This window comes from Allomuricauda sp. CAU 1633 (genome assembly GCF_017313225.1).
Classification (GTDB): Bacteria; Bacteroidota; Bacteroidia; order Flavobacteriales; family Flavobacteriaceae; genus Flagellimonas.
Genome location: NZ_JAFLNE010000008.1, coordinates 57,672 through 115,342, shown reverse-complemented (window position 1 = coordinate 115,342; position 57,671 = coordinate 57,672). Strand labels below are relative to the sequence as shown.

The 57,671-nt window shown below is 42.0% G+C and carries 56 protein-coding genes (2 of these 56 cut by a window edge); 28 read left to right on the top strand and 28 right to left on the bottom strand.

The genetic code is table 11. The annotated features are described in order from the left end of the window. A protein-coding gene (rocD, locus tag J0X14_RS17120) for an ornithine--oxo-acid transaminase (protein ID WP_207099039.1) crosses the window boundary here: on the top strand, positions 1 to 570 show its 3' end. The gene continues 675 nt to the left of window position 1, outside the view; the window shows 570 of its 1,245 coding nt (coding positions 676–1,245); its start codon lies off the left edge, out of view; the stop codon is at positions 568 to 570. A gap of 4 nt (positions 571 to 574) precedes the next feature. Here the strand turns inward: rocD and J0X14_RS17115 are convergent, their stop codons facing one another. The 3 genes from J0X14_RS17115 to J0X14_RS17105 all read right to left on the bottom strand — a co-directional run bounded on the left by J0X14_RS17115 (position 575) and on the right by J0X14_RS17105 (position 5,584). Continuing rightward, positions 575 to 1,627: an LD-carboxypeptidase gene (locus J0X14_RS17115; RefSeq protein WP_207099038.1), complete on the bottom strand. Its 1,053-nt coding sequence runs from the start codon at positions 1,625 to 1,627 to the stop codon at positions 575 to 577. 81 nt (positions 1,628 to 1,708) lie between these two features. Next, positions 1,709 to 3,013, bottom strand: a complete 1,305-nt coding sequence (locus J0X14_RS17110) for a carboxypeptidase-like regulatory domain-containing protein (protein ID WP_207099037.1) — start codon at positions 3,011 to 3,013, stop codon at positions 1,709 to 1,711. 117 nt (positions 3,014 to 3,130) lie between these two features. Then, positions 3,131 to 5,584 carry a M14 family metallopeptidase gene (locus tag J0X14_RS17105; RefSeq protein WP_207099036.1) on the bottom strand — a complete coding sequence of 818 codons (2,454 nt, stop codon included), beginning with the start codon at positions 5,582 to 5,584 and terminating at the stop codon, positions 3,131 to 3,133. A 147-nt stretch (positions 5,585 to 5,731) separates the two neighbouring features. On the opposite strand from J0X14_RS17105, the gene bshC reads away from it, so the two are divergent. Further along, a complete protein-coding gene (gene bshC / locus J0X14_RS17100) occupies positions 5,732 to 7,333 on the top strand; it encodes a bacillithiol biosynthesis cysteine-adding enzyme BshC (protein WP_207099035.1) in 1,602 nt (533 codons plus the stop codon). Positions 7,334 to 7,573: 240 nt separating this feature from the next. On the opposite strand, the gene J0X14_RS17095 is transcribed toward bshC, so the two are convergent. The 3 genes from J0X14_RS17095 to pgmB form a co-directional block, all read right to left on the bottom strand. Further along, positions 7,574 to 9,844 carry a hypothetical protein gene (locus tag J0X14_RS17095; protein ID WP_207099034.1) on the bottom strand — a complete coding sequence of 757 codons (2,271 nt, stop codon included), beginning with the start codon at positions 9,842 to 9,844 and terminating at the stop codon, positions 7,574 to 7,576. Between the two features lie 223 nt (positions 9,845 to 10,067). Next, positions 10,068 to 11,912, bottom strand: coding sequence for a tetratricopeptide repeat protein (locus J0X14_RS17090; protein WP_207099033.1), 1,845 nt, complete (start codon positions 11,910 to 11,912; stop codon positions 10,068 to 10,070). Between the two features lie 84 nt (positions 11,913 to 11,996). Next, positions 11,997 to 12,656 (bottom strand): beta-phosphoglucomutase, encoded by a 660-nt coding sequence (gene pgmB, locus J0X14_RS17085; protein ID WP_207099031.1) that lies wholly within the window; start codon positions 12,654 to 12,656, stop codon positions 11,997 to 11,999. A gap of 235 nt (positions 12,657 to 12,891) precedes the next feature. On the opposite strand from pgmB, the gene guaA reads away from it, so the two are divergent. The 4 genes from guaA to J0X14_RS17065 are packed head-to-tail and all read left to right on the top strand — an operon-like array spanning position 12,892 to position 17,495. Continuing rightward, complete coding sequence (gene guaA / locus J0X14_RS17080; RefSeq protein WP_207099030.1) at positions 12,892 to 14,424, top strand: glutamine-hydrolyzing GMP synthase; 1,533 nt, start codon at positions 12,892 to 12,894, stop codon at positions 14,422 to 14,424. Then, on the top strand, positions 14,421 to 16,592 hold the full coding sequence (locus J0X14_RS17075; protein WP_207099028.1) for a LysM peptidoglycan-binding domain-containing protein: 2,172 nt from the start codon (positions 14,421 to 14,423) through the stop codon (positions 16,590 to 16,592). Before guaA ends, J0X14_RS17075 begins: the two co-directional genes overlap by 4 nt. Continuing rightward, positions 16,570 to 16,974 carry an OsmC family protein gene (locus tag J0X14_RS17070; RefSeq protein WP_207099027.1) on the top strand — a complete coding sequence of 135 codons (405 nt, stop codon included), beginning with the start codon at positions 16,570 to 16,572 and terminating at the stop codon, positions 16,972 to 16,974. The genes J0X14_RS17075 and J0X14_RS17070 overlap by 23 nt, the downstream gene beginning before the upstream one ends. Beyond that, positions 16,962 to 17,495, top strand: coding sequence for a DUF922 domain-containing protein (locus J0X14_RS17065; protein ID WP_207099026.1), 534 nt, complete (start codon positions 16,962 to 16,964; stop codon positions 17,493 to 17,495). The genes J0X14_RS17070 and J0X14_RS17065 overlap by 13 nt, the downstream gene beginning before the upstream one ends. Before the next feature lie 46 nt (positions 17,496 to 17,541). Here J0X14_RS17065 and J0X14_RS17060 read toward each other — a convergent pair whose 3' ends face one another. The 4 genes from J0X14_RS17060 to J0X14_RS17045 form a co-directional block, all read right to left on the bottom strand. Beyond that, positions 17,542 to 17,991 carry a DUF1572 family protein gene (locus tag J0X14_RS17060; RefSeq protein ID WP_207099025.1) on the bottom strand — a complete coding sequence of 150 codons (450 nt, stop codon included), beginning with the start codon at positions 17,989 to 17,991 and terminating at the stop codon, positions 17,542 to 17,544. A 240-nt stretch (positions 17,992 to 18,231) separates the two neighbouring features. Beyond that, positions 18,232 to 18,795: a hypothetical protein gene (locus J0X14_RS17055; RefSeq protein ID WP_207099024.1), complete on the bottom strand. Its 564-nt coding sequence runs from the start codon at positions 18,793 to 18,795 to the stop codon at positions 18,232 to 18,234. A gap of 51 nt (positions 18,796 to 18,846) precedes the next feature. After that, complete coding sequence (locus tag J0X14_RS17050; protein ID WP_207099023.1) at positions 18,847 to 19,131, bottom strand: hypothetical protein; 285 nt, start codon at positions 19,129 to 19,131, stop codon at positions 18,847 to 18,849. Between the two features lie 11 nt (positions 19,132 to 19,142). Beyond that, on the bottom strand, positions 19,143 to 20,006 hold the full coding sequence (locus J0X14_RS17045; RefSeq protein WP_207099022.1) for a hydroxypyruvate isomerase family protein: 864 nt from the start codon (positions 20,004 to 20,006) through the stop codon (positions 19,143 to 19,145). Between the two features lie 47 nt (positions 20,007 to 20,053). Between J0X14_RS17045 and J0X14_RS17040 the strand changes: the two genes are divergently transcribed. The 7 genes from J0X14_RS17040 (at position 20,054) to J0X14_RS17010 (ending at position 27,607) form a co-directional block, all read left to right on the top strand. Then, the gene (locus J0X14_RS17040; RefSeq protein WP_207099021.1) at positions 20,054 to 20,296 is read left to right on the top strand and encodes a DUF3820 family protein; all 243 of its coding nucleotides are present in this window, start codon (positions 20,054 to 20,056) and stop codon (positions 20,294 to 20,296) included. Positions 20,297 to 20,345: 49 nt separating this feature from the next. Continuing rightward, positions 20,346 to 21,980, top strand: a complete 1,635-nt coding sequence (locus J0X14_RS17035; protein ID WP_207099020.1) for a CTP synthase — start codon at positions 20,346 to 20,348, stop codon at positions 21,978 to 21,980. 66 nt (positions 21,981 to 22,046) lie between these two features. Continuing rightward, a complete protein-coding gene (yidC, locus tag J0X14_RS17030; RefSeq protein ID WP_207099019.1) occupies positions 22,047 to 23,915 on the top strand; it encodes a membrane protein insertase YidC in 1,869 nt (622 codons plus the stop codon). A gap of 85 nt (positions 23,916 to 24,000) precedes the next feature. Further along, positions 24,001 to 24,543 carry a DUF6515 family protein gene (locus J0X14_RS17025; RefSeq protein ID WP_207099018.1) on the top strand — a complete coding sequence of 181 codons (543 nt, stop codon included), beginning with the start codon at positions 24,001 to 24,003 and terminating at the stop codon, positions 24,541 to 24,543. A gap of 342 nt (positions 24,544 to 24,885) precedes the next feature. After that, a complete protein-coding gene (gene mnmA / locus J0X14_RS17020; RefSeq protein WP_207099017.1) occupies positions 24,886 to 26,076 on the top strand; it encodes a tRNA 2-thiouridine(34) synthase MnmA in 1,191 nt (396 codons plus the stop codon). A gap of 72 nt (positions 26,077 to 26,148) precedes the next feature. After that, on the top strand, positions 26,149 to 27,090 hold the full coding sequence (locus J0X14_RS17015) for an NAD(P)H-dependent flavin oxidoreductase (RefSeq protein ID WP_207099016.1): 942 nt from the start codon (positions 26,149 to 26,151) through the stop codon (positions 27,088 to 27,090). Positions 27,091 to 27,136: 46 nt separating this feature from the next. Continuing rightward, positions 27,137 to 27,607, top strand: a complete 471-nt coding sequence (locus J0X14_RS17010) for a hypothetical protein (RefSeq protein ID WP_207099015.1) — start codon at positions 27,137 to 27,139, stop codon at positions 27,605 to 27,607. On the opposite strand, the gene J0X14_RS17005 is transcribed toward J0X14_RS17010, so the two are convergent. The 6 genes from J0X14_RS17005 to J0X14_RS16980 are packed head-to-tail and all read right to left on the bottom strand — an operon-like array spanning position 27,604 to position 33,757. Continuing rightward, positions 27,604 to 28,887 carry a DUF58 domain-containing protein gene (locus J0X14_RS17005; protein WP_242528075.1) on the bottom strand — a complete coding sequence of 428 codons (1,284 nt, stop codon included), beginning with the start codon at positions 28,885 to 28,887 and terminating at the stop codon, positions 27,604 to 27,606. The genes J0X14_RS17010 and J0X14_RS17005 overlap by 4 nt on opposite strands. Before the next feature lie 53 nt (positions 28,888 to 28,940). Beyond that, entirely contained in the window at positions 28,941 to 29,936 is a 996-nt protein-coding gene (locus tag J0X14_RS17000; protein WP_207099014.1) for an AAA family ATPase, read from the bottom strand. A 3-nt stretch (positions 29,937 to 29,939) separates the two neighbouring features. Next, positions 29,940 to 31,151, bottom strand: coding sequence for a DUF4350 domain-containing protein (locus J0X14_RS16995; RefSeq protein ID WP_207099013.1), 1,212 nt, complete (start codon positions 31,149 to 31,151; stop codon positions 29,940 to 29,942). A gap of 2 nt (positions 31,152 to 31,153) precedes the next feature. Further along, entirely contained in the window at positions 31,154 to 31,873 is a 720-nt protein-coding gene (locus J0X14_RS16990) for a DUF4129 domain-containing protein (protein WP_207099012.1), read from the bottom strand. Beyond that, positions 31,873 to 32,808 (bottom strand): hypothetical protein, encoded by a 936-nt coding sequence (locus J0X14_RS16985; protein ID WP_207099011.1) that lies wholly within the window; start codon positions 32,806 to 32,808, stop codon positions 31,873 to 31,875. Before J0X14_RS16985 ends, J0X14_RS16990 begins: the two co-directional genes overlap by 1 nt. After that, positions 32,783 to 33,757 (bottom strand): stage II sporulation protein M, encoded by a 975-nt coding sequence (locus J0X14_RS16980; RefSeq protein ID WP_207099010.1) that lies wholly within the window; start codon positions 33,755 to 33,757, stop codon positions 32,783 to 32,785. The genes J0X14_RS16985 and J0X14_RS16980 overlap by 26 nt, the downstream gene beginning before the upstream one ends. A 34-nt stretch (positions 33,758 to 33,791) precedes the next feature. On the opposite strand from J0X14_RS16980, the gene J0X14_RS16975 reads away from it, so the two are divergent. From J0X14_RS16975 to J0X14_RS16955, 5 genes are all read left to right on the top strand, one after another. Beyond that, positions 33,792 to 34,517: an RDD family protein gene (locus J0X14_RS16975; RefSeq protein WP_207099009.1), complete on the top strand. Its 726-nt coding sequence runs from the start codon at positions 33,792 to 33,794 to the stop codon at positions 34,515 to 34,517. Positions 34,518 to 34,519: 2 nt separating this feature from the next. After that, a complete protein-coding gene (locus J0X14_RS16970; protein ID WP_207099008.1) occupies positions 34,520 to 35,134 on the top strand; it encodes a trimeric intracellular cation channel family protein in 615 nt (204 codons plus the stop codon). 228 nt (positions 35,135 to 35,362) lie between these two features. Beyond that, on the top strand, positions 35,363 to 36,508 hold the full coding sequence (locus J0X14_RS16965; protein WP_207099007.1) for a hypothetical protein: 1,146 nt from the start codon (positions 35,363 to 35,365) through the stop codon (positions 36,506 to 36,508). Between the two features lie 39 nt (positions 36,509 to 36,547). Next, positions 36,548 to 37,030, top strand: a complete 483-nt coding sequence (locus tag J0X14_RS16960; RefSeq protein WP_242528074.1) for a hypothetical protein — start codon at positions 36,548 to 36,550, stop codon at positions 37,028 to 37,030. Continuing rightward, on the top strand, positions 37,030 to 39,681 hold the full coding sequence (locus J0X14_RS16955; RefSeq protein WP_207099005.1) for a TonB-dependent receptor: 2,652 nt from the start codon (positions 37,030 to 37,032) through the stop codon (positions 39,679 to 39,681). Before J0X14_RS16960 ends, J0X14_RS16955 begins: the two co-directional genes overlap by 1 nt. Before the next feature lie 22 nt (positions 39,682 to 39,703). Here the strand turns inward: J0X14_RS16955 and J0X14_RS16950 are convergent, their stop codons facing one another. Together J0X14_RS16950 and J0X14_RS16945 are read right to left on the bottom strand one after the other, a co-directional pair. Then, entirely contained in the window at positions 39,704 to 40,420 is a 717-nt protein-coding gene (locus J0X14_RS16950; RefSeq protein WP_207099004.1) for a dienelactone hydrolase family protein, read from the bottom strand. Between the two features lie 51 nt (positions 40,421 to 40,471). Further along, positions 40,472 to 41,191 carry a peptidylprolyl isomerase gene (locus tag J0X14_RS16945; protein ID WP_207099003.1) on the bottom strand — a complete coding sequence of 240 codons (720 nt, stop codon included), beginning with the start codon at positions 41,189 to 41,191 and terminating at the stop codon, positions 40,472 to 40,474. On the opposite strand from J0X14_RS16945, the gene J0X14_RS16940 reads away from it, so the two are divergent. After that, positions 41,190 to 41,831, top strand: coding sequence for an NUDIX hydrolase (locus tag J0X14_RS16940; protein WP_207099002.1), 642 nt, complete (start codon positions 41,190 to 41,192; stop codon positions 41,829 to 41,831). The genes J0X14_RS16945 and J0X14_RS16940 overlap by 2 nt on opposite strands. A 36-nt stretch (positions 41,832 to 41,867) precedes the next feature. Then, positions 41,868 to 42,680, top strand: coding sequence for a lysophospholipid acyltransferase family protein (locus J0X14_RS16935; protein ID WP_207099001.1), 813 nt, complete (start codon positions 41,868 to 41,870; stop codon positions 42,678 to 42,680). On the opposite strand, the gene J0X14_RS16930 is transcribed toward J0X14_RS16935, so the two are convergent. The 3 genes from J0X14_RS16930 to J0X14_RS16920 all read right to left on the bottom strand — a co-directional run bounded on the left by J0X14_RS16930 (position 42,677) and on the right by J0X14_RS16920 (position 45,316). Beyond that, positions 42,677 to 43,321: a hypothetical protein gene (locus tag J0X14_RS16930; RefSeq protein WP_207099000.1), complete on the bottom strand. Its 645-nt coding sequence runs from the start codon at positions 43,319 to 43,321 to the stop codon at positions 42,677 to 42,679. The genes J0X14_RS16935 and J0X14_RS16930 overlap by 4 nt on opposite strands. A 3-nt stretch (positions 43,322 to 43,324) precedes the next feature. Beyond that, positions 43,325 to 43,819: an RNA polymerase sigma factor gene (locus J0X14_RS16925; RefSeq protein ID WP_207098999.1), complete on the bottom strand. Its 495-nt coding sequence runs from the start codon at positions 43,817 to 43,819 to the stop codon at positions 43,325 to 43,327. A 69-nt stretch (positions 43,820 to 43,888) separates the two neighbouring features. Next, positions 43,889 to 45,316, bottom strand: a complete 1,428-nt coding sequence (locus J0X14_RS16920) for an amidohydrolase (protein WP_207098998.1) — start codon at positions 45,314 to 45,316, stop codon at positions 43,889 to 43,891. Between the two features lie 99 nt (positions 45,317 to 45,415). Between J0X14_RS16920 and J0X14_RS16915 the strand changes: the two genes are divergently transcribed. Next, positions 45,416 to 46,726 (top strand): NAD(P)/FAD-dependent oxidoreductase, encoded by a 1,311-nt coding sequence (locus tag J0X14_RS16915; protein ID WP_207098997.1) that lies wholly within the window; start codon positions 45,416 to 45,418, stop codon positions 46,724 to 46,726. Positions 46,727 to 46,826: 100 nt separating this feature from the next. Next, positions 46,827 to 47,342, top strand: a complete 516-nt coding sequence (locus J0X14_RS16910; RefSeq protein ID WP_207098996.1) for a hypothetical protein — start codon at positions 46,827 to 46,829, stop codon at positions 47,340 to 47,342. A gap of 4 nt (positions 47,343 to 47,346) precedes the next feature. On the opposite strand, the gene xerD is transcribed toward J0X14_RS16910, so the two are convergent. Next, a complete protein-coding gene (gene xerD, locus J0X14_RS16905) occupies positions 47,347 to 48,243 on the bottom strand; it encodes a site-specific tyrosine recombinase XerD (RefSeq protein WP_207098995.1) in 897 nt (298 codons plus the stop codon). Positions 48,244 to 48,445: 202 nt separating this feature from the next. Between xerD and J0X14_RS16900 the strand changes: the two genes are divergently transcribed. The 4 genes from J0X14_RS16900 (at position 48,446) to aroQ (ending at position 50,586) form a co-directional block, all read left to right on the top strand. Further along, positions 48,446 to 48,967 carry a hypothetical protein gene (locus J0X14_RS16900; RefSeq protein ID WP_207098994.1) on the top strand — a complete coding sequence of 174 codons (522 nt, stop codon included), beginning with the start codon at positions 48,446 to 48,448 and terminating at the stop codon, positions 48,965 to 48,967. 136 nt (positions 48,968 to 49,103) lie between these two features. Continuing rightward, positions 49,104 to 49,565, top strand: a complete 462-nt coding sequence (locus tag J0X14_RS16895) for a hypothetical protein (protein ID WP_207098993.1) — start codon at positions 49,104 to 49,106, stop codon at positions 49,563 to 49,565. Between the two features lie 74 nt (positions 49,566 to 49,639). Next, positions 49,640 to 50,098 (top strand): hypothetical protein, encoded by a 459-nt coding sequence (locus J0X14_RS16890; RefSeq protein WP_207098992.1) that lies wholly within the window; start codon positions 49,640 to 49,642, stop codon positions 50,096 to 50,098. A 71-nt stretch (positions 50,099 to 50,169) separates the two neighbouring features. Next, positions 50,170 to 50,586, top strand: coding sequence for a type II 3-dehydroquinate dehydratase (gene aroQ / locus J0X14_RS16885; RefSeq protein WP_207098991.1), 417 nt, complete (start codon positions 50,170 to 50,172; stop codon positions 50,584 to 50,586). On the opposite strand, the gene J0X14_RS16880 is transcribed toward aroQ, so the two are convergent. The 6 genes from J0X14_RS16880 to J0X14_RS16855 all read right to left on the bottom strand — a co-directional run bounded on the left by J0X14_RS16880 (position 50,578) and on the right by J0X14_RS16855 (position 54,758). Then, complete coding sequence (locus J0X14_RS16880; protein WP_207098990.1) at positions 50,578 to 50,859, bottom strand: DUF3817 domain-containing protein; 282 nt, start codon at positions 50,857 to 50,859, stop codon at positions 50,578 to 50,580. The genes aroQ and J0X14_RS16880 overlap by 9 nt on opposite strands. Positions 50,860 to 50,866: 7 nt before the next feature. Further along, positions 50,867 to 52,258 (bottom strand): dihydrolipoyl dehydrogenase, encoded by a 1,392-nt coding sequence (gene lpdA, locus J0X14_RS16875; RefSeq protein WP_207098989.1) that lies wholly within the window; start codon positions 52,256 to 52,258, stop codon positions 50,867 to 50,869. Positions 52,259 to 52,585: 327 nt separating this feature from the next. Further along, positions 52,586 to 53,128 (bottom strand): DUF1572 family protein, encoded by a 543-nt coding sequence (locus tag J0X14_RS16870; RefSeq protein ID WP_207098988.1) that lies wholly within the window; start codon positions 53,126 to 53,128, stop codon positions 52,586 to 52,588. After that, positions 53,125 to 53,538, bottom strand: a complete 414-nt coding sequence (gene msrB / locus J0X14_RS16865) for a peptide-methionine (R)-S-oxide reductase MsrB (RefSeq protein WP_207098987.1) — start codon at positions 53,536 to 53,538, stop codon at positions 53,125 to 53,127. The genes J0X14_RS16870 and msrB (J0X14_RS16865) overlap by 4 nt, the downstream gene beginning before the upstream one ends. An 8-nt stretch (positions 53,539 to 53,546) precedes the next feature. Continuing rightward, the gene (gene msrB / locus J0X14_RS16860; RefSeq protein WP_207098986.1) at positions 53,547 to 54,038 is read right to left on the bottom strand and encodes a peptide-methionine (R)-S-oxide reductase MsrB; all 492 of its coding nucleotides are present in this window, start codon (positions 54,036 to 54,038) and stop codon (positions 53,547 to 53,549) included. 114 nt (positions 54,039 to 54,152) lie between these two features. Beyond that, positions 54,153 to 54,758 (bottom strand): collagen-like protein, encoded by a 606-nt coding sequence (locus J0X14_RS16855; RefSeq protein WP_242528073.1) that lies wholly within the window; start codon positions 54,756 to 54,758, stop codon positions 54,153 to 54,155. 132 nt (positions 54,759 to 54,890) lie between these two features. Here J0X14_RS16855 and glgB point away from each other — a divergent pair, with 132 nt between their 5' ends. Together glgB and J0X14_RS16845 are read left to right on the top strand one after the other, a co-directional pair. Further along, positions 54,891 to 56,786: a 1,4-alpha-glucan branching protein GlgB gene (gene glgB, locus J0X14_RS16850; protein WP_207098985.1), complete on the top strand. Its 1,896-nt coding sequence runs from the start codon at positions 54,891 to 54,893 to the stop codon at positions 56,784 to 56,786. Positions 56,787 to 56,882: 96 nt separating this feature from the next. Next, positions 56,883 to 57,671: the 5' portion of a glycoside hydrolase family 31 protein gene (locus tag J0X14_RS16845; protein ID WP_207098984.1), read on the top strand. It continues 1,611 nt past the right edge of the window; the window shows 789 of its 2,400 coding nt (coding positions 1–789); the start codon lies at positions 56,883 to 56,885; its stop codon lies off the right edge, out of view.

Genomic DNA, 57,671 nt, shown 5'->3' with positions numbered 1-57,671 from the left:
TATAATGTACTTTTTATTGCTGATGAGGTTCAGACGGGAATTGGTAGAACTGGAAAAATGCTGGCTGTAGACCATGAAGAAGTAACCCCCGATATATTGATTTTGGGCAAAGCTCTTTCAGGAGGTGCCTATCCAGTTTCGGCTGTTTTGGCCAATGATGAAATTATGGAAGTGATAACACCAGGCAGTCACGGAAGTACTTTTGGCGGCAACCCTATTGCTGCCGCTGTAGGTATGGCGGCTCTTGAGGTGATTAAAGAGGAGGAGTTGGCCGAGAATGCTGAAGAATTGGGGAAGGTTTTCAGGGATGAACTCAATAAATTTATTCCCACCTGCGATTTGGTGGTCAAGGTGCGTGGAAAAGGATTACTCAATGCTATCGTTATTAACGATTCGGAAGATAGTTCTACGGCATGGGACATTTGCATGGCATTAAAGGAAAATGGACTTTTGGCCAAACCGACCCATGGCAATATCATTCGGTTTGCACCACCTTTGGTAATGAACCATGAGCAGTTGCTGGATTGTGTATCGATTATCATCAAGACACTTCGGAATTTCAACCAATAAGTTTCTAAGAAACAGCGGCTTCTAACAAACGAAGCCGTTTTTTATGGGCATCAAAATGGGCGTTTATGCCAATGGGAATGGTAAGGTTATGGGGTACATGCCCAAAGCTCATTCCGTACATTGCTGGAATGCCCAAGGGGGCTAACCGGTCCATAATTACTTCTTTTAATGTAAAGTTATCGCTTGTTTTTAGTCTATCGCAACCCTTAAACACTCCGAGTATTATTCCTTTGGCTTTGGGTAATGTAGCACTTCCCGCAAATTGTGTGAGCATACGGTCTATTCGATAAGGGGCTTCTTCCACCTCTTCCAAAAAGACCAATTTATCCGTAAAGTCAATTTCGTAAGGAGTGCCCATCATAGCAGTCACTAGAGAAAGATTGCCCCCTACGAGTTCGCCCTCACCGGTGCCACCGTAAATGGTATACCTATGGTATTCACTATTCATATAGTCCTCAGGGTCCGATAAAATCACATTTTTCATGGGTAGGATTTCCGGGCCTTCCATTACAATACGCTTAAAATAGGTTTGGCTGTATTCATCATCCAGTGTGATGCCCACTGGCCCGTGAAAACCAACCAATCCGGTTTCCTTATAAATGGTATTGATCAATGCCGTAATATCACTAAAACCAATTAGTGGCTTAGGATTTTGTTTGATAAGTTCATAATCCAGCAAATCAAGGATTCTTGTGCACCCATAACCGCCACGGGCACAAAGAATGGCATCTACATTTGGATTGGTGAACATTTCCATCAAATCTTTGGCCCGCTCCTCATCGGTATTGCTAAAATATCCCTCATAGTCTAAAACACGAGGGGTATGGTGGGTCTTGAATCCCATTTTCCCCAAAGTTTCCACAACAATGTAGAATTTTTCTGAATCTATGGAATATCCTGGGGCAACCAACCCAATGGTACCGCCCTTTTTAAGTTTTTTTGGCTTGATTCTGGACTGTTGTGATTCAAGTGGAACATTGCTCCACCCGGTTTTGGGGAATAAAGTTGTAGCCCCCAATGCAGTCAGGGATTTTAAAAAGATTCTTCTTTTAGACATGGAATCGAGCTTGCATTCGTATAACCAAGGATAAATTTCCACGGTAAAAATGCAAAAAAATAATGAATTGCCTGCCTGTTATTATTTGCTATTGCGCTGAGAACGTCGCAATTGCCTTTGAATTTTACGAATTGCTGACTCAATGGACTTCTCGGGTTCAATAATATTGTACTCGCCCCAAAAATCAGGGTCGGAGAAACCAATGGCCTCATCACTCAAAATTATTGATTTTTTTACCCTTTCCCGATTTCTTGGAAGTTGACCGGTCTCATTCTTTTCCCAATCAGTCACGGCCATCTCGGCAGTCATGCTATACAGCGAATTGAACAGTTTATCCGCCCAATCCACTTTAAACTCCATCATTACGCTGCTGTAACCATAATACCATTTACCGCCTTTTTCGCGATAATCAACTCGATAAGCCACTTGGGTAGGCCAAACATCCACTCCAGATGGTTTTCTACGCACAAAAAGTCGAGCGGCCATATCCTTGTCGGTGATATTAAGGTTATAAATGGCACTGGTCAAGGTTTTGTTTTCCACATCAATAAACAGTTCACCTCCGTACAATGGCTCCAAAATGGTTTCCAATTGGTTGAATTTAATGACATAGATCAAACGATTATTGATTCGCGTGGAACGGTCAAATGAAAACTTGTAGTTGTCAACGGAGCCTTCGGCAAAAATGTATTCTGGGTATTTCATGATATCCACATAAAGGGTGTTGAAGGGACCGCCCTGCAGTTTTAGGGCAACTGTATCCAACTTGCTGTAGTCTGTACTTTTTCGAGCCTTGTAGAGCTCAACGGCATCATTTCTAGTGGAATTGTAAGGTGTCTTGTAGATACTTACCACGGCTTCGGATAGGGATACATTTCTTCTTCGCTTTTTGATGGTCTCTCTATAAAACGCAGTCATTAAGGTGTGATCGTCAAAATAATTATCACCTTTCCGGGCTAGGGTTTCCTTAACAAGAGCTGTGGCATCCTTGGGAGCGTTAATATTGATTTCGGAAAGCTGTGTAACCGATACCAGCAGACCGATGGTGTTGCCTTCCGGTTGAAATTGAAGCAAAGGAATGGTCTTGGTTCGGTATCCCAAGAAGGATACAATGACATTCCCATCTGTAATTTCTTTGGGAACCTTCAATAAAAAATTACCTTCTGTATTGGTTATGGTGCTAATATTAGTGCCCTCAACAGAGATTGTGGCAAAAACCAAAGGCTTATTGGTGGATTCATCGACCACTTCACCCCGATATTGATTAAAATCATTGTCGTCCTGACCTTCCTGAAAAGCCCAAGATTGAGTCGGACAAAGCAAAACACCGACCAACATCAAAAAAACGAATGCTATTTTTTGGAAAAAACGGGTTATTAAGCGCATATCCATATTTTTTGTACCTAAAGATGTTATTAAAGATACAAAATTTTGGACATTGGAATCTGTTTGATTTTCTTAAAGTTTTAGTCTTAAACAGTTTAAAATCAATAAAAAACATGTTTAATCCACCATGAATAGAGCATTGGCAAAAAACAGTTTCCCATTTTCCCAAAAACCACGGAACAAAGGATTGTCCACCATATAAACAACCTGTCCGGAGCCAACATTCTCTACACCAAAAACAAGGGATTCCATTACTTTTTTCTGGGCTTCACTTCCGGCAAATCCTGAAAATGGTTTTGCGTTTTTTTCCAGATATACCGCATTGCCGCCATCTAGATAGTTGTAGCTGGCATTGCCCAGTTTTAGAGTGAAATAGTCTTTACCATACCCATATGCCAACGGATGGGTGTTATCTACTTTGGTCTTAAAAATTGCGCCGGTGATTGCATCTTTGATTCGTTCTCTTTCTGAGTTTTTATGTGGACTTGGCATATTGGTCGAAGAATCATTTTCCATTTCCTTTTTCTGAATTCCGAATCCGTTTTCCCCATCAAGGGCATCAATGGCTCCGCCCATGGCAATAATCTTTCCACCTTTTTTGACCCATTGTTGTAATTTTTGGAGTTGCTTTTCATTGAAATGGTCACCATATCGCCCTCCGGGAAGAATCAAGATGTTGTAGTCGTCCAAATCCACTTGATCGGCGTATGCATCGTCAATCACGGTTAGGGGATAGTACAATTGTTGTTCAAAAAAGTGCCAGATTTCACCAAAGCGCAGGGTGGAGGTTGGCCCTCCAGATAGCATGGCAATTTTTGGCTTGTTGATCATTTTAATGGAGGAAGAACCAAAGTCCTTACCCGAATCCACAAAGCCTGTTTTGGAACTGGTTATGCTTTTTCCATACTTGCCAGACGTGGTTTGAAGTATTTTCAGAAAATCTTCTTTGTATTGGTTGTCCCCTTTGGTAATGATCAAGGAACCTCTTTCAAAGGATTGCCCTTCAATGGAAAAAGGATGGTCTGCTTTTCGAACCCGGATTCCGGCCTTGAGCAATTCCGCAAGAAATTTTGCATCCTTTAGGCTGTTCCAATCTGTGATATAGGCATAACTATCAGGAGCAATGCTGGGACTAACTGCCGATTCAGTGGTTCCTTCATTGGAAGCAACCAAAGACGTGGAAGCAATGGCATCCAATCCATAAGCATATGGGAGCGACCAGGCGGTAATATCATAAGTAAGCGAATCACTTAATTTGGCATTGGGTTCAAACAACACTTTTACCAAAGTCCCTTTGGTCTGATTTGTGGAAACCACTAAACTGTTATTGGTAATGGGCATACTCCCACTACTACCCGTGTTGTAATCAAATCCTTTAACAGACCCAGAAGAAGGACTTCCAAACTCTATTTTGTGCTTTTCCAAAAGGGATTTTAGGGCGTCAATTTTATCCTTGTCCCCATTCAGCACATAGCTTTTATATTTAAAATTCTGGTTTTTATAGAATTTCTTGAATTCCGAGTTCAAAAGCGATGCATTTTGGGAGGAAACTTCTACGGTCGACATTCCTGTGGTGAAGTGATGGGCTATTCGGTCCTTTAGGGTAAGCGTATCACCAATCGCCGTAATAACGCCCAATCCACCTTGGCCTCCACCACCTTGTTCATAAGTCATACCAATCGCTCCATTGTAGGTTGGGTAGGTGTCACCGTAGCTTGGATAAAAAAGGTCAAAAACCTCTTTGGTGAAGTAAAACCAACCATTGGCATCAAAATATTTGGCGTGGTTTTTACCCAAAGTCACCTGAAAATCACGTTGGAAATCCGTTATCACTTCGTGATAAGGTTCCGCAGCAGGCGCAAAATAATACGGGTTGTTCATGCCTTGTTCATGAAAGTCCACATGCACATGGGGCAGCCACTCGTTATAGACCTTTAAACGTTGTTGACTCTCCACTTGGGTCAACCAGGCCCAATCACGGTTTAGGTCGAACATATAGTGGTTACTACGCCCATTCCACCAACCTTCGTGGTGTTCCTTACTATTGTAATCCACTTGGTAAGGTGTATTTTTATATTGATTGTACCAATTGCTATATCTATCTCTTCCATCTGGGTTGATACAAGGGTCCATAATGACGACTGTATTCTCCAAATACTGACTTTTGGAGGTCAAAAGTTCGTAAATGGTCTTCATGGAGGCCTCGGTACTCACACTTTCATTGCCATGTACATTGTAGCTCAACCAAACAATGGCCTTGGAAGTATTTCCACCTTCTTCAGTATCTTTTAAGTGTTCCTGACGAATGCTTTCCAAATTGGAGATATTCTCAGCGGAAGAGACATAGGCCAAAAGCAGGGGTCTACGCTCGTTGGTTTTTCCGTAAACGGTCAATTTTACCCTATTTGGAGCCTCTTTGGCCAGATATTCGTAATAATCAACTACTTCATGATGGCGTGTAAACTGAGTGCCCAGTTCATATCCCAAAAACTCGGATGGAGACTTTAATTGTGCTGATACGGATACAAAAAAGGTAAAAGTTGCAATGAACGGGAGTAAAAATTTTGTCATGAACAAGGTAATTAGTAGAAGCCAAATCTAACAATAAATTGACCTATTGTCATAATTTTTGTTTCAGAAGGCTAAAATGTAATTAACGTATTTTTAGGATGAGAAAAAAAGAAGAGGGTTATCTTTGACCACCTCATTGCAGTGTTAATGGAAGTAGATTGTATACCCTTTAAAGAAACCGGTTATTTTTCCAAGCTTATTTGCGATTATTTGGATCAACAGGAAAACCTGAAACCGTTTTATAACCGATTTCCCTCAGCTGAAAATTTTAAGGACCAAATTAAGGAAAAGAAGGCCAATTACCCACCTTCACACCGAAAGGTACTGGTGGAGGCCTTGAAGGGCCAATACAAAGGATTTGAGGTTTCAATTGCAACCCAAGACAACATTGCATCCTTGGCAAAGGAGAATACATTTACCATTATCACTGGCCACCAGCTGAATTTGTTCACAGGCCCGTTATACTTTTTGTACAAAATAGTATCGACCCTAAAGTTGGCCAAGGAGCTAAAAAATTCCCATCCCAATACTGATTTTGTGCCTGTGTATTGGATGGCTACGGAGGACCATGATTTTGAGGAAATCAATTATTTTAACCTGCACGGGAAAAAAATCCAATGGAACCGTTCCGCTTCAGGGGCGGTGGGAGCCTTGAGCACGGATGGGTTGGACGCTGTGTTTGAAATGTTATCCGCAGAGTTGGGCAATACAGGTAATGCGGAAGAGCTCAAAAAATTGTTCAAATCGGCCTATTTGGAACATTCCACATTAACAGATGCCACCCGCTATTTGGCCAATGCTTTATTTGGGGAAGAGGGGTTGGTTATTGTTGATGGCGACGATACGGCCTTAAAAAGACTGTTGATTCCCTATGCGGAGAAGGATATTTTTGAGCATGTTCCTTTTCATGAAATCTCCGAATCCATTGACCAACTATCCAAAGTGTCTTCGGATTATTCCATTCAGGTCAACCCTCGGGAAATCAATTATTTTTATTTAAAAGATGGGATTCGGGAGCGAATCGTGGAGAACCATGGGAAGTTTCATGTGTTCAACACCGAAATCAATTTTTCAGCGGATGAACTGCGAGACGAATTACAGCATCATCCAGAGCGATTTTCCCCGAACGTGGTGGCCCGCCCATTATACCAAGAGGTAATTTTGCCCAATCTCTGTTATATTGGTGGAGGAGGGGAGTTGGCCTATTGGTTGGAACTGAATTCGTATTTTGGGAAAATGGGGATTACCTTTCCCATGCTTTTGTTGCGCAATTCGGTCTTGGTCGTTACAGAGAAGCAGTCCAAAAAGTTGGAAAAGCTGGACTTGAAGCTTTCTCATCTCTTTTTAAAGCAGCATAGCTTTATCAACAAAAAAATTCGGGATATTTCCAATATAGATATTGATTTTTCGTCTCAAAAGAAGGTGTTGGAAGAACAATTTGAGCACATGTACCAATTGGCCAAGGAAACCGATAAGAGTTTTTTGGGAGCGGTAAAAGCACAAGAAGTAAAACAAAAGAAAGGGTTGGATGCGTTGGAAAAGCGTTTGCTCAAGGCCCAGAAAAGAAAACTCAAAGATCATGTCATTCGTATGACGGACCTCCAAAATGAACTTTTCCCTAACAGATCACTGCAAGAAAGACAGCTCAATTTTTCGGAACTCTATCTGGAAATGGGCCATGCTTTGATTCCATCCTTGTTGAATTCACTCGATCCTTACTGTAAAGAATTTACAATCATAAAATACTGATTTTAAATTAATTATAACTAAAAACCCGTTTTTTTCAAAAAAAAATTGTAACGGGGGTAGGGTATTTTTCCCTGCAATTGTTTCATATACGAAAATTGCTATGAAAATTTAAATTTGAGTTGGTTAACTCATATGTTTAGGTTGGTTTTGATTTTATTTAAAAGCCCCGGAGTGGTTCCCGGGGCTTTTGCCTTTTATAGATTCCTGTAAATTTTCAGCTAACATATAATCGAAGAAAGATTATCTGCTTTTTGCATCTTCAACCAATTTATTGAGGGCATCATTGGGGTCGCAACCCTCCAATTCAGCTCTTGATGTTTCAATCAACTCATTTTTACTAAAAATATTAAAGCTGCCCACTTCTTTTTCCTCACCATTAATGATTACAAAATGAGTGAATACTTCGGTATCATGGTTGTACACGAATCCGGCGCCACCAATGCCGTTGGTCAATTCTTCTACGCAAGCTTCCACATTGTCCCTTAAACTCTCCAATTCTTCAACAGTCGGTAACTGATCAACAATGTCCTGTGCTTCAATGCGGATACCATCAGCCTCTTCAATATATTTTACATTATCGGCTGCCTCAAGAAGCTGCGCTTTTTGACCGCTGGTTAAAATGGTTTCATTAATGGTCACGCTTCGTGTTGCAGTCATCTTCCATAAGTCTCCACAACCAAATGTCTTGTGTCCGTGTATAATGGTCACTGAAAATGTTCTGTTGATGCGATCTAAACCTGCCAAATCCCGAAGGGCTCCTTCCAATTCTGTTCGTGTAGTGGCATTATCATTTGTTTCGTTTACCGCGTTTTTTAATCGGGTCAGGGCGTTTCTGTGGCCTCGCACAATGGCATCAATCTGTCCAGAAAGGTTATCACTGCAAAGAATACGGTTGTAGTCGCTTAAATAGGAATTAATGGTACTCCTTCCCGATGCCAAGCCTGCCGCTACGGCATCGTCAATGGCGTCTTGTGCTTGGTCGATGATTCCAGGCAATGCGGCCCTCAGCCCGCGCAGACTTAGTTCCAATTCATATTGGTCTTCAGCATCTTGAAGATCTTGAATTGCCTGTTCTGTAGTCGCAATGGCTGCATCAATTTGTTCGGTTACAGTTTCCGAAATACCATCGGTAAAATTATCTGGGGTAGTGGCGATGCATTTGGTTTCGCTTTCGGTGAAAACCGCGGAAGCACCCCACACATCATCACCCGAAACCACCTCACCTTCCATGGTAAATGCTTCTGGAGTAGCTCTAACTGAGCCTTCCATACTTTGGTCACCCGTGGGCATTTGAATTTCAAATGAGCCCGACATGCCAATGTCAAAATTACCAGTTTGCTCCACAAAACCGTAGGCGTTGAGGTGTCCATCGGGCATAAGGGGAATAAAATTGGGCCACCATGATAAATCCGGGTCAACCAAACCATTGATAAAAGCCTTGGCAACTACCCCATCATTGGTAGAAGCCTCGGCCACTACGGCTGCACTTCCCGATCCAATGGGAAAACCAAAGGAAATAAAGGAGGTAATATCAAGAGATAAGTCCAACTGACCATTAATGCCAGAGCGATAGTTCACCCCAAAATCGGATTCCATGGGCTCGTCAAAATTTATATCGGCACTAAAACCCCTGTTTTGGTAATACATTCCCGAAGCTTCCAAAACTTTAAAAAAGGAGACCGTTCCCCCGGTAACTTGACTGGCCTGAAATGTAACTACATTCCCATCTACCGGGTTGGTGGGTACATACATAAAATTGGAACCAAAAGATGCGCCAAAGCTAACACTGGACAGCTTGTTATGACTTGAATCCCCGTCGCTTCCACCGTTATTGTCACCTTCATCTCCACCACCTAGTGCATCACCACCCAATGAAAAGAAGAACATGGGGTCGGTATAATCGGCAATAAAGGTGATATGGCCGCCTACCGGCGCCTCGATGGAAAGGGGTTTATGGGCATCTGGGTCATCATTGACGCCGAGTTTTAACTCCAAGCTGGCAGAAATGGCGAAAACAAAATAAGAGCGTTCATCTACCAGTTGTATTTCAAAGTCCCGATTCTCATTCAAAAATTTACCCGTAAAGAATCCAATATCTGCCTGGACGGGAGTCTCAAACTCAAAATAATTGGTAGGAGCGGGGATTTCCGTGGTACCACTCATACTTTTTAAAGTGCCATCATCATTAAATTGCACATCCAAATCTGCTTCGGCAAAAACGATTGGTTCACCAGAATCCATGTTCATGGTCAATGAGCCTTCAACGAGATAGCCGTTTTCTGTTTCGGTGACATCGCCCTCCGGTTCGAGGTCATCTTCGGTTATTCCAGAAGGGTCAGTGGGTTCTTCCTCATCACATTGGTTAGGGCATTGTTGGGGATTTCCGCAGGGGTTTTCTTTACATGGGTCCGCTCCTATGGGCTCAATATTATCTCCTTTACTACAGGAAATAGCCAATACTAGTATGAGTAGTACGGCAATTCCATGGAATGGTCTACGCATTGCTTTCATGATTTATAGTTTTGTGGTTAAACTTGATTGTTGCTTTGTGTGACCCGCCCGGTAACGGTCTGCAGCCCTTAGCCGAGCAAGACCACAAAACATTTGTCAAATTCATGACACAACAAACCTAAATCACTGATTACGAGCAATAAAATATGGAGGGTGGACAACAGGTGGACATACACAAATTAATTGTGGGACAATAGGTGGACACCTTGCTGAATAGCCTATTTTAAAGGGATAATACCAAATCTTGAAGTGAGTCTTCAGTAGTAATATCCAACTTTTTGCGGAGTCGGTACCGTGCTTTTTTGATGCCTTCGGGAGAAATATTGAGGATGTTGGCAATCTCCTTGGAAGACAAATTCATCTTTAAAAGTGACAAAAGTCGGAGCTCGTTGGAGGTCACTTGGGGGTATTTGGATTTTACATTACTATTGAAATCTTTATGGACCTCTTCAAAATAGCGGGAGAAATTCTCCCAATTATTATCGTCCTGTAAATCAAAATTGATGGTACGAATCAATTGTTGGTATCCTTTTTTGGAGTCCTCATTATGTTTGAGCTCCTCGGCCTTTTGTTTGAGGCCTTCCAAAACTTCATTCTTTTTGGCCAGATGCAAAGCATGGGTGGTCAATTCCTTCTTTTTGAAGGCGAGTTCTGCATCTACCTTTTCCTTTTCCAGTTTATTACGCTTCAGTTTTTGCCGGACACCATAAAATCCAAATCCAAAGACCAATACGGATAATCCAAGCCCGCCCCCCAAAAGCATTTTTTCAAGCTGGTTCACTTTAGCTTCTTGTTCGAGCAATGCAATTTGTTGCTCTTTTTTTTCGGTTTCATAAATGGTACGCAGTTCTTCAATTTGTTGGGATTTTGTGGTATTGAAAATGGAATCATTCAGGCTTATGAACTTTTTTTGGTCCTCCAGCGCATTTTGGAACTGACCGCTTTTTTCATAGGCAAGCGACCTACCTTCGTAGCCATCCTTAAGTTCGGCAAGGCTTTCAATGGAATCGGCCAAATGAATGGCCTTTGTGTGATTTTCTATAGCATCAGCCATTTGATTTTTCTCCAGAAACAAACTTCCCAATTCGTTGTAGGAACTCACATTATTGTTGGCCGTTGTTTTGCCCAGTGCAATGCTTTTGTTTAGAAAGTCTTCCGCTAGTTCTAGATTTCCCTTTTTTCGGTTGGCCAACCCCAAATTGTGGTAGCAGATGGCTTCAAAACCTTTTCTGCCTGAAGAAATAGAGATTTCTAGACTTTTGTTGAAATGCTCAATCCCCTTGTCAATCTCGTCAAGGCCAAGGTAAGCATAGCCAATTTCTGTATGTGTGATGCATTGCCAGAGAGGATTACCTTGTTCCTCAAAAATTTTAAGCCCTTCCAAAAGGGGAGACAGGGCGGCTTCATCGTTTCCTCGAAGGCTTTCTATTCGGCCTACCCCCACCAACATGTCGGCACGTTTTTCTAAATAGGGTTTCTCAAGGGAATCCAATCCACGGAGGCCATTCAACATGTATTTCACGCCAATTTCATAACTCGCTTTGTCCATGTATATGGTGGCAATTTCTCTATTGGTTTCAGCAATACGGATTCCACTTTTCATGTTTTTGGCAGTTTCCATAACCTTTTCATACAATTCAAGTGACTTGGTAAAATTGCCTTGTAATTGTTCAATCTTGGCCAAGCCATTAAAGGTTTTAAATTTCCCCTCATTGTCATCCAATTCTTCCCAAATGGATACTGCTTGCTCAAAATAATAATGAGCCGAATCAAAAGCGTAGATGCGACGATAGTAATTCCCATAATTGAAAAGCGCATCACCTTCCCCTTTTTTATAATTGAAGGTCTTTGAAAGCTGTAGCTGTTCCTTCACATAAGGCAATACATCTTCGGGTCTTTTTAAATGAAAAGTTCCATAATAGAGTTGGTCCAGCGTTTCAATTTTTTCAATTCCGTCCGGTTGATTTTCATATATGTTTAGAAGGCTATCGAGCCGCTCCTCTTTTTGGGCTTGAAGGGCGTAGCAAAAGAAAATCAGGTAGATTGAGACAAGGAATCTGGTTTTCATGGAGGCTGAATTACCTTCTAAAAATAGACATTTTGCCCCAACTTTATGAAAAAGAGGGATTTGAGCCGATAAAGGAAATGGTTTTTAGAATAATTCCTTGAAATGGGATTTCACCTCAAACAGAGTGGCATCCTTCATGGTGTCGAATCTAATATCAGCATGGCCCACACGCTCATCAGGACCTATTCCCACGCTGTGGAAGCCACCAGCTTTTGCAGCATCAACTCCTTTTTCGGCATCTTCAAAAACAATACAATTGGCTGGTGGGAGTTGTAACTTTTCCGAAGCATACAGGAAAATATCCGGAGCTGGTTTGCTTTTGGCCACACTGTTCCCATCGCCAATAACATCAAAATAGCCTGTTGCGTTGAGTTGCTGTAGCACTTTTTCCGCATTTTTGCTGGCACTTCCCAAGGCTACACTAAACCCTTCAGTTCTGAGGTGGGTCAACAATTCGCGGGCTCCAGGTAGGTAATCCTCTGGGGTAACCTTATCCAAACTAGAAACATAGAGGTCATTTTTTTTGGTGGCCAATTCAACAATGGTACTTTCATCCAAAGTAACCTTATTGTGTTCCATAATTACCTTAATGGAATCCATACGGGAGATACCCCTGAGCTTTTCATTGACCTCTCGGTCAAAATCCCACCCCATTTCATCTGCCAATGCCTTCCAAGCTTCGTAGTGTAGTTCGGCAGTATCGGTAATTACGCCATCCAAATCGAAGATAAACCCCTTGATCATGGTTAAGTGTTTAAGAATGGCAAAGAAATAACGAAATGTGTTAAGAAAAAAACTACATAACGTTATATTCGCTGAAATGAAACCCACTCATTTTGTTAGCGGGTCATTAATGCCTGTATGATATCCAGAGTAAAAATTGTTGGAATAACCTATGCATAATAAGTTGTTTACAAACTTGTCATAAATATCCCTTAAAAGATACTTTTTCAGAAAAACCAAATTGCTATTTTTGCCCATGCAGAACAACGTACTCATCCTGGATTTTGGTTCCCAGTACACTCAGTTGATCGCAAGGCGCGTTAGGGAACTCAACATTTACTCTGAAATTAAACCGTACAACAAGCTACCCGAAGACCTCTCGGAATTTAAAGCTGTAATTCTTTCGGGCTCTCCGTCTTCGGTCAGGGGAGACAATGCTCCGCATCCTGATTTGTCCGAAATAAAAGGCAAAAAGCCGTTGTTGGGTATTTGTTATGGAGCCCAATATCTATCCCATTTTAATGGAGGCAACGTGGCGCCATCGGCTACCCGGGAATACGGAAGGGCCAATCTATCTTTTGTAAAAGAAGGAGAGGAATTTTTAAAAGGACTGGGGGAAGGCAGCCAAGTTTGGATGAGCCATAGTGATACCATTAAAGAACTCCCCGAAGGGGCAATTCGGTTGGCCAGTACCCACGATGTGGAAAATGCAGCCTATAAGATTGATGGTGAACCAACATTTGGAATCCAATTTCACCCTGAAGTGTACCATACCACCGATGGCAAAAAACTACTGGAAAACTTTTTGGTGAACATTGCAGGCTTAAAACAAGACTGGACTCCAGATGCCTTTGTGGAGACCACGGTGGAGGAACTCAAAAAGCAGATTGGGGATGACAAGGTGATTTTGGGTCTTTCTGGAGGAGTGGATTCCAGTGTGGCAGCCATGTTACTGCACAAAGCCATAGGAAAACACCTTCATTGCATTTTTGTGAACAATGGTCTGCTCCGTAAAAATGAGTTTAGTAGTGTTTTGGACCAATACGAACACATGGGGCTCAATGTGAAGGGTGTGGATGCTTCGGCACGTTTTTTGGATGCATTGAAGGGTGAATCGGACCCAGAGAAGAAACGAAAGATTATTGGTGGCGTCTTTATTGATGTTTTTGACGATGAGGCCCACAAAGTGGAAAATGCCAAATGGTTGGCGCAAGGTACCATTTATCCGGACCGTATTGAATCCGTTTCGGCGAGTGGTGGGCCATCCGCAGTGATCAAAAGTCACCATAATGTGGGTGGGTTGCCCGATTATATGAAATTGAAGATAGTGGAACCCTTAAAAATGTTGTTCAAGGATGAGGTGAGAAGAGTAGGGGCCAGCATGGGAATGGAAGATTTTATTTTGGGGAGACACCCTTTTCCGGGACCAGGCTTGGGAATCCGTATCTTAGGGGATATTACCGCAGAAAAAGTGGCCATTTTGCAAGAAGTGGATGCCATTTTTATTGACGGATTGAAAAAATGGGGACTTTATGACAAGGTTTGGCAGGCCGGAGCCATGCTTTTGCCCGTAGATAGTGTAGGGGTCATGGGAGATGAACGAACGTATGAAAAATGTGTGGCCCTGCGAGCGGTTGAAAGTACGGATGGAATGACGGCAGATTGGGTAAATTTGCCGTATGAATTCCTACAAAAGACCTCCAATGATATAATAAATAAGGTCAAAGGCGTTAATAGAGTAGTGTATGACATTAGCTCAAAGCCACCGGCAACTATAGAATGGGAATGAAAAAATATATTTTACAACTGGGTTTTGTGGTCTTTTTGTTGACCTCAATCTCAGTTTCTGCACAGAACAAGTATGAAACACATGCCGTAAAGGAAGGGGAGACCCTTCAAAGTATTTCACAGCAGTATCGGGTTACGCCCTATAGTATCCTTCAGGCCAATAAAGAAATCAAAAGTGCTGCGGATGTAAAGGAAAACACCATTTTGATCATTCCTTTAAACGGAGCTGTTACGGTTGAGAAAGAAAAACCCAAGGAAGAAGTTCAGCAAGAACCCAAACCTATAGGATTTACACGTCATCGTGTTCGCAGGAAGGAGACGCTCTTTGGACTTACCCAGAAATACGAGATTACCGAAGAGCAACTGAAACGATACAATACGCAGTTATATTCAGAATCCTTGCAAAAAGGAATGGTGCTGCAAATCCCAAAATTTCCAGAGATAGACCCGAATGAGGAGCGCGAGTTGGATTTTGAAACCTACATTGTTCAGCCTAAGGAAACCCGATGGAGCATTGCCCACAAATATGGCATTACTGTAGATAGTCTTTTGGTGCTCAATCCAGATTTGAGTGCGACGTCCAATTATCTGGCAGCAGGGCATGAACTAAAGTTGCCCCGTCCCAAAGGCGATAGTTTGAAGGAACAAAAAGTCGAGATTTTCACTTCCTACACTGTACCCTCCAAAATGACCTTGTACAGCTTGGGCAGGGAATATGGCATTCCTTCGGATTCCATCGTAAAACTGAACCCCGAGATTATGGAAGTGGGAGGCCTAAAAGAAGGTATGGTCATCCGTTTGCCTAAAAAACAGGACAATTCCGGAGTGGTAAACACAGACAATTATATTTTTTATGAGGTAAAACCGAAGCAAAATATCTTTAGGCTTACCCAAAACCTCAAAATGACCCGAGAGGAACTTTTTCGCTTGAACCCTGCTTTGGAAAATGGGCTCAAGGCGGGAATGGTGTTAAAGCTTCCAAAAGAAAAAGCTGATGTACTTCAGGTAAAAAATGCTTTGGTTTTGGATAAAATCAATCTATTGGATAGCGTAAATGTTGAGAATAGACCCAAAGTGGTCTTCATGTTGCCATTTCGCCTGGACCGGATTGATATCAATAACAAAGAGAAAACAGAAAATCAAATCAAGACTAGACGGGATTTGACCCTAAGCCTTGGTTTTTATTCAGGAGCCTTGGTAGCTCTGGATTCCATTAAAAAGTTGGGAGTTTCGGTAGATGTAAAAACCTATGATACCGAGTTGAATCAGGCCAAAGTGAAGGAAATTCTTTTTAGGGAAAACTTGCAGGGCGTAAAAGCCATTATTGGTCCTATTGCTTCGGGTTCTTTGAACGAAGTGGCCGTGCAAGCGGCATCAAAAAATATTCCTGTGATTGCTCCCATTTCTTCAGATAGCGAATTCAGTCATTCCAATGTATTCTTTTCAGTGCCTAGGGAAGAGGTACTTCGGGATAAGATGCTTTCCTATATGGAGAAGATATACACGGATGAAAATGTGATCATCATTGCAGATTCCACCCATCAGGTGGCGCATGATTCCATTTTGAGTAAGTTTCCTGCCGCACAGATTGCAAAGGTCATCGACAATAAATCCTTGCATTTGGATGAATTTTTGATAAAACTTTCAGAAGACAAGGAAAATTGGGTGTTCTTGGAAACCGATCAACCTAATATGGTGGCAAGTGTTACCTCTATATTGAATTCTGCCAACACTGCCAGTCTGATTTCTGAGAAAGAAACCCAAATCAAGGTTCGCATGTTTACTACAAGTTATAATAGCGCATTTGAGGATGATGCCATTTCCAGTACCCATCTATCCAACTTGCGGTTCACCTACCCTTCTTTGTATAGGGAAGCAGGGAATGATTCTTTTGTAAAGGCATATCAACAAAGATTCAGCGGATTAAAACCAGACCGATACGCGGTACGTGGCTTTGATGTGACTTTTGATGTATTGTTGAAACTGGCGCACAAGAACAATCTATTTGAAACCTCCAAGATTATCGGTCTTACAGAATATACAGGGAACAGTTTTGATTATTTCAACAACTGGACTTCGGGCTATTTTAATAGAGCTTGTTATATTATGCAGTATGATAGTTTGGAAATTAAAGAAGTGAAATTGGATGACCTCAAAAATAACCTATAACGGAGAGTTGCGGACCACATGTCTTCATGTGCGATCAGGCAATGAATTTATAACAGATGCTCCTGTAGACAACGCTGGAAAAGGAGAGGCTTTTTCTCCTACCGATACAGTGGCCACAGCATTGGCAAGCTGTATGCTGACTACCATGGCCATAAAAGCACCCAAATGGGAAGAACAACTTGTGGGAGCCACTGTTGAAATTACCAAGCACATGGTCTCGAATCCCAGAAGGATTTCAAAGATTGAGGTAAAGCTGGAACTTTCGGCGGCCATTGATGAGGACGGCAGAAAAGAACTTGAGCATATTGCCCATACGTGTCCCGTGCAATATTGTCTTCACCCTGACATAGAAAGAGTAATCGATTTTCATTGGATAAAATAATACCCATAGGATGTTTGCTATTTCTTGGTTTTTTGGGTTTTGGACAAGAAATCGAGGAGGGTGTCCTTTGGAATCCCAATATACGTCTTACCTGGGCCGATTTTAAGGGAAAAGTACCTCCGGCAGCTCAACCGGCAGCCACAACGGCCAGTGGTATCAGTTATACCTACTCTGCAAATTTATTACACCATGAGGTTCACCTGGATTATGAAGTCAATGCCTATTTCTACCCTAATGAATCTTGGTATAGACCTACTCTGTGCGACGAGAATACGTTGAGCCATGAGCAGCTTCATTTTGATATTTCAGAACTTTTTGCCCGAAAAATGCGGGATCGATTGGATCGCACCTCTTTTTCAGATGATGTAAAAGCTGAAATCCGAAAGATTTATCAAGAAATACTACAAGAGCTCCAGGACTATCAGGACCAATATGATTGGGAGACCAATTTTTCTAGAAATCGGGAGAAGCAGGTAGAATGGAACCAAAAAATTGCCAAGGCACTCCAACTTGATGAATGAATACTGTCATTTTTAGGCGTAGCCAATCTTTTGGACCTAGTACCACTTAGGTTTTATCCAATAATCTTCTATGGTAGTTGATTTGTCCAAGATGATAATTTAAATGGGAATGCAGATGAATCAGCATTTTTCCCATTTCTATGGGTTTTTCCCAGACTAGAATGGGAAAATCGTTGTTCAAATCTGACTCTTCAAGTGAATTCAATCCCTTGGAAACAACGGCAATAGTTTGATCAATACCCTCAATCAGTTCACTTTTACTGACATTTTTTAATGAGAATTCATCATCACGTTGTCTTATATAACCACTATTGGCTAGGCCTGCTCCAATAAAAGCATTTAGATTGCCGATAAGGTGCAGACAAAGGTTGCCTCCACAGTTGGCAATGTTATGTTCCACCACCCATAAATTTTCCTCACGGGTGTATAGGTTGATTTCTTCCTTTAATTTGTTGAGGTCCCGTTCAAATAATTCTACTAGTGCATCTAGGATCATAGTTTGGTTTTCAGATTAGGTGAAAGAATGAGGTAGAAGTTACCTGCCAAAAATACTACTGATTGGTCGTAGGGAAGTATTATAACTTATCCAGTTCCTGTTTAATTTTTTCTTCTAAGATGTATTCTTGTGCGGCAGTAATTTTTATGCCTGTCAGGTTTTAAGAAAATAGCCGCTGTTAATTTTTCGGGAGAATTGAACCATTACTAAGACGGTTATGCCGTATTAAGAGACATTATTTTACCAATTTAATGGAAATGTTAGTCCAACAGCAAATGCTCCGGCGAACTGTTCAACGGTGGGTTGAAAGAAGTAGGTAAGTCCAAGGTCCACATTATTATATCGTCCCAATTCCAATCCCAACGAGAAAGGGATATGGTAGATTACCCCACTCTTACTAATATCATCAAAAAAGGTAAAGGTTTCAAACTTTCCAACTGAAACCCCTATTCCTCCCTCCACATAGGGTGCTATCCATGGTATGGGTGCTTTCAATCTTGTTTTTCCACCAAGCAGAAAGGCTTTGGATTCAGCTTTCTCCGTGGTTGGATTGTTGTCTAGATCTTTTCCGTTGGAATTTGTAAAGATAAAACCTGCATACGGTCTAAATTCTACCCAGGAAGCCGCTGTTAAAACCAATTCGCCTTGAAGAAAAAAACCACCATTAGCTACATTGGAAAAACTATCGTAGGGTGCGCTGAGCCCATATCCAATTTGGGCATTCAATGATTTTTCTTTAATAAACTGCGCTTTAGTGATATGTGAAATCAGAAGCAGTAACAGGATGAGCAACTTGTTTTTCATGATATGGTGCAAAGGTGGGTTAGTGATTGGTCTTGAAGTTTTTAGAGAATCTTAATCCCTCAACTGAAACAGTAAATCCATAACCTCAATTTCGGGTGGTTCGGACATTTCATAGGCCGCTGGAATGCTTTTGGCCAAATCAGATTCCTTATAGGCCATCAACGCTTCCCTGGATTCCCAAATATAGATGCCACTGTACAACCCTTCACCTCGTTTTACGTAGTATTTTTGCACAAGTCCAGGAAACGCCTTGAACTGCGGTTCACGCTCTTTTGCCCTTCGCAACAGCTCTTCTTCGGATAAGGCACTCTTTACTTTAACAATTAATAGTATCATGGTAGTTGCGTTTACACATCACACCGCATAAACCCATCTTTTAGAGCAGCAATCTTATCATCCCAAGTAACAATAAACTCTTGGGCCACATACCCCTTAAATCCTGTTGCTTGAATTGCTTTGATGATAGCAGGGTAGTAGAGTTCTTGGGTCTCATCAATCTCATGGCGGCCGGGAACCCCAGCGGTATGGTAGTGTCCAAAATAGGGGTGGTAGTTCTGTATACTACGTATAATATCCCCTTCCTGAATCTGCATGTGGTAGATATCAAACAACAATTTAAAGTTGTCGCTGCCCAAATGCTTGCAGAGTTCCACGCCCCAAATAGAGCTGTCGCACATATAATCAGGGTGGTTTTGCTGATTAAAAAGTTCCATTTGAATGACCACTCCGTGCTTTTCGGCTAGTGGCATAATTTTGGAAAGCCCATCCACACAGTTTTGCAATCCCACATAATCGTTCATGCCCCTGCGGTTACCACTAAAGCAAATAAGGTTGGTATACCCTGCCTCCGCTACCTTCGGAATGATTTCTGTGTAATTCTTGATAAGCTGATCATGGAACTTGGGGTTGTTCCACCCATCTTCTAAATTGATTTCCGCCCCATTGCACATGGAACAATGAATGTCATATTTTTTTAAGATGTGCCATCTATCCGGACCTATCAAATCAATGGCTTTTACGCCCAGTTCATTCAAGGTCTGTAAAAACTCCTCAAAGGGAATATCATTAAAACACCATTCGCAAACACTGTGGTTGATATTGTGCTTTAGTTTAAAATCTTTGTGTGCTTCTTTGTTCTGGGCAAAGCCAGACACGGATGCCAATCCGGCGGAACCCGCAGCGGCAGTGGCAATAAAATTTCTTCGTTTCATTTTTTGGGATAGATTGTTCTGCGAAAGATAGTACATTAGACCTACAAATGGAAATGCAACCCAACTCAGAACAACTTTTGGAACTGGCCCATTACAAAATGCCCTTTGGGAAATACAAGGGGCGTTATTTGGTGGATTTACCATTACCGTATCTGGTCTGGTTCAGGCAAAAAGGTTTTCCCGAAGGGAAACTCGGAAACTACCTCAATACCATGCTCACCATTAAAGATGAAGGCTTGGAGCCGCTCATCAGAAAATTACAAAAAGATTTTCCGAAGGAATCCTCCTGATTTCTGCGCAGCAATTTGTAACTTTACGCCCCGTAATAGAAAGATCAATATGTCACAGACCAAGTACATTTTCGTTACGGGAGGCGTTACCTCGTCATTGGGGAAAGGAATTATCGCCGCATCCTTGGCTAAACTACTGCAAGCCAGGGGTTACCGCACTACCATACAAAAACTAGATCCTTACATTAATGTTGATCCGGGAACGTTGAACCCATACGAACATGGCGAGTGTTATGTGACCGATGATGGTGCCGAAACCGATTTGGATTTGGGCCATTACGAGCGTTTTTTGAACGTTCGCACCTCACAGGCCAATAATGTGACCACGGGTAGGATTTACCAAAGTGTCATTGAAAAAGAACGTCGAGGTGAATTTTTGGGGAAGACCGTTCAGGTGGTGCCCCATATTACCAACGAGATTAAGGAACGCATCCAAAACTTGGGTAAAAGTGGTGAGTATGATATCGTAATCACCGAAATTGGTGGTACCGTGGGTGACATTGAGTCACTACCATATATTGAAGCAGTGCGACAATTGCTCTGGGAACTGGGTGAGCACAACGGCATTGTGGTCCACTTGACCTTGGTTCCGTTTTTATCCGCCGCAGGCGAATTAAAGACCAAGCCGACCCAACACTCCGTAAAAACCTTGATGGAAAGTGGTATTAAGGCCGATATTTTGGTTTGCCGTACCGAACATGAAATTTCCGATGACATCAAGGAAAAACTGGCCCTCTTCTGTAATGTGAAGAAAGAGGCTGTTATTCAATCCATTGATGCTTCTACCATATATGATGTCCCGATTTTGATGCAAGAGGAAGGCCTCGATACCGTGGCCTTGGAAAAATTGGCCTTGCCTAATGATACCGAGCCGAATCTGGACCAATGGAAAGAATTCTTAAAACGGCACAAGAATCCTAAGAATAAAGTTACCATTGGCTTGATTGGGAAGTATGTGGAGCTACCTGATTCGTACAAATCCATTCAGGAAGCCTTTATCCATGCTGGAGCAGCCAATGAAGTTGAGGTTGAGGTACGTTCCATTCATTCGGAGCATCTTGAAGCAAAAAACATCGATAAAAAATTGATGGGCTTGGATGGCCTTTTAGTCGCCCCAGGTTTTGGTGAACGTGGCATTGAAGGGAAGGTAAAGGCCGTTCAATATGCGCGTGAGAACGATATTCCATTTTTGGGGATTTGCCTAGGTATGCAAATGGCCGTAATTGAGTTTGCCCGTAATGTGTTGGGCTTGGAAGGTGCCAATTCCACCGAAATGGATAAAGACACCCCTCATCCTGTCATTAGTTTGATGGAAGAACAAAAATCAATCACCGATATGGGCGGTACCATGCGTTTAGGAGCTTGGGATTGCCATTTAAGTGAAGGCAGTTTGGTGCAAAAAGTCTATGGAGCCAGTGATATTGCTGAGCGACACCGCCACCGTTTTGAATTCAACAATGAATACAAGCAGCAAATGGAAGAGGCGGGATTACAACCTACTGGTTTCAATCCCAAGACGGGATTGGTGGAAGTAATCGAGATTCCGTCCCATCCGTGGTTCATTGGTGTACAGTACCACCCCGAGTACCGAAGTACCGTTGCTAGTCCACATCCATTGTTTGTGGGCTTTGTAAAAGCGGTATTGGTGCAGAAACAACAACAAAAGAATGCCAGTTTGGCATAAACTGCGGTTTTGGACATATATTTGCCACCTGAAATACCGATAATAGATTTCTACTAAATAATTTTCATGGAAGAGAAGAAGCTGGATATCAATTCCATTATTGGATTTGTACTGATTTTTGGGATACTCATCTTTATGTTTTACCAAAATCAACCTACCCCAGAAGAGTTGGAGGCACAAAAAGCTGAACAAGAACAAGTTGAGGCTGCCACTAAAAAAGCCGAGGAAGAAACCGAAAATGCTCCCATAAACCAATCACAGCCTGTTAATTTACAGGATTCCACCGCAGTGGCCAATTACAAAAGTGCTGTTGGGGCCTTTGGCTTTACCCAAGCTTCCGATGGAACTACCACCTTGGAGAATGAGGTGCTGTATTTAGAAGTTTCCAATAAAGGTGGACAGATTGTGGAGGCCAAAATGAAGAATTTTGTCACCTACGATTCCGTTCCAGTGTATTTGGTGAAAGATGGAAACGCCAACTTTGCGCTTAATTTCTCTACCAACGATAATAGGGTGCTCAGTACGGCCGATTTGTATTTTGAGCCATCATTGACAAAGAATGGTGACAATCAAGTACTTTCCCTGAAGGCCAAAGTGGCCAATAACCAGTTTTTGGAGTATCGCTACGAAATGAAACCGAATGATTACTTGGTCGATTTTACGGTGCGTTCCCAAGGGTTGAACGGTGTCATAAACAGTACAAGGCCCATAGAATTGAATTGGGACTTAAAAGGTATTCGTCACAATAAAAGTGTACAGTACGGAAATCGGTATACCCGTTTAACCTACAATCATGATGACGGAAAAATCAGCAAACTTTCTGAGTCAAGTGATTTGGATGAAGAAACCGAAGAAGATATAAAATGGTTATCGTACCGTCAGCACTTTTTTAGTTCCATTTTGGCGACAGACAATCATTTTAAAACAGCCCAACTCAGTTCCAAGAATTTGGTGGAGGAGGAAAGTAAGGAAGTACATTTTACAAAAGCATATAGCACCAAGGCTCCTTTGGAGCTTCAAGGTGGGGAACTTTCCCAAAATATGCACTGGTATTACGGTCCAACTGATGTAAAAGTATTGGACGATTACAAAGAATTGGGCATTGTGGAATCCATTCCCTTTGGTTGGGGTATCTTCGGATGGATCAACCGCTACATTTTTACCCCGTTCTTTGGGTTCTTAAGTTCTTTCTTGCCATTCGGTATTGCTATTATTTTAATGACCATTGTGGTACGATTGGCCTTATCGCCCGTAACCTATAAGTCCTATCTCTCACAGGCCAAAATGAAGGTGTTGAAGCCTGAGATTACCGAAATCAATGAGAAGTACAAGGACAACGCCATGAAGAAGCAGCAAGAGACCATGAAGCTGTACAACAAGGCCGGGGTGAGTCCCATGAGCGGTTGTATTCCAGCATTGTTGCAGTTGCCCATTTTCTATGCGCTCTTCATGTTTTTCCCAACCTCGTTTTCACTACGACAAAAATCTTTCTTGTGGGCAGAAGATTTGTCTTCTTACGATACCATTTTTGAATTGCCATTTACCATTCCATTTTATGGAGACCACGTGAGTCTATTCCCGATTTTGGCATCGGTAGCCATCTTCTTTTATATGATGATGACCACAGGGCAGAGCATGCAGATGCAACAGCAGCCAGGCATGCCCAACATGAAGTTCATCATGTACCTATCACCCATTATGATGTTGTTCTTCTTTAATAACTATGCAAGTGGGTTGAGTTTGTACTACTTTATCTCCAACCTGATTACCATTTTCATCATGTTGGCCATAAAGAACTACATTTTGGATGAGGATAAAATCCATGCCCAAATTCAGGAGAACAAGAAAAAGCCGAAAAAAGAGAACAAGTTCCAACGCAAGATGCGTGAGATGATGGAACAGGCCGAAGAGCAGAAAAAATCTGGTAGAAGATAGTTTTGGATTAAAATTTAGGGTCAACCATTAAACCTTTTGGTTTTTTGGCGGTCTTAACCGGTATCTGACCATAAATTTTAAATCTATGAAACAATTACATCTAGTACTGTTCCTATTTGCCTTTTTATCTGTGGGCTCCATGGAATATGTGGAGGCCCAGGTTTACACCCGACATGAGAAACGAGTGATACGACGTAAGGTGCGTCGGCATAACCGTCGTGTGGTTCGAAGAACGTTACGCCGTTTACCAGCCAATACCCGTCCCATTGTTTACCGAAGAATTTCATATTACCCTGTGGGCGGCATGTACTACGTACAGCGCAAAGGTGTATACGTAAGAACTTTTCCACCAAGGGGCTTCCGATTGCGGGTTTTACCTGCAACTACAGTTGTTTTGACAGTTCGAGGTATTGCCTATCGTTATGCCGATGGCGTTTTTTATCGAGAGATGAATGGCGAATATGAAGTCGCTGCAACGCCCATTGGAGCAGTGGTAAAAGAGTTACCTCAAGATGCAGAGGAAATCGATTTTGACGGCGTTCCCGCTTATGAACTCAACGAAGCGGTATATCGGGCGGTTGAAGATGGTTACGAAATTATTGAAGTGCTTGAAGAAGAAGATCAGTGAATTACAAGAATCTTCAAATTAAACAAAAAAACTCCCTCAAGTTGTTGGGGGAGTTTTCCATTTGTAGGTATAGTTTGGAAAGATTTGGGACTTCAAAGATGCGGCATTGTGGTTGGTAAAAAAATTAATAGTTGTCAAAACAGGGTTTTTTGTATGGTAAAATGACTCCTTTTGATGTCTCATCGATGAACGGTAAACCCTATCGATAAAATGCCTACAGAAATGGATTTTTAAGGTGCTTTTTTGTGGTATTTGTCCCACTTTGTAAGGTATGTGCCAAACTATGGACTACATACGGCCACTGAAGACTATTTTGTATTTTTGTACCCATAATCACTAGTAATGAAAAAGGTTGTTGTAGGACTTTCTGGAGGAGTGGATTCTAGCGTTACCGCCTATCTTTTAAAAGAACAGGGGTACGAGGTGATTGGACTGTTCATGAAAAATTGGGTGGATGATTCTGTTATCATCTCCGAAGAATGCCCTTGGGTTGAGGACAGCAATGATGCCTTGATTGTTGCAGAAAAACTCGGAATACCGTTTCAAACAGTCGATTTAAGTGCCGAATACAAGGAGCGCATTGTGGACTATATGTTCAGTGAGTATGAAAAAGGAAGGACCCCTAATCCCGATGTACTCTGTAATCGTGAGATCAAATTTGATGTATTCCTGAAAATTGCCCTGCAATTGGGTGCCGATTATGTGGCCACAGGCCATTATTGCCGAAAAGGCACTATCAAAAATGAAGACGGTACCGAAACCTATCAATTGTTAGCTGGCGTGGATAAGAATAAAGATCAATCGTATTTCTTGTGTCAATTGTCACAGGAACAGCTTTCCAAAGCATTGTTTCCCATTGGCGGATTGACCAAACCCGAAGTACGAAAAATTGCTGCTGAAAATGATTTGATCACGGCTGACAAAAAGGATTCCCAAGGACTTTGTTTTGTGGGAAAGGTACACCTACCCGAATTTTTACAACAAAAGTTGAGTCCAAAAAAAGGAGTCATTGTGGAAGTGCCCACGGATGCCTCACAATTCTCGATTTCTGTTCCCACTTTCCAAAATAAACGGGAAGAACTGGCTTTCAATGCTGAAAAGCCACTATATTCAGAAGCTGATGGAAGAGTGGTAGGAGAGCACCAAGGGGCACATTATTTTACCATCGGTCAGCGAAAAGGACTTAATGTCGGTGGAACCAAAGAACCTTTGTTCGTGATTGATACCGATGTGGAGAAAAACATCATCTACACCGGACAAGGAAAATTACATCCTGGATTGTACCGTCATACCCTTTTTGTGAACGAGGACGAACTACATTGGGTACGCCCTGATTTGGCCTTAAAAGTGGACGAAACTATGCAGGTCATGGCCCGTATTCGATACCGACAACCCTTACAAGAGGCAACCCTCTATAAAATAGAGAATGGGTTGTATGTAGACTTTAAGGAAAAGCAATCTGCTATCACTGAGGGCCAGTTTGTGGCTTGGTATCTGGATGATGAATTGGTAGGGTCTGGGGTAATTTCATAGCTTCTTAGTATCTTTCGTTATTCTGAATCTCATGGATTTTAACCATCATGAAATTCAAGCTAACTATTTAGAATGACGAACAAAATCACGCAACTTTTTGGGATACAATACCCTATTATTCAAGCTGGGATGGTCTGGGCCAGTGGTTGGCGATTGGCCTCTGCGGTTTCCAATGCAGGCGGATTGGGACTCTTGGGCGCTGGCAGCATGTATCCAGAAGTTCTCCAAGAGCACATCGAAAAATGTAAAAAAGCCACAGACAAGCCTTTTGGGGTGAACGTTCCCATGCTCTACCCTGATATTGACCGGCTGATGCAGATTATTGTGGATTCTGGAGTGAAAATTGTGTTCACTTCTGCAGGAAACCCAAAAACCTGGACCTCTTTTTTGAAAGAAAAAGGCGTCACCGTAGTGCATGTGGTGAGCAGTGTAAAGTTTGCCTTAAAAGCCCAAGAAGCAGGTGTGGATGCCATTGTAGCAGAAGGCTTTGAAGCAGGCGGTCATAACGGAAGGGATGAAACGACCACGATGGTTTTGATTCCTTCGGTAAAGGAAAAAATTACTATTCCGTTGATAGCCGCAGGGGGAATTGCAACAGGTAGGGCCATGCTGGCAGCGATGATACTTGGTGCTGATGGCGTTCAGGTAGGAAGTCGGTTTGTGGCCAGCCAAGAAGCATCATCCCATGAGCTTTTCAAGCAAAGGGTGGTGAACGCCCAAGAAGGGGATACTCATCTTACACTCAAAGAATTAGCTCCAGTCCGACTTCTAAAAAACAAATTCTATCAAGATGTACAGGAGGCTTATGCCAAGGGTGCTTCTGCTGAGGAATTGAAAATCTTACTGGGTCGTGCACGGGCCAAAAAAGGCATGTTTGAAGGCGATATGGAGGAAGGGGAACTCGAAATTGGTCAAGTTTCGGGGTTGATTCATGAGATTAAGCCAGCCGAAGCAATTGTCCAAGACATCATGAAAGAGTTTAATTTGGCCAAAAAAGAGGTGCAAGGCCTTTAAAAATAGGGGGATTACTCAAGAACTTTTCATACATTTAGCCCGCGCAATGAGAACACTAATCCCCACACTACTCTTTTTTGTGCTCGCTCTGCATGGCTATGGTCAAGTTGAGCGGGACAAAGCACTCCATTTTTTGGGCGGAAATCTTTTTGGTCTTGCCGGAGCTGGAATTGCCAAGCAAGCATCAGATGGTAATCGGATTTGGACTTTCGTAGGTTCTGTGGCCGGTAGTGCTTTAATTGGAGTTGCCAAGGAAGCAGTGGATTCTGGACAGCAAGAGAACGGCTGGGACAACGATGATTTGGCCGCAACGGTTCTAGGTGGGGTCACCGTAGGTATTACTATCGACCTCTTTTCCAAAAAAGATGACAATAAGAGACTTCGGGGCAACTATAGCCAACGTGACGAACAAAAATTCAACTTCAATCCCAAAAAAAATAGTGAAGCTTTGGTATTGGAAACTATCCCAATTTCGTTGAGTTCACTTGGCCTATCTTCAGGTTTATCCCAAAATTAAATAAGTCCTCTGGCCTTTATTTCCAAGTATTTGTTGATGGTATTTATGGTGAGGTTTTCCGGCTTGGTCAAAATGGTCTGAATACCATGTTTGCGCAATTCGTTTACAATAAGCTTTTTCTCATATATAAACTTCTCCGCGATGGTCTGTTCAAAGATTTGATGGACCGTATCTGCTTTTTTGCTGGCAAAATCATTGAGTTCAGTATTTTCAAAGAATATGACCACCAATAAATGTTGTTTGGCCATGGCTGCCAGATAGGGGAGTTGGCGGTGCAATGCATCCAGCGTTTCAAAATTGGTGTACAACAACAATAAACTCCGTTGGTTGAGGTTTCGTTTTACATCAATATAGAGCCTACTGAAATCACTCTCAATGAAATTGGTGCGTAAGTTATAAAGCGTTTCCAAAATCAGGTTCATTTGGGAACTTCTACGTTCTGCCACCACCCGATTTTCGATTTTGTTGCTAAAAGAAAACATACCAGCCTTATCTTGTTTTTTGAGAGCAATATTGCTGATGACCAAGGTGGCATTGATGGCATAATCCAACAAACTCAACCCATTGAAGGGCATTTTCATAACCCGGCCTTTGTCTATCACGGAATAGATAGGTTGGGATTTTTCATCTTGGTACTGGTTCACCATGAGCTGTCCTCGTTTGGCGGTGGCTTTCCAGTTGATATTTCGGATGTCGTCACCCAAAACATAATCCTTAATCTGTTCAAACTCCATGGTATGGCCAATCCGTCGGATTTTTTTAAGCCCGTACTCGTGTAATCGATTGGTAAAGGCAATAAGATCATACTTCTGCAATTGAAGGAATGACGGGTAAACAGGAACCTCCTGGGCTTGGTCAAACGTGTATTTTTTGGCCAGAAAACCAATGGGGGAAGTTGCGAAAATGTTTAAGCTTCCAAAGGAATACACACCGCGTTCCGTGGGTCTCAGTTGGTAATCGTAAACTTTGTTTCCGCCACTAGAAATTTTGCTGACCAATCCAAAATCCCGTTTTTGAAATTGAAACGGAATCTCATCAATGATTTTCACCGTAACGGGAAAAAGATAGGTGTTCGCCACCTTCAATTGAATGGGATTGTCATCACCATTGGAAAGTTTGTCCGGTAGAATTCTACCTCCTTCAATTTCCCCTTTTGAAGCAAACAACAGGAGCATATCAACAATAAAAAGCAGTACAAAAACAAAGAATAGCACCTTTATAGCTCCATATAAAGTTGGTACCATAAACGAGACGACGAAGCCCAAAACTAGGGCTGTCAAGCTTATGAAAAACCGTTTTTGTAGATATATGGGTCTTAAAAGTCGCTTCACGATTATCTGGGAATTTCTATGCTGTCCACAATTTGATTGACCACTTGTTCCGAGGTCAATCCCTCCATTTCGCGTTCTGGAGTCAACATAATTCTGTGCCCCAAAACCGGACCTGCTACTTTTTTAATGTCATCCGGGGTTATGAAATCCCTGCCGTTCATGGCAGCCAAAGCCTTTGATGCGTCCATAATGGCTATGGATGCCCTTGGTGATGCCCCTAAATAGAGGTTGGCATTGGTTCGAGTGTTGTCGACAATGGAGGCGATGTATTTGAGCAGGTTTTTTTCAACAATGATTTCCTTGATGGTCTTTTGGTAGTCTGCAATCTGTTGGCCCGAAAACAAGCTGTTGATTAATTCCTCTTCAATTCTGGTCTTTTGTTCGTGCTTACTTTCCAAAATCTGGATTTCTTCTTCCAAAGAGGGATAATTCACATTGATTTTGAACAGAAAACGATCCAATTGGGCTTCGGGAAGGCGATAGGTACCTTCTTGCTCTATGGGATTTTGGGTGGCAAACACCAAAAAGGGTGGTTCCATCGTATACTCGGTCCCGTCCATGGTGATTTGTCGTTCCGCCATGGCTTCAAACAAGGCAGCTTGTGTTTTGGCGGGGGCACGGTTGATCTCATCTATCAAGATAATATTGGAGAATAAGGGTCCTTTTTTGAACTCAAATTCGGAGGTTTTAACATTAAAGACCGATGTTCCCAAAATATCACTGGGCATTAAATCTGGCGTGAATTGGATTCGGCTGAAATCCACACTCATGGTCTTGGCCAATAATTTGGCGGTCACCGTTTTGGCCACACCTGGAACGCCTTCAATAAGGGAATGCCCATTGGCCAATATGGACACAATGAGCAATTCGATCATGTCTTGCTGTCCAATGATCACTTTTCCCAATTCGGATTTAATTTGGGAAACGGCCTCTTGTAGTTGGGTCAGGTCAATGCGGTTATTGAACTGTACGTCTTCCTGTTGTTCGTTTTCTTCCATTTGTCACTGCTTAAATGCGGTTATTTTTTTGTTGAGTTCTATACTGTCTTGTTCGGTATGGGTGCTTTTGTTCTTTAAATTCAGGATGTATTCAATCAATTTTTTGGTTTCTCCCACTTCTTTGCCTGCTCTTGCGGCTAAGATTTGGATAGTTTTTCCGTCGAGTTGGGAAGTGTCAATATGGTATCGATTTCTTAGATGTGCCAAAAAGTAGTTCAATTTTTTGTGGATGAGGTCCGTGTAGTCCTTATTTTGATGGTAAAGGGATCCAACCGCTTGGGCAAACTCCACCGAAGAGTTTTTTAAGGGTTCTCTTACGGGGATGATACGCTGTTCCCGTTTCCCTCGGAAGAGAACGAAGAGCAAAATACCCAAAATAGTAAGGTAATAAGCCCATTTCAAGGCTTCCTGCGTCAAAACAAAGCGCATGGGAGAATTTATAATGATGCGTCCTGCTTTTTTATAATTGTCCCAATACAGAAGCCCATGGTCCTGTAGGTATGAAAATGTGTACACCGCGTAGTCCTGGTTTCCCTTCAGCATATAAAAATTGGAATAGGCTTGTGGCGTACTACTAATGATGAAGTTGCCTTTTCCGAATTTTGTCTTGATGAAATTGGGTTTGGTGACTGTAACTTCGGGCTGCTCTTCCAAAAAATTCTCTTTGGTATAGGTGATATGACCCAAAATGGTGGTGTTGGTGGAGTCTACGCTGGTAAAATGGGAGTTGAATACCCCACGGGATAGTTTAAATTCCTCGCCATTGAACCTATTATGGGTTAAATTGAGGATGGCGGTGCCTTCTTTTAGGTTGTAATCCGAAGCTAGGGTAATATTTAAGGTGTCCAACAAAGGCCATCCGAAATTTGTTGCCGAAATAAAAACGGTGTTTCCCTGATCCACATAATCCAAAAGTTGGTTGGTCTCCTGTTCGTCCAGCTCAATATATTCATTGATGAAAATATAGTTCGATGCAACAGTGGTGTCCCGATCCACCATAAGGTCATACACACTTTCTTCAACGGTTTCAATGGAATGGTCCGGGAAAATTGTGGCCAATTCATTAAAAAGCACATAACAACCAAAAGGAATTTTATCGGTTGATGTGTAGGAGGGCCTCCAATTAATGGGCTTGGGCCTCACAATTTCGGTGATGATGATGCCCACGACCACAGCGGCGAATACGGCAATAACTATTTTCGATTTTCGATCCATAGCTATTGCAGAATTAAATCATTTAATCGGGTGAAACGGGAACTGGTTTTGGTGTAGCCGGTCTCATCAATGGGTTGCTCCCCATACCAGATGTTTTCATAGAGATAGGATGCCTTTTTAAACTCAGTTTGCAGGTTTCCTTCCTTGATTTCACGTTGGTAATCCACATTGGTCTTTTCAAAATGCCAATCGATGATACTTTTTTGGGAAAGCAACTTCAAAATCTTGAGAAACTGGTACCGGACCGCAAGTCGGTAATCTTTGATCTTAAGGGCATCATTCATCAAGGCATCCAAGTCTATGGATTCAATATGGCGTTCGGATAAATCGATATCAACAATGGACTTCGCTTTTTTGGAAAAAATGGCGTTGAATTTTTCATTGATGAACACCCGTACCAACAAGTAAATGACCAAGGCTCCCATGAGTGCATAGATGGTATATTCCAGAAAAAGCAATGTTTTTGGGGAGATGTCCAGACCAAAGGTTTCACCCAAGCTGTTCAAAATCCATCGGATAAAACGGGCCAAAAGGTTGGCGGATTCCCCGGTTTTTACATCATAATTGAACTCCTCTCCTGTGTATTTTTGGCTAAGGTCTTCATCGATTTGGCGTTCGGTCAATGTGGAGCCCTCATCAATGGGAATTGAAATGGAATCATTTTGGGCATTTGACAACGAAGCCCACAACAAAAAGAATATGACTGTAATACGATGGATCACTACTCGGATTGTCCTATTTGTTCAATTTTACTTCGTGTATTGAGGTTATAGGTTTTCTCGTGCAAGGTATAGAAAAGAATTCCATTGATAAACTGCGAAAGGCATTGGGCATATACCATTAGGATGAGCAATGTACAAAGACCAAGGGTATACACAACGGTAGCTACTATGCCGCCAACATCAACATTGTTTTCCACTACGTGAAACGTGTAAATCCCGATGAGAATTGCCGGAATAATCAGAACAATGAACATGAGGAGCCCGTTAAGCAACCCAAGAATGAAGTTAACCCCAACTGACTTCCAAAAGTTTTTACTGACCAAGTTCCAGCCTTCGCCAAAAGCATCGGTAACACCTTTGTCCTCACTCAGCATACTAAAAAAGGAAACCCCAATCCAAGCCGTCATAAAAAACTGGATGATATACTGGGCAAACATACCCAGTAGGGGAATGAAAGCAAAAACTACGGAAACAATAAAAAACAAACCATAAATTGGAATCAGCAACAGGATAAAGACAATGGTGTGGCCCAATTTGTTCTTGGTAAGGTTCCAGACTTCGGCTTTGTCGAAGCCATTGCCTTTGTGTTCATCATACTTGATCATATAGGAAGAGCTTAGACTAAAGTTCAATCCAGCGACCATTAAAAAAATGAGAAAGAAAAGGATGCCCCCAGCAATAACATAGATCCAATAGGTGTCGTCACCTGTTTGCGTAGCACTGATTCCATATAAATTGGAATTTTCGGAAATCATTCCAATAAATCCACTGACCAACAAATAACTGGTAATCAAAAGTCCAATCAAGAAAATCCCATTATAACTGAGAAAAACGTTGGTGAATTTTTTGATGTTTTGCTTTAAAAAATCAAAATATACGGTAAGAATGTCGCCAAAATCGCGATTGATTCTAAGTTCGATGTATTTGTCCTTCATAAGATTGGTTTAGTAAGATTGGATATAGGATATAATAATAGACGATAAGGCATAGTGATCCCCCAATGATTAAAAAGGCCAGCCAATCCGGCATGGTGGCATAGCGGGTGATGAATCCTTCGATAAACCCGGCGATGATGAAAAAAGGAATGGTACTCACCACAACCTTTAGGCCATCTTTGGCACCTTTCATGAAGGAAACCCGTCTTGAAAATGTTTTGGGGAACAAAATACTATTGCCCATGATGAGTCCGGCACATCCAGCAATAATAATTACCGAAATTTCGATGGTGCCATGCAGCCAAATTTGTCGGTTAGCTTCAAAAAACACCCCTTTGGTATAAAAAAAGGTGATAAAAGCACCCAACATCACGCCATTGCTGAACAAAATATAGGCTGTGCCAATACTGGTAATGACCCCAAAGGCAAAGGCCAAGAATCCCACACGAATGTTGTTGATGGTAATGCCCAAAAACGTTCCTACTTCGCTGCCACTTTTATAAATGGCGGTGGGCTCTCCTTTGGCAATATTGTTCAAGGTTTCGTTCACATAGGCATCTCCCAAGATAAGTCGTACAAAAGAAGAATCGTTAAGGGCAGAGATACTGCCAATGGCGGAGGCCACAATAAAAATTAAAAAAGCCACCAAGAGCGTCTTGTGATATTGTCTAAAAAATAATGGGAATTCCCGTGCCCAAAACTCAATTATCCGGTTGCCGGATTCCTTTTTATTCTTATAAATTTTTTGATGTGCTTGGGAAGCCAAAGAGTTCAGATACAATAAAGTCTTGCTTTCTGCGTAATACGTCTGTGCGTAGGCCAAATCGTTTGTGAGCTGGATGTAGCCATCCACAAGGGCATCGGGGTCGGTATGTGAACCCAATGCGATTGCTTTTTCAAATGCAATCCATTTTTCCTTATTTTGCTTCACAAAGGCAGCCTCTCGCATAAGTGGAAATTCGTACAGTTAAAATTACGGTTATATGGGTAACCTCCAAATCAATACAACGCAAAATGTCAACTTAGATTATAAGATTGTCAGTATTGGGGAGCGTATTGTAGCATTTTTGATCGATGGATTCATTCTTTATGTGTATGCCTACTTGGTGAACCTTATCGGTGATGCCATTGGGTATGTGTACGAAGATTATTGGACCCAACGCGGGTTGGTGGCCCTAATTTTTCTGCCAGCCATGTTCTATTCCCTTTTGATGCACAGTCTTTTCAATGGACAGACGGTTGGGAAGATGTTGCTAAAAATGCGGGTGGTGCGTTTGGATGGCACACCGGTACATTGGAGCAATTTATTGGTACGATGGATGCTTCGGCTGGTGGACATTTGGATTTTTTTAGGCTCCATAGGTATTTTAAGCATCCTATTTTCCGAAAAAAGGCAGCGTGTTGGAGATGCGGCCGCAGGCACGGTGGTTATCAGCACCAAAAAGAAAACCAAGGTTTCGCATACCATTTTGGAAGAAATCAATGAAGAATATGTGCCGCAGTTTACCAATGTGACCTTGTTGACGGACAAGGATGTGCGATTGATCAAGGAAACCTTTCATATTGCCAGAAAAAGTGGAGATTTTAGGACATTGACTGCACTTCGGGTGAAGGTGGAGAGTATCCTTCAGACCAATTCCAAACTTTATGATGTTCCTTTTTTGGATACCGTTCTAAAAGACTATAACTACTACACCCAAAAAATGTAGCGATGCTCTATCAGACCATAGATATTTTGGGAACCGTGGCCTTTGCCATTTCCGGAGTTTTGGTGGCCATGGAAAAGCGACTGGACTTGTTCGGGGTGCTTATTATTGCCTTTGTGACGGCTATTGGAGGAGGAACGTTGCGAGACCTTCTAATTGGCAATACACCCGTGGCATGGATGACGGACATCACGTATATGGTTACCATTTTCATTGCGGTTGTATTGGCCATTATTTTTGTGAACCAACTCAAATATCTTAGACGTTCCTTGTTTTTGTTTGATACCATTGGCATTGGTCTCTATACCATGGTTGGCGTTGAAAAAGGATTACAGGCGGAGTTGTTGCCCGTGGTATGTATAGCTTTGGGCACCATGACCGCATGTTTTGGCGGTGTGATTCGGGATATGCTGTGTAACGAGATCCCTATAATTTTCCGAAGAACAGAAATATATGCAACGACCTGCATTGTAGGCGGAGCAAGTTATTTTTTGTTCACTGGTCTTTCCATGCGGGAAGATTATGCCTATATCGCTGCTATTTTGGTGGTTATTGCCCTGAGAACCTTGGCTGTGCTTTTTGGAATACGGTTGCCCAATATCTATAAAGGGAAAGCATAAAATCTTTTATTCTTCTAGTGAGAAGCACAATATGCGTGTTGCTTAACCATTCATTAGTCCTATTAACTCTTTATTAATCTTTTTTACCCTTTTGTTAGCCGCAGTTGTTGGGTAAACATCCTACTTTGGCCGCAAGTTTAGTTTAAATAATAAGTAGCGTATTCAATAATAGAGGCCGTCCTTGAAATAGGTCGGCTTTTTTTATCGATAAACCAACCAAAACAGAATATGAAAACGCAAAGAGCACTTTATTTTATACTTTTTATTACAGCATCCTTTTTGGGGATTAAAACGTCAAATGCACAGGGTTGTGTGGCTATCCGTCATTTCTCATCTTGTGTGGGCAATACATTGGAGAGCAACCTTTTAAGCCCCGGAGATATCCAGATAGGAAGTAATTATCGGTATTTTAGATCTTTCAGACACTTTAGAGGGACCCATGAAGAACCAGATAGGGTTGCCAATGGGTCTGAGGTGATCAACCATTCCCATTCCTGGGATTTTTTCCTTACCTACGGAATAACAGATAGGCTGTATACCAGCATCACCATTCCAACCGTGATCAATACAAGATCTTCGTTGTACGAGCATGGTCGTAATGAGAGAAATGTTACCTATTCCCGTGGTTTGGCCGATATTCGGGTTGGTGTTGGTTATTGGTTGTTCGACCTTGAAAAGCACCAAAATGGAAATTTGGCAGTGGGATTGGGCCTGAAATTGCCTACGGGTAATTGGAATGCTTCCGATATTTTTTACAATGTAGGCCCGGAGGGAGGTCCTCAAGTTAGACCCGTTGATCAAAGTATACAGCCTGGAGACGGTGGTTTTGGAGTTACATTGGATTTTCAATTCTATCAAAAAATAGCTGAGAACTTGTTTGCTTATGGTGGTGGATTTTATTTGATCAACCCCAGGGAAACCAATGGCACCCGAACTTTTAGGGAAACTTTGAGTCCAATTCTTCAAAATGAAGCCATCATGGCCGTTCCAGATCAGTTTTCCATTCGTGCCGGGGTGAGCCAAACTTTTTCCAATACTATTTCTGGTTCGTTGGGTGCGCGATATGAAGGTGTTCCCGTGAAAGATCTTATCGGAGGTAATGAAGGATTCAGGAGACCGGGCAATGTACTGTCCATTGATCCAGGAATTGCCTTTATGAAGGATAATTTTTCACTTAATCTGAATGTGCCTTTCGCTGTACGACGAGAGCGTCCGCAAAGTGTAACTGACAAACAAACTCAGGAAGCAACCGGGAATCCAAGGGCTGGGGATGCGGCTTTTGCAGATTACTTGATCAATGTTGGAGTTTCGTTTCGCTTACCAAACAAAAAGGTAAAGGTAGATTCAGAACTTATGAATGAATTCAATAATTAAAATGTATATATTTTGAAACAAGTCGCCAAAAACAACCTTTTGGCAATTTCTATAGGATTGGTCTATTTGTGGTTTGGAATGCTAAAGTTTTTTCCAGACCTCAGTCCAGCCGAAGGATTTGCCAAAAGCACCATTCACGTTCTAACTTTTGGATTGATTCCGGATGAGGTGTCCATTGTACTTTTGGCACTCTGGGAAACATGGATTGGTGTGTTTTTGATCTTCAATGTGGCCAGGAGAACGGTTGTTTTGTTGGCCTTGGTGCATATCATTTTCACATTTACACCCTTGTTGTTTTTTCCCGATCAAGTATTTAATGAAGGACCCTTGTATTTAACCTTATTGGGTCAGTATATCATTAAAAACTTGGTCATCATAGCAGCGCTAGTTTCACTCCTGCATATAGATGTAAAATCCTTTTCGCTCAAATTCAAAAAATTCCAAAACCCCTTATCTGAACGAATTTTCAAGTTCGGTGCAGTAGAGGAAAGTAACCACCAAAAGCATTCTGAACAAGGATAATGAAGAAACACAGATTCCCCCTATTAACAAGTATGCTCCTGCTGACCTTGTTATGCCATTGTATGGTCTTTTCCCAAAATAAGATAATAGGAAAGGTAATTGATGCTACTGATTCACAACCCCTTATTGGAGCCCAGGTCATCATAAAAGATGTACAGTTGGGAACCGTAACCGATGATTTTGGATATTTTGAAATCACTGCCCCTTCCCAAACAGGCACAATTACCTTTAAATATTTAGGTTACGAGGAAAAAACATTGGATTTTTCACCGTCCACCACCAATTTGGGAATGATTGAACTTGTCAGGGCGAACACTACACTGGATGAGGTTATTGTTAGTGCTTCGCCCCATAATTATAAGGCTGATTTTAAGGGTAGCAATTTTAGGATCAATCCAGTTACCCTACAAAACATCAACCCGTTGAGCACCGAAGAGGTTTTGCGAACTATTCCGGGAGTGAACATTGTGGGTGATATGGGGCTATCCAATAGACCCAACATCAGTATTAGAGGTTCTTGGGGCAGACGCTCTAAAAAGGTATTGTTGATGGAAGACGGAACACCATCTGCACCTGCGCCCTACATTGCGCCCGGGGCATATTACAATCCGGTCAGTGACCGAATTACGTCTATTGAGGTCTACAAGGGAGCTGATTTATTGCGTTATGGCCCCAACAATATGTACGGAGCCGTCAACTATATTACCGCCCTTCCTCCCCAAAAACCAACTTTGCGATTAAAATTGACCGGAGGTCAGCGCAATTATGCATCTGGTCTGTTTTCGTATGGAGGTACGTGGAACAACATGGGGGCGCTGGTTGAAGGGGTGTATAAGAAATTTGATGGCTTTACAGATAACTCCTCTGTAGAAGTCCTGAACCTCAATGCTAAGGTGTTTGCCAAATTATCTGAAGACCAATCCCTCTATTTTAAGGTAAGCGGCCAATTTGAGGATAACCAAGCCTCTTTGAGTTCGCAGACCCCATTCACTTTTGAGACGGACCCTACCCAGAATCCTTTGGATGCCGATCAGTTTACCATGCGAAGATATGGGGTCGACATCATTCATAAATGGTTGCCCAATGAGAAACTCAGTTTCACCTCAAAAATATATGCTTCAGATTTTGAACGGGATTGGTGGAGACAGGTTACCGCTAAAGTTAGGGCTTCCGAAGTACAGGATTATGTGGGTGATGCCATTTATAATGACCGTTATGGGTATTTGAATGGGAAAACTTTTGATGATGAAGACTATGTGATTGTAGGACGAGTGCTGAACGGATTGGAAAGCACTACGGATAGCCGTTGGATATACAAAGTAGCTGGAATAAAAGAAACCGTTAGGGCACGGTGGGAAGCATTTGATGCTCCGAGCGAACTTGAGGCCAGCATAAATTTGCATCGAGAAACTTTTAAGGATGTCTTTTTGGAAGCAGACAATTCGCGCTGGGCCAGAAATGGTAGAACCACCAAAGATTTGTGGTATCGATTGTGGTCTGCCAATGGATACCTCCGAAACGAATTCAATTTTGGGAAATTGGGAGTGACCCCTATTTTGAGGTTTGAGCATGTGGATATGTACCGACAGGACCTAATGGCCTTGGCACAAGATCCTGATTTGCAAAGCACCACTGAAGGAAGGGAACCCAATGTCTACAATCAGTTTTTACCCGGAATCACAATTAATTACAAAGGGGATGGTAATGAGTTTTTTGGAAGTGTCTACCAAGGAATGATTGCTCCTTCAAAAGTATTTGGATTTCTGGTGGAACAGGATGGTATTGTGACCAATCCGTTGGAAGGGCAGAGCATCAATATTGATCCTGAATTAAGTTGGAACAAGGAATTAGGATGGCGTGGTAGCCTACTGAACAACTGTATCAATGGACAGATAACGTATTTCCATAATGCGAGCAGAAATTTTTATGCCGGAGGCCGAAATGAGGTATTTCAAGAATTGGGAAAAGTCAATGTGCAGGGTGTGGAACTGGCATTTGATGCTGAGTTGTTCAAAAATGATGGGCATCAACTTCATCTCTTGGGAAATGCAACCTATATGCATTCCAAAGTAATGGAAGGCAGATTGGAGGACAAAGACCTCTTCTCACAAGTAATTCATGGTGCGGCTACTCAAAGTGAATATATTGCCAAAGTAAATGGGAATAGAAATGCATACGAAGTTTATGTGGATGATGGGGGAGGAGAGACCTTACTTACCGATGAAACCATTGATGCTATAGATTTTCCCAACATTACCCGAAGTGTCATCACTTTTGGCGACGACGGTATTGAAGATGCAGAAGCGCCCTATACTCCAAAAATAAATATGAGTGTTGGACTGAACTACGACTGGAAAAGTCTTTCCACCGGATTCAATGTGCATCATGTGAGCAAACAATTCACTGAATTCCACAATTTTGAAGCTGAGTCTGCGGATGGAGCCATAGGACAATTACCTTCTTTTACGACTGTTGATGCCTTTGTCAATTACGATTTTAAAATGGGTAAAAAGATAGACGCCACCGTTTTCGTCAACGGTAAGAACATTACGGACCAAGTTTACAGAGCTTCCAGATTAAATCGCGCCACATCTGGGGTTTTTGCGGGCGGTTTTAGACAAATCATTTTTGGGGTCAACTTGAAAATGTAGTGACCCCAAAAATTAATCCGTTTTAGTTAAAAACCTCTTCAAAAAAGTGGGTCATCCGTTCCCAAGACCGATCGTTGGCCAATGGGTTAAACTGCATTCCACCATCAGGATCATTGGCATTTGGGTTGGTAAAGGCATGGCCTGTGTTCCCAAAAACATCCATTTCCCAAATGGCATTGCGTTCTGTGAGTTCATACCCTAATGAAACAATATCTTTTGGAAAGGCCAGCGGGTCTTCCCAACCATGGAGTACCAGAATTTTGGCTTTAATGTCTTCTTCATATTCAATTCCGGGTGGGTCAAAAATACCATGGAAGCAGACCACACCTTTCATATCAATTCCGGAACGGGCCAAGTCCAAGACACATTTTCCACCGAAACAGAAACCAATGGCTCCCATTTTTTTGGTATCGGCCATTTCATTTTCTTTAATGGTATACACCGCAAGAAGTATTCGGTTCAGGAGTTCTTGTCGGTCTTCCAACATTTCGTTCATCAGGGCTTCGGCTTCTTCGGCATTTTTTGCCCGTCTTCCTTGTCCAAAAACATCAATGGCAAAGGCCAGATAGCCCAGTTTGGCCAATTCCTTGGCTTTGTCTTCTTCAAAATCGGATTGTCCCACCCAAGTATGGGAAACCAATACTACGGGACGCTTACCTTTTATGGTATCGTCAAAGGCGATTACACCTTCGTAGGATTGTTGTTTGTCTGAGTAAATGAGTTGAGTTGTTCGTATCATTAGTTTGAGTTATTCCATAGGCTGTCTAAATTATAGTATTTTTTAATTGGTTCATAGCACTTCAACATCAAGAATGTAAACATTTTTCAAGGGCCAATCCCCATCTCCAACGGGAACTTTGTTAATGGCATCCACGATTTCCATCCCTTCAACAACACGTCCAAAAGGTGTATAGGAGCCATCTAAATGATATGATCCAGGATTGGTGACCACAATAAAAAATTCATAAGGTGAAGCCAGCTTATGCGGATTGTCCCGTTCACTGCTGGGCATGGATATAGTGCCCCTGTGGTGTTTGTAGCCTTTTTTGGCATCTGGAGGGAGCAGGTATCGTCCAATATCACCACGTTTTCTTGCTGTTTTCCGATCATCTGAATTCCCACCCTGAATAATAAAATCCTTCACAACGCGGTGAAATTGGGTACTGTCAAAATAATTCTGTCGTGCCAAGTAGATAAAATTGGCCTTGTGGTAGGGCACATCATCATAGAGCTGAACAACAAAGCTTCCTTTGGTGGTGGTAATCTTTACTTTGTTTTTTTTGAGGGTCTTGGCATAATCAAAAAAGAAATCGATGGCATTTTCCTCATCCAGGACAAATGTCTCTTCCACTTCCTCTTCGGATGCATCCTCAGGAGCCTCTTGTTTTACAGAATCTATTTCAACAACAGTTTCCTCTTTTTGGACGGTTTTCTTTTTTGGGGATTCTCCACAGGAGACGAGAAAAATTAGTAGTATACTTGTAGTTAAAGCGAATGGTCTTAACAACATGAATTTTGATGAGTTTTGTGAAATAGCTTTAAAATTAAAAAATCTCCCTCTTCCTGGAGAAGAATCCCACTATAAAATGTCGCCAGTAGAGCGGATTCAATGGTTAAAACAGAACAATATCAAGAAAAAGAATCCAAAAAGAGCTGGGGTCATGGCACTTTTTTATCCTGATGTAGCAATGGAAACCCGACTTCTGCTCATTCTGCGAAAGACTTACGAGGGTGTACACTCCAACCAAATTGGTTTTCCGGGAGGGAAGGTTGAAAAACAGGATAAGGACTTGATGCACACGGCCCTCAGGGAGACCCATGAAGAAGTAGGGGTTCCCCCTGGACAGGTCCAAGTCATAAGAGCATTGAGTGAGGTCTATATCCCGCCCAGTAATTTTATGGTTCAACCGTATATGGGAATTTACTCCAATCCCCAGCCTTTTGTGCCTCAGGAGGATGAGGTAGAACAGGTGGTGGAGGCCTATCTGAAGGATTTTCTGGACGATGCCAATCTTATTGAAGAATTGTTGAGTACTTCCTATGCAAAAAAAATAAACGTACCCGCTTATAAATTAAATGGTTATACGGTTTGGGGCGCCACAGCTATGATGTTGAGTGAAATCAGGGAGCTTTTACGGCAAGTGCTTTAACCACTATTTTGTAAATTTGCCGACAACAGTTACCCCATGGGCCTATTCAAAGAAAATCCTTTCGGTCATATTCTGTTCTTAAAACGTTGGTTGATCCGCATTGCAGGTATGATTACCCATCAACGTTATAAGGGATTCAACACCCTTGAAATTGAGGGTTCCCAGATTATTCGTGATCTTCCCGAGACCAATGTCCTTTTTGTGAGCAACCATCAGACCTATTTTGCTGATGTGGTGGCTATGTTCCATGTATTCAATGCCAGTCTAAAGGGCAGGGATGACAATATTAAGAACTTGGGGTATTTGTGGAATCCCAAACTGAATATTTATTATGTGGCCGCCAAGGAAACTATGGGTAAAAGTCTGCTTACCAAGGTTTTGGCGTACGCGGGGTCTATTAGTATAGAACGTACATGGCGAGCCGATGGCCAGGATGTGAACCGACAAGTGAAGTTCAGTGATATTAGTAATATAGCTAAAGCTTTGGATGATGGTTGGGTAATTACTTTTCCGCAAGGGACTACAACGCCATGGAAACCTTTACGTAAGGGAACGGCCCACATCATTAAAAGATATAAACCTGTAGTTGTACCAGTAGTGATTGACGGCTTTCGGCGCTCTTTTGATAAAAGGGGACTTCGGGTAAAAAAGAAGGGCATCCTGCAATCCATGCAGATTAAGGCTCCCCTGGAAATTGATTACGACAATGAGTCCATTGAAGCCATTTTGGAAAAATTGGAATATGCCATTGAGCAACATCCATCATTCTTAAAGGTAATCTCTAAAGAAGAGTTGGCGGCTTACGAGGAGGAGAACCAAAAAAGGAGATATAGCTACAAAGGAAATTAGACCTCCAATTTTTTCAATTCTTTATAGTTCTGGCGTAATCGTTTTAAAAGGATTCCATAAAGCAGTTTGTAGAAAAGCCAGATTAGCACCAAAAAAACGGCAATAAAAACTACGGACAAGGCAATTGTCATTACCCAAAACATGGTGGAGTTGCCGTCCTGGGAGGCCGCTTCTATAAGTTTTTCTCCTTCGGGACCATATACAAAGGCTCCATAAATACTGATAATCATGGATAGGGTAAAAATAATCAGGTTGAACCAAACATATTGGGTCACTGTTCGCTTCACATTAAGAATGGTCTTCATCAGTTTTTTGGAAGAATCCGTGAAGGAGATTTTCCGGTAGTTCACGTAGAACTTGTAGATGAAGTATAGGATAATTCCATAATTAATGAAATTCAAGAACATAATAACACGATAGATATGCATGGCCTTGAGCTCTTGCATGGTTTCCGCATCACTGAAAAAAAGGTTTAACCCCGCCCAAAAAACGAACTCAATGATGCTTATATAAAATATCCACTTTACAATGGAAGATGATTTTTTCCAGATCATCTTATAGATTTGGTCATAGGACAATTTGGGAAGCTCAGCTTCCTTTTTTTGCCAGTCTTTTTTTAAAAGTTCCAGTTCATCCACCATAAGCTAAGGATTTAATATGGTTCTTAATTTATTTTTTACCCGGCTCATTTTAACCCTTGCGTTCACTTCGCTGATACCAAGAGTCTCAGCTATTTCCGAGTAATCTTTGTCTTCCAAATAGAGAAACACCAATGCTTTGTCAATATCACCCAATTGTCGCACCGCATCGTACATCAACTTTAATTGTCTTTCCTCAGTATCATCGTAAGGGTCGGCCTTTATTTTGTGCACTACTGAATCGTAATCCTGTGTTTGTACCCTTTTTTTTGATTTTCTATACAAGGTGATGGCTGTATTCAGGGCAACCCGGTACATCCAGGTACTAAACTTGGAGTCCCCTCTAAATTTAGGATAAGCCTTCCACAATTGAATCGTGATTTCTTGAAACAGGTCATTGTGGGAATCCTTATCGTTGGTGTAGAGGCTGCAAACTTTGTGAACAATATTTTGATTGTTCTCAAGCTCGGTAACAAAACGATGTTCCAGTTCTTTATTCAATGGTTGGCGAGTAATTTGCTTTATTGGTAGCTACAAAACGGTTTTTGTTACAGTACCACCAAAGAAACCTTATTTACGATAATCTAAGGCCGGTGGTCTATTGCCCAACAAAGGGATGTATTGAAAGTCTGCACCCCGTCGTTCTTCAAGTTCTGCCTTTGCTTTTTTTACGGTTTCGGGATTTTTGAAGATATCCATGGCGGTCAGGGTTAAGGTCTTTGCCGCGACCATCATTCCTTTTGTTCCGATGGATGTTCCCCCAGCGGCTACAGCTTGCCAGCTATGGGCCGGGGTTCCGGGAACCCAAGTGGCGGTGCCCAAACCTGCAGTTGGTACCGTGTAGCTTACATCGCCGACGTCTGTAGAACCGTAGGCACGGGCTTCTTCTTGATAGGGCTGAATATTGGCTGCGGTAGCCAAATCCAAAGTTTCAGCACCCAAGGTCTTTGATACTTTTTCAGCAAAGGCTTTTTCTTCATCGGTATAGGTAACCCCACCGACTTTCGTTAAGTTATCGTACATGATTTTCTGAAGGGTAAGGTTGGGCAGCAGTTCATGCGTTCCCCCAATCATTTCGTAGTCCATGGTGGTCCCTGTACCCAAGGCAGCACCTTCAGCTGCTTTTACAATACGGTCAAAAATATCAATGACCACATCCCTTTTTCCGTGTCTGGAATAGTAGTATACTTCGGCAAAATCTGGAACCACGTTGGGCGCTTTTCCACCGTCTGTGATCACATAATGGATTCTGGCATCCTGTGGGATATGCTCACGCATCATATTCACCATGGCATTCATTGCTTCAACGCCATCTAAAGCAGAGCGACCTCTTTCTGGTGCTCCTGCAGCATGCGCAGAAACTCCGTGAAATCTAAATTTAGCGGATTTGTTGGCCAAAGCAGCACCAGCACTGGCCGCATTCTGCGCGCCTGGATGCCAATGCAAGGCTACGTCCACGTCGTTGAAAACACCTTCACGTACCATATATACTTTTCCTGAACCGCCCTCTTCAGCAGGACAACCGTAAAAACGAATGGTTCCTTGGATGTTGTTTGAAGTAAGCCAATCTTTTACCGCAATGGCCGCAGCGGTGGATGCAGTACCAAAAAGATGGTGCCCACAAGCATGTCCGGCTGCTTTATCTGCCGATTTTTTCTCGGGGACAGCCTGTTGGGATAATCCAGGCAGGGCATCATATTCTCCCAAAATGGCAATCACAGGATATCCGGAACCAAATTCTGCCTTAAAAGCCGTGGGGATGTCTGCAATACCTTTTTCAATGGTGAACCCGGCATCAGAAAGTGTTTTTTGTAGTAGGGCCGAACTCTTTTCCTCCAAATAACCCATTTCTGCAAGTCCCCAAATCTCATGGGCTATGTCGCCATATTTTTGGGTTTTGGCATTCAAGTCTTCAAGGACTTTTTCTTCGTTTTTTTGTGAAAAGACAGTGGTTGCAGAAAAAATAAGTGCAATACTGATGGGGAGAATTTTTTTCATGGTATGGAGTTTTTGAGTCAGGGGCTAAATATACTAAAAAACCCACCTTAAAATGGTAAAGCCTATTGGGGAATGCTTAATTTTGTGGACATGTCAAGCATGAATATTCCACAATCAAGTTACCCAAGGGTCGTGATTATTGGAGGTGGTTTTGGAGGAATCGCCTTAGCCAAGAAACTCAGTAAAAAGGAAATGCAGGTAGTGTTGTTGGACAAACACAATTACCACAATTTTCAGCCCTTGTTGTATCAAGTTTCTACAGGCGGATTGGAACCGGATTCCATAGCCTATCCCATTCGGAAAGTACTTCAGGGATACCCCAATTTTTTCTTCCGATTGGCGAAAGTAACAAGTGTTGATACCGAGAAAAAACAAGTAAACACTAATATTGGAGACATTACCTATGATTATTTGGTAGTGGCGGCTGGGTCCGAGACCAATTTCTTCGGAAATAAAAATATTGAGACCAAAGGCATGGCCATGAAGACCATTCCCCAGTCCCTGAATCTGAGAAGTCTTATTTTGGAAAATTTTGAACAGGCACTTCTTACTGATGACCTTCATGAACGGGATGCATTGATGAATTTTGTGATTGTGGGCGGGGGGCCTACCGGAGTAGAGTTGGCAGGAGCATTGGCTGAAATCAAAAAAGGAATCTTGCCCAAGGATTATCCCGATTTGGATACCCGCAGGGCCCAGATAAATCTAGTACAGGCCGGAGACCGCATCCTTCCTGCCATGAGCGAAGTGGCTTCCCAGAAAGCAGAACGTTTTTTGGAAGAACTGGGGGTAAATGTCTGGAAGGACATAAGGGTTTTGGATTATGATGGTAAGCATGTTACCACGGATACCAAAACTGTTTTTGATACGGCCACATTGGTGTGGGCTGCTGGAGTCCAAGCCGTTGGAATCAAAGGTTTGGATGCCAAGGAATTTTTGTGCAGAGGGAATCGGTTGAAAGTGAACAGGTTTCATCAAGTGGAAGGATTTACGGAAATTTTTGCCATTGGAGATGTGGCCCAAATGGAAACCGAGGCTTTTCCCCATGGACATCCCATGATGGCACAACCTGCCATTCAACAGGGTAGAAATCTCGGTGAAAATTTGGTGCGCTTGGTGGAAGGTTTACCCATGAAACCTTTTATCTACACAGATAAGGGGAGTATGGCCACTGTGGGTCGCAACAAGGCTGTGGTAGATATGAAAAGGATGAAGTTCCAAGGTGTGTTTGCCTGGTTCGTGTGGATGTTTGTACACCTGTATTTCTTGATTGGTTTTAGAAATAGGGTAGTGGTCTTCATCAATTGGGTGTACAACTACGTTCGTTTTGACCGTGAGGCACGCTTAATTATTCGACCCTACAAAAAACAGAATCAAGAACTAAAAAATCAATTAAAAAAAGGTAGTTGACCCACTTTTAGGAATCCCTAAAATTTTCCAAGGTTAAATTTTAGCCAACCTTGCTCGTTCTTCAAGATTGATGTGGTAACTTTTACAAAAACTCCAATCCATGTCAAAACATGTTTTCACTTCCACATTAATTTTGTGGGTGGTTTTGGCGCATGTGGGATATGCCCAAATCACAAAGCAACCTCAACCTACGAAAGAATCCCCTTTGTACATAGATGGATTTGATTATCCAGATTTTGATGGATTTTCCAACTATGCCTTGTTCAAGGTAAATTTTCCTTTAACCGAAAGTACTGAGTTCAGTATTGGAGGCAGACACTACAGAACTTTTTTTGCGGATAGATTTATTGTGCCTTTTCAGATGAAACAATATTTGGACAATAAAACATATATTCTTGGTGGCTACCAATGGGAATGGGATTTGTTGAATGATGGGTTTGGATATCCAAACCCTATACCAAGACAAGATTATTTTTATGGAGTAGGTCATGATGTGCGACCTAATATAATGATAGAAGCCACAATCGTTCAGCCTGTAGGCACCCCAAAATTTCACGATATAGGGCTTGAGGGTGCGAGAACCAGATTAAAATTCGCCACCAAACTGAAATTCTAGGGTTTTATTTCCTAGGATGAAATTCGTTCAAAACCTTTGCCAAATGCTTGCGGTTTACATGCATATATACCTCAGTGGTGGTAATACTTTCATGTCCAAGCATCTGTTGAATAGCCCTTAAATCTGCTCCATTTTCCAAAAGATGCGTAGCAAAGGAATGCCGAAAGGTATGGGGACTGATACTTTTTTTCAGTCCAACATCTTCAGCCAATCGTTTAATGATGGTAAAAATCATGGCCCGGGTGAGCTGTTTCCCCCTTCGGTTTAAAAAAACAAAATCTTCATGCTCCTTTTGAATGGGCAAATGTACCCTAACCTCATAGCGGTAGATGTTGATGTATTTCTGGTTGATATCACTGATGGGCACAAAGCGTTGCTTATTTCCTTTTCCGGTGACCTTTATAAAATCCTCATCAAAATAGAGGTCCGAGAGTTTCAGATTCACCAATTCAGAAACCCGGAGTCCGCAGCCGTACAAAGTTTCCAAAATGGCTCGATTCCGTTCCCCTTCGGGTTTGGAGAGGTCTATGGCCAAAATGAGAACATTAATTTCATCAACAGACAACGTATCAGGCAACTTTCTGCCAATTTTTGGGGTCTCTATCAAATCCATGGGATTGTCTGGGCGGTAATCCTCAAAGACCAAATAGTTGAAAAACCCTTTTAAGCCAGAAATAATGCGAGCCTGAGACCTTGGATTTACGGTTTTGGCCACATCATAAATGAACTGCTGAACCGTTTCCTGATCAATTTGTATTGGAGATTCAGGAATGTCGTGTTCACTAAGATAATCCATCAACTTTTGGAGATCCAAGCCATAATTGGAAATGGAATTTGAACTGAGCCCCCGTTCAATCTTCAAATAGGTTTTATAATCCTGCAAGGCTTGGTTCCAGTTCATGGTTTAAAGATAGCTACAATAATTTTTGAAGACCTTAAGCTATTTCAACGATTGGTCAACTGATATGCCTTTTTGGTCAATTTATGCAGGAAATGGAAGAACGGTTTGAATACATTCGTCACTTGTTTAAAAGTAGGTTTTAATAGTTGCAAATACTATATCCATTGTTGACCCGTTTAAGTGTTTAGCAAATTTTAACATTATGAACAAGACATTTTTATTGGTGGTCATAGCAATGGTGACCTTTAGTTTTTCATCAATGGCCCAATATGTGGACCGTACTAATTTTAAAGCCGGGTTAAATGCAGGTCTTCCTGTGGGAGATGCCGGAGATGTTTCCAGTTTTAGCCTTGGTTTGGATATAGCCTACCATATTGGCGCCTCTGAATTGTTGGATGTAGGTTTCGCAACCGGGTTCATCCATGCTTTTGGGGACACCACGACCCTTTCAGGAGGTGGAGTTTCTGTAGAAACTGAGTTTGAGGACATTCAATTTTTGCCGGCAGCAGCCTCTATTCGGTTGTACCCAACGTATGATTTCAAGTTTGGGGCCGATGCGGGTTATGCTGTTGGAATAAATGAAGGCAATGAAGGAGGGTTTTACCTCAGGCCCATAATTGGGTACAACATTACCGGAAATACAGAATTGAACGTCTCCTACGTCAATATTAGCAATGATGGGAGTTTTTCAATTGCAACCCTGGGAATTTTGTTTTTGTTCTGATAGGATAACCCAAGGCTTTGGAGAAAAAAAATCTAGAATATAAAATTTGAATTATGAGAAAATAAATAAACTGTTCATAACCCCAAATCTTACAAGCAGTTTTAGATCATGAATATTAACCAATAAATACTTAGAAATGAAAAAATTACTATTTGTTTTTATGCTTGTTCTTCTGTGTTCCGTGTCCCTTAAGGCCCAAACCAACTACAAGGCCGCACTCGGATTGGGCGTTGAAGCCTTTGATGAAGCTACCTTGGTCGGAGTTACTGGGAAGTACTTTTTTACGGATAACCATGTTGGGCAAGCAGATTTGGGTTTTGAAGATGGCGTTACCGCAATCACAGCATTGTATTCTTATCACAAAAAGTTTACGCCGGGTAGTGGTTTCCGGTGGTACGCGGGAGCAGGGCCCAGTATTTTTTTGTTTGATGGAGGAGAAAACATTTTTGCACTTCGTCCCCATTTAGGACTTGATTTTAAGATAAACGGTGTGCCCATTGTGCTTAATTTTGATTGGAGACCCGCCATTGTTCTTAGTGAGGATGCTGATAACGAAATAGGGGCGTTTGCTTTTGGCCTTCAGTTTGCCTTTAATTAACTGAATCAAATACAATATTTATAGACCAAGTTTATCTCGGTCTTGTTTATTCTTTTCAATTAATAAAATGTATAATGAAAAAGACATTGATTGTATTTGTTATTCTTGTATTTTTCTCCTTAGCGGTAAAAGCCCAAACCAATTATAGTGCAGCACTTGGAGTAGGTGTCGATGCTATAAGTTATGCTACTTTTATAGAGGCTACAGGTAAGTATTTTTTTAGCAGCAAACATGCAGTACAAGCTGATGTAGGGTTTGATGGTCGCGGTACTATATTAACAGCTCTATACTCTTATCATAACGAATTCTTTGGAACTAAGGGACTCAGATGGTATGTTGGTACAGGCCCAAGTATCGTACTTTGGAATGGAGGCGAAAACACTTTTGCATTAAGGCCCCATTTGGGACTTGATTATAAAATTAAAGATGTTCCCTTCATAATAAATATTGATTGGAGACCGGCCATTGTGTTGAGCAATGGGGATAATGAAGTTGGAGCCTTAGGGCTTGGCCTTCAATTTGCTTTTAATTGATAAATAAGAAATATGTATTATAAAAAGGGCGGGATATCCTGTCCTTTTCTTTTTGTTGTATTTTTAGCCCCATGAAACTAATGATCATCAATGGCCCCAATTTAAACCTATTGGGCAAACGGGAACCCGAAGTATACGGAAACACCACTTTTAAAGACTATTTTAAACAGTTACAGCAGAAATTTCCCCAGGTGGAACTGGAATACTTTCAATCCAACATAGAAGGGGAGCTTATTCAAAAGATTCAAGAAGTTGGTTTTGATTATGATGGGATAGTCTTGAACGCTGCATCTTACACACATACTTCGATTGGGATTGGAGATGCCGTAAAAGCCGTGACCACACCCGTAGTTGAGGTACATATTTCAAATACACACAAACGGGAAGAGTTCAGACATGTCTCTTACATATCCTCAGGGGCCAAAGGAGTCATTTTGGGCTTTGGGTTACAAAGCTATGATTTGGCCATCCAAAGTTTTTTAGGCTAGGGAACTAAGGTATTTTTTATCCGCATAAAACGTCCCGAAGGGTAAAAGTGAAGCCACAAAAAGAATCACAAACCTTTTAATGCTCCATTTACGTTCCCAACAGAATACCACGGCCACCACTACATAAAGAATAAAAAGAATGCCATGGGCCATTCCAACCACTTGGTTTGGTTCTGGAATATCCGCCCAATGTTTTAACGGCATGGTCATACCAAACAATAACAGATAGGAAATTCCTTCTAGAATGGCAGTGGCCCTAAAAAGTTTCAGCATAGTTGGCTTATAGGTGGATTACTTCATCATAAGCAGCTGCTACCGCCTCCATAACTGCTTCACTCATGGTAGGGTGGGGGTGAACGGCCTTTAACACTTCATGACCTGTGGTTTCCAGTTTGCGGGCCACTACGGCTTCGGCGATCATATCCGTAACACCAACACCAATCATATGGCACCCCAGCCACTCACCGTATTTGGCATCAAAAATGACTTTTACAAAACCGTCAGGGGTTCCAGCAGCTTTGGCCTTTCCACTCACTGAGAATGGGAACTTGCCAATTTTGAGTTCGTATCCTTTTTCTTTGGCTTGTTTTTCGGTCAATCCGACGGAAGCCACTTCGGGAACACAGTAGGTACATCCGGGAATGTTACCATAATCCAGCGGTTCCACATGCATACCCGCAATTTTTTCAACACACAAAATACCTTCAGCGGAAGCAACGTGCGCCAATGCTTGGCCCGGAGTAACATCACCAATAGCATAGTAGCCAGGAATATTGGTCTGGTAATAATCGTTTACCAAGATTTTATCTCGGTCCACGGCAATACCCACATCTTCCAATCCAATGTTTTCAATATTGGTTTTGATACCCACTGCAGAAAGTACGATATCTGCTTCCAATACTTCTTCCCCTTTTGAGGTTTTAACGGTTGCCTTAACTCCATCACCGGAAGTATTCACTTTGGTAACCTCGGCAGAAGTCATGATTTTTACCCCAGCCTTTTTGAAGCTGCGCTCCAATTGCTTGGATACGTCCTCGTCCTCAACAGGAACAATATTGGGCATAAATTCAACTACGGTCACTTCGGTTCCCATGGAATTGTAGAAATAGGCAAACTCGATACCGATGGCACCACTACCCACCACAATCATTTTCTTGGGTTGTTTTTCAAGGGACATGGCCTCACGATACCCGATTACTTTCTTCCCATCTTGGGGTAAGCTGGGCAATTCTCGACTTCGTGCTCCAGTAGCTATGATGATATGGTCAGCCGTATACTCGGCCGTATCTCCATGCTCACCTTTTACCAAAACTTTTTTTCCGGGCTGCACTTTTCCAAAACCATTGAGAACCTCAATTTTGTTCTTTTTCATTAGGAACTGAACACCTTTGCTCATTCCTTCCGCAACACCACGACTTCTGTTCACAACAGCACCAAAATCGTGTTCCACTTTTTTGGCACTCAATCCATAATCTTCGGCATGCTTCAAATATTCAAAAACCTGAGCGGATTTCAATAGAGCTTTGGTAGGGATACATCCCCAATTGAGACAAACACCACCTAAACTTTCCTTTTCAACAAGGGCTGTTTTAAATCCAAGTTGTGAGGCTCTGATAGCGGTTACATATCCACCGGGACCACTGCCCAAAACAATTACATCGAACTTGCTCATTAGATCTTGATTTTATGTTGTTAGATTTGAAGCCTGCCTTAGAGCGGGCAGGTGCAAAAGTACGGAATTCAATCCCCAAATCCCAAGTGTGGGAAAATCAAAAATGACTTTGTTTGTGAAATCAGATTTTATTGTTCCCGTGCCCATTGTACATTTTGAAAAAATTCGTCAGTTTGAGTGAATTTTATGGAGTGAAACGAATAAAATTTGTATCGAAAACAAGAATTTATTTCATAACGTATTCTCGATACAATTTTTTATTCTACTTCGGCAAGCTTAGTAACCACTCAAAATCACTCGAATTGACGTTATGAATATGCTCACGCCTTAAAATGGACCATGGCTTTTACCAAACATCCTTTTGTTGAAGGCATCGGAGCCTCCTTTTGGGATGGAAAGTGATTTCCATTGTGAGCCTTTTATCATTTTTCCAAGAAGGACAATTTGCCCAACATGACTGGAATAATGGGCGAGTTGCCGGTTCACGGCCTCCACAAGAGTATGTTCTTCCTTTCTTATTTTGATTTTGGTGTCAAAATCCAAGGTTTTCATTTCTTCAAGGGCATCAAACAGACAGTTCCAGCCCTTCTCCCAAGCTTCTAACATTTCATTTTTGGAGGTATAAGTGGCTTCAAATTCTATTTCCCGTTCGCGCCAAGGTTTTTCACCATCTTCAATTAAAAAATTGGTCCACCGGCTCAGCATATTACCAGCCATGTGTTTTACAATGATGGCGATGGAATTATCCGTTGCTGAATGGATCCAAAGGATATCCTCATCCGTAAGTTGTACAAAGGTTTTGTCACCCATGGTTTTATACCGATGGAACTCAAAAATGACGCTGGAAAGATAGTTTTCTTGAAAATTCATTCGTTATCCGAAGGATCAAAGCCAATACTCACCGAGTTGATGCAATAGCGTTGCCCGGTAGTTTCTCTGGGACCATCATTAAAAACGTGACCCAAGTGGCTTCCGCAGTTGGCACAGACCGTTTCGGTTCTAATCATACCATGCGATGTATCTCGAATATATTCGATGGCACCCTCCACAGCTTGGTCAAAAGAAGGCCAACCACAACCACTCTCGAATTTATGCTCACTTTCAAAAAGTTTGGCGTTACAAGCCTTGCAATGGTAGTCACCATTTTCAAAATGAAGGTTGTATTGTCCGGTAAAGGGGCGTTCGGTGCCTTTTTGGCGAAGCACATAATATTCCTCTGGTGAGAGTTCTTTTTGCCACTCCTCTTCGGTTTTTTGGATATCGTATTTATCAGTCGCCATGTTAAAAATTAATTTCCGTCCGGGATAAAATCCAGTGCCACACCATTGATGCAATGGCGTTTTCCTGTTGTTTCACGAGGACCATCGTTAAAAACATGTCCCAAATGTCCGCCACAGGTTGCGCAATGTTCCTCGGTGCGGGCTACACCAATCTTATAGTCTACATCATAAGCCACATTGCCCTGAATTTCCCGATCAAAACTTGGCCATCCTGTTCCAGATTTAAACTTATGCTCACTTCGGAAAACCGGAGTTCCGCATCCGGCACAAACATAGGTGCCTTTTTCTTTGTTGTCCAAAAGGTCACTGGTGAAGGCATTTTCGGTGGCTTCTTTCCGGAGGACATAATATTCCATATCCGTAAGTTCTGCCCTCCATTCAGCATCAGTCTTGGTGACTTTGTAGGCTGTTTCTTTTTTAATTTCCTTTTTCTCTTCTTGTGAAGTGCCTTTGCACCCAACAAGGGCCAAAAGCACGATCAAAAGCAATTTTTTTCCCATTTTCGTCTTTTTTATTCAATAGACGTGGTTTTTAGCCTATCCTTTCAAAAATACCAAAAAGAAAAGTCCCAAAGGGTACCCATGGGACTTTGAAAGTATATTTATGAAATGGGATTAATTCAAATCCAATTTTTGCACTTGATCTTCTTCAATGCCTAAGGTGGCCATCACATTTTCTATATTGGAGGTATCCATTTTGGAGGCATCGGCAAAGACACTGGGCACAAACACAATTCGGAAAATTTGATCATCGGTAAAATCTGTGCTCAAGGAAGACATATCAAAGTTACCGTCAATAAACAGCTCCACATCCACAAAAGTATGCTCAAACACATATTGAATAGTTCCTTCGGGGAGAAAATAATTTTGTGGGATTTGACTCCATAAATCGGCATCGCTACCATCCTGTAAACCTACGGTGCCGGCCCAACGATATACCAAAACGGCATCAGCCTCAAAGACTTCAAAGTCGGTAACATCACTAAAATTAATTAGGGTACTAAAAAGGTTGTCAACACCATCATACCCAAAGTTAACGCCTTCCACTTCCACTACCTGTCCTTGGATGCCATCGGCACCGTCTACGCCATCAAAGCCGTCATTTCCATCAAACCCTGGAGGGCCTTGTGGGCCTTCACAGGCAACGGTGAACAATACGATAAACGCTGAAATAATACTATTGAATTTATTCATGATTTTGGATTTTTGATTTGTTTTCATTTTATCTGTTTTTTGGTAAAAATCAAAAAGCATTCCATTTTTTCAAAAGAACTGGATTTTATTTGAAAGGATTCTGCTAAAATCGTATTCTTGAGGAAAGATGTGTTATATTGTAATTGTTAAATATAGTTTATGTCCAACGTAATTGTTCACAGTTTATTTTCAGAATTTGATATCAATCTTTTTAAGGCCGGAAAACATTTTCGACTCTATGATAAATTGGGGTCGCACCTCACTGAAGTTGATGGCGTTAAGGGTACTTATTTTGCAGTTTGGGCCCCTTCGGCCAAATCGGTGTCGGTGATTGGCGATTTCAATTATTGGAATGCTGGTGAGCATGAACTCAATGTACGATGGGACGCCAGTGGTATTTGGGAAGGTTTTATCCCCGGTGTGGATAAAGGAACCAAATACAAATACAAAATTCATTCCCACAACAATGATATTTGGACCGAAAAGGCCGACCCCTTTGCACGATTTTGTGAGCATCCACCCAACACGGCTTCCTTGGTTTGGGATGCTCCCTATGACTGGAAAGACAAGAAATGGATGGATACCCGAGAGGAAAAAAATGGTCTGGACAAACCGTATTCAGTATATGAGGTGCATCTGGGCTCATGGAAAAAGAAAAATGGCTGGGAGTCGCTCACTTATATTGAAATGGCTGACCAGTTGGTAGACTATGTGGACCAAATGGGCTTTACCCACGTGGAATTCATGCCGGTGATGGAATACCCTTTTGATCCTTCCTGGGGGTATCAGATAACCGGATATTTTGCTCCAACCTCCCGTTTTGGAAAACCAGAGGATTTTAAAGTGCTGGTTGACAAGTTTCATCAAAAAGGAATAGGGGTTATTTTGGATTGGGTACCCTCGCATTTTCCAGAAGACGCCCATGGTCTGGGCTATTTTGACGGATCTCACCTTTATGAGCACCCAGACCGAAGGAGGGGATACCATCCCGATTGGAAGAGTTTGATTTTTAATTACGGTAGAAATGAGGTCCGTGCCTTTTTGATCAGTAATGCCATTTTTTGGTTGGACCACTATCATGTGGATGGGCTTCGGGTGGATGCCGTGGCTTCCATGTTGTATCTGGACTATTCCCGTGAAGATGGGGAGTGGGAGCCCAATATGTACGGTAACAATGAAAATTTGGAAGCCTTGTCCTTTCTCAGGGAAATGAATCAAGAAGTCTATGCCAGTTTTAAAGGGGTGCAGACCATTGCCGAGGAATCAACGGCATTTTCTGGAGTTACCAAACCAGTTCATTATGGCGGATTGGGATTTGGAATGAAATGGATGATGGGTTGGATGCATGATACCTTGGAGTTCTTTAAAAAGGAACCTATCTATCGCTCCTACGATTTGAATGACATCACCTTCAGCATGACCTATGCGTTTACCGAAAACTTTGTATTGCCATTTTCGCATGATGAGGTGGTCTATGGAAAACAATCCCTTCTGTACCGTATGCCAGGAGACGAATGGCAGCGTTTTGCCAACCTAAGACTCCTATTCGGATATATGTTCACTCACCCGGGCGGTAATCTACTGTTTATGGGAGGTGAGTTTGGGCAATCCTCAGAGTGGAATTTTCAAGAAAGTCTGGATTGGCATCTCACCCAATACGATTTTCACTCTGGAATTCAAGAAGTTATCAAGGATCTTAACAAGGTTTATAAGAGCAATCCGGCATTGTATGAAAAACAGTTCAGTCCAGATGGTTTCCAGTGGATTGAGTACAACGATAGAGAGAATACGGTGGTTACATACATCAGAAAAGGAAATGACCCCAAGGATGACCTTATAGTTGCATGCAACTTTACGCCGGTACCCCGCGAAAAATATAGGGTTGGAGTTCCCAAGAACACCCCACTAAAATTGATTTTCAACAGTGACGACACCAAATATTCGGGCAGCGGTATGGGCAAGAAATCATTAAAGCCTTCAAAAACCGAATGGAACGGACATACGCAATCGGTTGTGATGACATTACCCCCCTTATCGGTGGTGGTATATAAATAATGGTGCTACTACATCGTTGTAGTTAGGTTCTTGTTCAAAACATCTTTTTAATTTGTCGCACTAAAGTATTTCTTTTGCTAGTCTGAACAGCCAGCTATGATTACGAACACCGAAATTGAAAGAAGAGGGAACCAGATTCCCAATCATATAGTCGATTTCAAACAGGAAAACGACAAGTTATATTTTACCACACAGAACGGAGTTATTTTACAGGTCACCATATTGCGAGACAGTGCCATTCGTTTCAGATATGCTACCGAATACGTTTTTGAACCTGACTTTTCCTATGCCATAAGTGAGGATGTGAGTTTGGGGTACAATGAGCTCACTGTGAAGGAAGAAATCCCAGAGTACGTCATTACCACTTCCAAGATAAAAATCTATATCAGCAAAGCGGATCTTAAGGTCCAGATTGTGGATTTGGAAGATACGGTGATCCTCGAAGATGAATTGGGCTTCCACTGGGAGGAAAATTATGACTACGGAGGCAATATTGTAAAAATGAGTAAAACCTGTCATTCCGGTGAGAGTTTCTACGGAATGGGGGATAAAGCTTCCCATACCAACTTAAAGGGCAAGCGGGTGAACAATTGGGTAACGGACTCCTATGCCTATGGGAAAGACCAAGAACCTTTGTACAAATCCATTCCTTTTTATGTGGGTCTTAAGGAGAGTATTGCCTATGGTGTCTTTTTTGACAATTCCTTCAGCACCTATTTTGATTTTGCCAACGAAAAAAGAAATGTAACCAGTTTTTGGGCCGATGGTGGGGAGATGAACTATTATTTCTTCTATGGTCCAAAAATGAGCCAAGTGGTGGAAGCTTACACCGATTTGACCGGCGTACCCGAACTTCCCCCGCTTTGGGCGTTGGGGTTCCATCAG

Excerpts from the sequence above, each read along its gene's own strand:
- J0X14_RS17035 (WP_207099020.1), top strand. The coding sequence starts at position 20,346 with ATGTCACAGACCAAGTACATTTTCGTTACGGGAGGCGTTACCTCGTCA.
- pgmB (WP_207099031.1), bottom strand. The coding sequence starts at position 12,656 with ATGATCAAGGGGTTTATCTTCGATTTGGATGGCGTAATTACCGATACT.
- msrB (WP_207098987.1), bottom strand. The coding sequence starts at position 53,538 with ATGGCGACTGATAAATACGATATCCAAAAAACCGAAGAGGAGTGGCAA.
- J0X14_RS16890 (WP_207098992.1), top strand. The coding sequence starts at position 49,640 with ATGAAAAAGACATTGATTGTATTTGTTATTCTTGTATTTTTCTCCTTA.
- msrB (WP_207098986.1), bottom strand. The coding sequence starts at position 54,038 with ATGGGAAAAAAATTGCTTTTGATCGTGCTTTTGGCCCTTGTTGGGTGC.
- J0X14_RS16980 (WP_207099010.1), bottom strand. The coding sequence starts at position 33,757 with ATGCGAGAGGCTGCCTTTGTGAAGCAAAATAAGGAAAAATGGATTGCA.
- J0X14_RS16935 (WP_207099001.1), top strand. The coding sequence starts at position 41,868 with ATGGGCCTATTCAAAGAAAATCCTTTCGGTCATATTCTGTTCTTAAAA.
- J0X14_RS16965 (WP_207099007.1), top strand. The coding sequence starts at position 35,363 with ATGAAAACGCAAAGAGCACTTTATTTTATACTTTTTATTACAGCATCC.
- J0X14_RS16910 (WP_207098996.1), top strand. The coding sequence starts at position 46,827 with ATGTCAAAACATGTTTTCACTTCCACATTAATTTTGTGGGTGGTTTTG.
- J0X14_RS16955 (WP_207099005.1), top strand. The coding sequence starts at position 37,030 with ATGAAGAAACACAGATTCCCCCTATTAACAAGTATGCTCCTGCTGACC.
- J0X14_RS16985 (WP_207099011.1), bottom strand. The coding sequence starts at position 32,808 with ATGAAGGACAAATACATCGAACTTAGAATCAATCGCGATTTTGGCGAC.
- J0X14_RS16975 (WP_207099009.1), top strand. The coding sequence starts at position 33,792 with ATGGGTAACCTCCAAATCAATACAACGCAAAATGTCAACTTAGATTAT.
- J0X14_RS17105 (WP_207099036.1), bottom strand. The coding sequence starts at position 5,584 with ATGACAAAATTTTTACTCCCGTTCATTGCAACTTTTACCTTTTTTGTA.
- J0X14_RS17110 (WP_207099037.1), bottom strand. The coding sequence starts at position 3,013 with ATGCGCTTAATAACCCGTTTTTTCCAAAAAATAGCATTCGTTTTTTTG.
- bshC (WP_207099035.1), top strand. The coding sequence starts at position 5,732 with ATGGAAGTAGATTGTATACCCTTTAAAGAAACCGGTTATTTTTCCAAG.
- mnmA (WP_207099017.1), top strand. The coding sequence starts at position 24,886 with ATGAAAAAGGTTGTTGTAGGACTTTCTGGAGGAGTGGATTCTAGCGTT.
- J0X14_RS16970 (WP_207099008.1), top strand. The coding sequence starts at position 34,520 with ATGCTCTATCAGACCATAGATATTTTGGGAACCGTGGCCTTTGCCATT.
- J0X14_RS17095 (WP_207099034.1), bottom strand. The coding sequence starts at position 9,844 with ATGAAAGCAATGCGTAGACCATTCCATGGAATTGCCGTACTACTCATA.
- J0X14_RS16940 (WP_207099002.1), top strand. The coding sequence starts at position 41,190 with ATGAATTTTGATGAGTTTTGTGAAATAGCTTTAAAATTAAAAAATCTC.
- J0X14_RS16895 (WP_207098993.1), top strand. The coding sequence starts at position 49,104 with ATGAAAAAATTACTATTTGTTTTTATGCTTGTTCTTCTGTGTTCCGTG.
- J0X14_RS16900 (WP_207098994.1), top strand. The coding sequence starts at position 48,446 with ATGAACAAGACATTTTTATTGGTGGTCATAGCAATGGTGACCTTTAGT.
- J0X14_RS16920 (WP_207098998.1), bottom strand. The coding sequence starts at position 45,316 with ATGAAAAAAATTCTCCCCATCAGTATTGCACTTATTTTTTCTGCAACC.
- J0X14_RS17075 (WP_207099028.1), top strand. The coding sequence starts at position 14,421 with ATGAAAAAATATATTTTACAACTGGGTTTTGTGGTCTTTTTGTTGACC.
- J0X14_RS16945 (WP_207099003.1), bottom strand. The coding sequence starts at position 41,191 with ATGTTGTTAAGACCATTCGCTTTAACTACAAGTATACTACTAATTTTT.
- glgB (WP_207098985.1), top strand. The coding sequence starts at position 54,891 with ATGTCCAACGTAATTGTTCACAGTTTATTTTCAGAATTTGATATCAAT.
- J0X14_RS16950 (WP_207099004.1), bottom strand. The coding sequence starts at position 40,420 with ATGATACGAACAACTCAACTCATTTACTCAGACAAACAACAATCCTAC.
- J0X14_RS16870 (WP_207098988.1), bottom strand. The coding sequence starts at position 53,128 with ATGAATTTTCAAGAAAACTATCTTTCCAGCGTCATTTTTGAGTTCCAT.
- J0X14_RS16915 (WP_207098997.1), top strand. The coding sequence starts at position 45,416 with ATGAATATTCCACAATCAAGTTACCCAAGGGTCGTGATTATTGGAGGT.
- J0X14_RS16995 (WP_207099013.1), bottom strand. The coding sequence starts at position 31,151 with ATGGATCGAAAATCGAAAATAGTTATTGCCGTATTCGCCGCTGTGGTC.
- J0X14_RS16880 (WP_207098990.1), bottom strand. The coding sequence starts at position 50,859 with ATGCTGAAACTTTTTAGGGCCACTGCCATTCTAGAAGGAATTTCCTAT.
- J0X14_RS17070 (WP_207099027.1), top strand. The coding sequence starts at position 16,570 with ATGACCTCAAAAATAACCTATAACGGAGAGTTGCGGACCACATGTCTT.
- J0X14_RS17045 (WP_207099022.1), bottom strand. The coding sequence starts at position 20,006 with ATGAAACGAAGAAATTTTATTGCCACTGCCGCTGCGGGTTCCGCCGGA.
- yidC (WP_207099019.1), top strand. The coding sequence starts at position 22,047 with ATGGAAGAGAAGAAGCTGGATATCAATTCCATTATTGGATTTGTACTG.
- J0X14_RS17055 (WP_207099024.1), bottom strand. The coding sequence starts at position 18,795 with ATGAAAAACAAGTTGCTCATCCTGTTACTGCTTCTGATTTCACATATC.
- J0X14_RS17000 (WP_207099014.1), bottom strand. The coding sequence starts at position 29,936 with ATGGAAGAAAACGAACAACAGGAAGACGTACAGTTCAATAACCGCATT.
- lpdA (WP_207098989.1), bottom strand. The coding sequence starts at position 52,258 with ATGAGCAAGTTCGATGTAATTGTTTTGGGCAGTGGTCCCGGTGGATAT.
- J0X14_RS17040 (WP_207099021.1), top strand. The coding sequence starts at position 20,054 with ATGGAAATGCAACCCAACTCAGAACAACTTTTGGAACTGGCCCATTAC.
- J0X14_RS16930 (WP_207099000.1), bottom strand. The coding sequence starts at position 43,321 with ATGGTGGATGAACTGGAACTTTTAAAAAAAGACTGGCAAAAAAAGGAA.
- guaA (WP_207099030.1), top strand. The coding sequence starts at position 12,892 with ATGCAGAACAACGTACTCATCCTGGATTTTGGTTCCCAGTACACTCAG.
- J0X14_RS17115 (WP_207099038.1), bottom strand. The coding sequence starts at position 1,627 with ATGTCTAAAAGAAGAATCTTTTTAAAATCCCTGACTGCATTGGGGGCT.
- J0X14_RS17090 (WP_207099033.1), bottom strand. The coding sequence starts at position 11,912 with ATGAAAACCAGATTCCTTGTCTCAATCTACCTGATTTTCTTTTGCTAC.
- J0X14_RS17050 (WP_207099023.1), bottom strand. The coding sequence starts at position 19,131 with ATGATACTATTAATTGTTAAAGTAAAGAGTGCCTTATCCGAAGAAGAG.
- aroQ (WP_207098991.1), top strand. The coding sequence starts at position 50,170 with ATGAAACTAATGATCATCAATGGCCCCAATTTAAACCTATTGGGCAAA.
- J0X14_RS17025 (WP_207099018.1), top strand. The coding sequence starts at position 24,001 with ATGAAACAATTACATCTAGTACTGTTCCTATTTGCCTTTTTATCTGTG.
- J0X14_RS16855 (WP_242528073.1), bottom strand. The coding sequence starts at position 54,758 with ATGAAAACAAATCAAAAATCCAAAATCATGAATAAATTCAATAGTATT.
- xerD (WP_207098995.1), bottom strand. The coding sequence starts at position 48,243 with ATGAACTGGAACCAAGCCTTGCAGGATTATAAAACCTATTTGAAGATT.
- J0X14_RS17015 (WP_207099016.1), top strand. The coding sequence starts at position 26,149 with ATGACGAACAAAATCACGCAACTTTTTGGGATACAATACCCTATTATT.
- J0X14_RS17010 (WP_207099015.1), top strand. The coding sequence starts at position 27,137 with ATGAGAACACTAATCCCCACACTACTCTTTTTTGTGCTCGCTCTGCAT.
- J0X14_RS17060 (WP_207099025.1), bottom strand. The coding sequence starts at position 17,991 with ATGATCCTAGATGCACTAGTAGAATTATTTGAACGGGACCTCAACAAA.